Source organism: Vibrio glycogenivorans (assembly GCF_051660965.1).
Classification (GTDB): Bacteria; Pseudomonadota; Gammaproteobacteria; order Enterobacterales; family Vibrionaceae; genus Vibrio.
Window position 1 is genome coordinate 57,672 of record NZ_JBPVIS010000012.1, and the last position, 57,671, is coordinate 115,342.

The window sequence follows — 57,671 nt, forward strand, 5'->3', positions numbered from 1 at the left end:
TACTCTGCCACTTCACCATTGATCTCACTAGCGGCGGTAATGACCGCAGATTTACCTACGCGACCGACTCCGCTCACCACACCAGATTGATCAACCTTAACCACACTCTCATCGCTACTTGACCACACCACGCTGTCATCAGCATTGACTGGCTTGGTCGCCAAACCTAGCTGCATCTCAGCGCCATAACGAAGGTCATCACTGATTGAGACAATCGACAGTGCTTTGGGATCAGGTTTGTTGGTATCGACATACTGATTGACGGGACGGTTGGCAAACTCCATCGTCTCGCCGTTACGCCAAGTAACCTTGATAGACTCAACCTCTTTTGCGTCTGCCAAGCCAAAATGAACAATACTTAGCGTGCTTTGTGAGAAGACCTCACCCGCCGAGCCCACGCGCTTGTGCCACACGTTATCTGCAGTCTTCAGCTCAACCTTAGCGGCAATCGGGTCGATATTATCGCGCGGTGAATAACCGACGCGCACTGTGGTGTAATTACCAAGGCCTGGGGTTTGGTTACTGTAGAGATACCACTGGCCATGCTCAGCGCCGCTCAGGATGTCCACTTGACCACTGTTATCGAAATCAAACGCTTGACCCATGTCACCGAAGCCAGGACCGCCAACATCGTTGGCACCATGCATCGTCACAGCCTCAAAGCGACCTTTATTGTTGAGCAGCATCATGTCTGACACGCGGTGGTTAAGGCTACCCCAGCGATAGATCAGCAGATCTTGTTGACCATTGTTGTTAAAGTCACCAGTGGTCACACCCTGAGACGCGCCGCCTTTAGGCAGGTTCCACTCTTGCGTAACATCAACAAACTTATCGCCATCATTACGCACCAAGAAGTCTTGGTAGTTGCGGTTTATCGGGTCAAAATCGATGTCGTAAGAGGTCACGCCATTGAGTTTAAAGCGGTAAGAGAAAAAGCGTGCCCCGGTTCTAACCAGCGCTGCACGCCATTGGCCATTACCCAGATAACCAAAGTATGCGCCATCTTCACTGATGTCTTCTGGCCAACCAAGAGCCGCCTCTGGGGATAATTCAAGCTCCTCTTTAGAGGCAAGTACAGTCGTATTTTTGTCCTTACCTAGGAAGATTGGGTAATCTTCACCAACAAACGGCCAGCGACCAAGGAAGTAGTAGTTATCAAGTTTCACATTGCCTGGGGCGCTAAACGTCCACTCCTCACTACCCGGTGCAGGTCTTGCCGCGATTGAGAACTGCTGAAGCTCTGGGTCAAAATCCACCAGCGGTGCGATACCGTAGTTGGTACCACGGGCAAAATACAGATCGCGGCGACCATTATTGTTGATATCCACATCAACCACAGCGGTGATGTTGGTCGCTTCCCTCAACTCTTGCGGGAACTGGTCAGTGATCTCGGTAAACGAGAAGTCTTCATTACCCAACCAAACCGAAAGATTGTGGTGCAGATCAAAGAAGATCAAATCATCAATACCATCGTTATTGAGATCCGTGACAAGCGCACGCGAAGAGACGACAGACTGAATACCCTCAACGTCCATCATCTCAAACTTGCCATCACCCAAGTTTTTGTAAAAATGATGCTGAGGAGTTTCCCCGTACAGACCACGCTCGTTGATCAACACCAAATCCAACAATCCATTGTTGTTGATATCCATCCACTTAGAGCCACGACCTCGCGCCCCACGCTGGATACCTACATCGCCCGTATACATCACCAGCTTGCCATCTTTGTTACGATAGAAGTTCGCTCGCGAAGGATTGCGGCCGTTACCGCCACCCTGGGCTAGCAACAGGTCCATGCTACCGGTATTGTTGTAGTCACCAAACGACGTGCCATGCAGGTCATGCATAAACCATCTTGCGAGGTTTTTTTCGTGCTTGGTTACCGTACCGTCACCGTTGTTCCAGTACAATTTGCTCGACTCATCGTTGTGGTTATTGACCGTAAAGTCGTAAAAGCCGTTGTTGTTAATATCTGCAACCGACGGACCACCATATTTGAGCGAGTTAACTTTATCGATACCCGCTTGCACAGAGATATCTTTGTACTGCGGGATCACAACACTATCGACCTCTTCGACGGTGATCTTGTTGATTGTCACGTCAGACGACAGTGCTTTGACCCGGAACTTAACGTCACCCATCTGATCAAATCGCACCAGCGCCTGCAGGGTTTGTTGACCCTTGTTCGGTACATCCAAACTATCAATGATCAACTCGTCATTGGCAAAAATACTCAGTGTTGCGTACTCACCACCGTTATCAACATCAATACTGAGTCGCTTGGTCTGCTCACCAGCTAACACTTGGCTAAACTCGACGGGTTGATCGCGAGTCACTAATAAATCTTTTACCAGTAAGTCACCTGCTAACGCCGATGTTGATAGCAAGGTCGCAGAGCACACTAATGGGATAAGAAAACCCTTAGGCCGATACTTATACATAGAAACCTCTAATCGTCATAATATTGTCCGTAACTTTCATAACTTCACATTAATTTGTATAAATTTTTTCTATCACTCGTTGTCATCTCGAGCGTTTAATTTTGTAGGAAGTAGCTGTAGGCAACGTCCTCAAATTCTTTGATATCCTCATGCCCATGCTCGGGATAGATCAGGATATTCTTATCGCTAGTCACCTGATCAAACACCGCCATCTGCGTTTTAGGTGGACAAACATCATCTTGCATCGTCACTGCACCGAGCAACGAATTGCAAAGCAGCGGCGCAAAATTTTGCACATCGATGTAATCGAGCGCTGATAACACGGTTTCGCGCGTTGTCTGAGCGGCATCATTAAATTTGAAATATTGATTGATTTCAAAATAGGGAGAGTTAGTTAAATGCATGTCGATAACAGAGGCAAAGTCTGCCAAAAAAGGGTGAACCGATACGGTTTTGCTGATTTTTTGCGACAGCACCGCCGCCACGATCGATAGCGCACCACCTTGAGAGGTGCCGTAGGTGTACATTCGGCTCGGGTCAATCGTTGGCATGTTTGAAACCAGCGACACCAGTTGATAACAATCTTGGTAAACTCGCTTAAAATGCAGGTTCTGTGCACCCTGTTCAATCCCTCGCATGAGTTGACCGAAATTGTCCCGAGCCAGCCGTTCTTCTCCCATCATAGACCGCCCTTGCTGACCGCGAACATCCATAGCAAAAACACTAAAGCCTGCCGAGGCCCATCTCATCAACTGGCTCCACGATGGCGATGCCTCTCCATAGCCATGAAACACAAATATCACCGGACACGGCGAAGACTCACTTTCCCAACTCTGAACGTATTTAGCGTATATTTGACCACCATTCACACCACTGAAGCGAAGTTCACGACATTTGTGTACTGGGTGATTAAAGCTTGCCTCAGAGATCTGATAGTCCGATCGCAGCGCGTCGACCTCAGCTTTAGCGGCTTGCCAAAACTGGGAAAAATCCATCTCTTGTCGATGGTTACCCATGTGGCAATGGATGTGAGTTATTGGCTGTTTGGTCATGTTCATCGTCTCCCCCCTGCCAACAAATTACTCGGTTAAGGGGCAAATGTATTGTCACTGACGTGCAAGGAGTTGACTCTAATTGACGTTTGAAGGGGATTGTGACCGCAATCACGGACAGATTTTATGTGGAATGGGATAACAAACGCTCTCAAATAACTACGTCTCAAATAACAACGTCTCAAATAACAACGATTGCCCAATGGAAGCCAAAAGCGAAATTCACTTTGATCAAGAGCGCCATCTGAATAAACTGCGCTACTCAAGCCGCCTGTTTGACAATCCCTATCATTTTCATGATTCCGTAGAGATTGCGTATATTATCCAAGGTAGCGGTACATTAATCTCAGGTAAGGAAGTGTTTCATTATCAACCCAACGATCTGATTTTTATCTCGTCTAAACTGCCCCACCGCTTTATCACTGATAATCAATCAAGCTGGGCGACCTCCCTGCTGGTTCAGTTTTCACCAGATCTCTTTAGTGAGGCATTGTTATCACTGGATGCGTTTAAATCACTTAATAAGCTGTTAAACAACCAGTGGTGTACCTTCATTAAATCCACTCAAGATAAAGAGTTGCTGCAGCACATGGAGACACTCATTGAGACAGAGTCGAGTGAGGTGATGTCGAGCCTGATAGCCGTTCTCGAGTATATAGCCAAGGATTTAGACTCCTACTCGACTCAAGAAGATGGCCAATATACTTTTGAAGTCAGTCGGGTAGATCCGGTGCTCACCTGGCTAAGATCCAATTACCGTCAAGAGATCACCACCACGCAGCTCGCAAAAATTGTCAGCATGGATACATCATCGTTTTGCCGCCAGTTTAAATCCGCGACTGGGATGACAGTACGTGAATACACCAATCAGTTGCGTATTACCGACGCGTACTCCCAACTTATTAGCACCAACCGCTCGATAAGCGATATTGCCTTTGACGTTGGTTACGCCTCATCGCCAGTGTTTTGCCGGAATTTTAGAAAAGTATTTGGTGTGTCAGCCACGACGGTGCGCCAATGCTATTTATAGTATTGCTTGGGCTTGCTATTGCATTATGACCAAATGTTAATTACAGGGGTGACCAAAATCTTGAGTAATGGGCTCGAGATTTACGATGTAATCCATCCCAAGTCTTCCGGGGATAATGCAAGCTTGAAGCTGTGTGTTCACGGGGTAATCATAGTATTTTCTTCGCACTTGGGCGGTTGAAGCCCCATTCGAAATCACCAGCAAATCTGCATTATTTTTACGTGGGATCACCTTGATAACCTGAACCTGACTCACGTAGGCACTCGCGGTATCACCCATTTTGTTGAACTTTGATGGAAAATAGACACATGCCCAGATCAAAATTAAGAACACCGCTGCTCTGAGAAAATTATTTTTGTCATAAGGTTGGGATGAGTACGGGCGAAAAGCATTGTGTGTTGAGCGACGATTTTTCAAGTGTCTAGCTAGGGATAATAACCCATAGAGAAAAATGAAAAACACACCAAAAATTGACACATATTCTTCATTAAACACACCATGGTTGATAGCATCACTAATAAGGAACGGCAAAAAAGGTAACACTAAACAACCTATGATCTCTCTTAGTTTGAGATTGAAACTATAAATAAGATCACTTAATTTCCTATTACCTCGATAACCTCTATCAACACTAGAACTACCCCATCGTTTAAACATCACAACTACCAAACAACACCTATATGTCCAAGTAACGGACATACTAAACCATTATTTATACATCCACCATAAAGATAAAACAGTAGTTTAAAAAACAGACAGAACGTTTTTTTCTCGTCAACACCATGGACTCAACAGAGCTAATCGTCTCTGCATCCCTGACTTCTGCGCAAAATCAGTATCGTGACTAACCAAACACCTTTAGCTAACCGAGAGAACTTAACGCAAGTTTGACCGCATAGAAATCCACCCTATCAATTGAAGCAACCTACTAGCTTAGGCAAGGCTGTAATTAAGTATGAATAGAGGCTGTGTTTAAGGTGTGCTCGCATAGTAGCAATAACTCTATCGCACTATAGGGGAAGTGAGAAAATGGTGCCCAAGCCAACCTAGGCTGCTCGGGCACTCTTTATCAAAATTAATCAACCCATATATCTGTTGAAGCAAATTTCGTCTTCAGGAACTCCCCATGGGCTCGGAGCGCATTGACATCGTCAGTCAACAACTCGCCAAGGATCTCTTCCAGTGCCTTGTCGAGAATGACCAACTGTTCAACTAGCTCATCTCGTGAGGTTTTTCCACTTTGTAGCGTATGAAAACGTGCATAAGCGGGAGGCAGTCGCAAGTAACTCGATAACATATCGGGCAAATACGTGGTAATGACCTGTTTGACCGTATGGACATCATGATTAAAGACGGCCATGCGTTCCATTAAGGGCAATATCTGATCCACCTTATTGCGGATGTTTTCCAGTGGTTGCTTCACTTGATCTGAAAGACGCTCTTTCGCATTATCCAGCAGCCTGTTGAGTTGCATAGATAATTCATCTGCATCCATCTGATGACTGAGTTCAACCTTTAGTGCTTTGTTTTCGGGTGTGAGCAATACGCCCACACCATAGCTACCCACTACAATAAACAACCACCAGTTAGCGATGAGGCCAACAAAAAAAGCAAGCAGTGCCAGTAACCCCAAACAGCAGCCCACTAAGTGGGGCGTGCTGTAGAGATAGAGCATCAACTTTTGCTGCTTTGAACGAGGCATTATTGATAGCCCCGAATTTGCTTCATCACATAGGTTAACGAGTGCTTACGGGCATCAAAATTTCGCCCACCGGTGATCTCTGACACCCGGGTCATTTCACGCTCGTTCGACTCGCCAAACAGGATTGGGAAGGTACGTACATTCGCGAGATCTTGTTCCTGCTGTGCATACCAATCTTGGAAATGCCGGAGCGTACGGCCATGATTGTTGTCGCCATCAGTCATCAGTACGATTGAGAACATACGATCTGAATCCTCTTTGGCTTTCATCTCAGCGATTTCGTAAGCTTTGATCAACGCATCATAAATCGCGGTTCCACGATTTGCATTCAAACCATTGACGTAGTCTTTAATTTCTTGCAATGACTCGTCGCCCTCGACCTCAAAGAACGCCGGAGCCATCACACGATCATTAAATGGGATCATTATGACATGTTCGCGATGACGGAATTGAGTGAACTGACCACTGACACTGGTATCATTGCCCGATAGGCTTAGCAGTGCAGAGCGAAGTTGATCCATGCGTCCATCCCAGTTCATTGACCCGCTCAAATCTAGAACAAAAATAGACGTATTCGGCTTTTTGTGTTCGTTGAGGTAGCTAAACAACAGCTCATTTACGGTGTCAATGTCTGCAGGAAAAGGCAGCTCCATTAAATAGCGCTGTGAGAAGCTGCTGTTCAGCTTCACAGCTGGTACAACCGGTCTACGGAATGTCTCATCCATAAGCCACTGCTGTGTCTCTTCCGACTTTAGGTAGTCGACAAGTAAATCAAAGGCATCACGCTTTTGTTCATTGATCAGCAACAGTGGGTAATCTGCGGTCACCACACCGTCAGTCGGATAGACGGGAATCAGCTTTTCCTCTAGCTCATTAGATTGGTTCATCGAAAGGATCACACTCTCGTAGTTGAACAAACCAGCCAGAGTATCTTGGTCGCGAACATACGCCTCAGCCAACCAACCAGAGCTGCCAGATACCAGCGCCTGACCACTGAAAAATGCCTCGAGTTTTTCAGTATCTAATGACTCGACGGTAATCACATCACTAGAGTTTGAGAACGCCGCCTGCACGCCAAGCACTGCGGAAAAACCAGAGTTGGATGCGGTAGGATCGGTCATTCCATAATTGAACTCACCACTGCGGGTCTTTTCGGCAATATCCGCCCAAGTAACAGGCTTACTGTCCCAGCCCCACTGTTTCGCTAAGCTCTCTTTAACAGCCGGTATCACCGGTGACAAGCCAATACGCTCTGAAGCCTGAATCACTTTGTCATTGCCTTGCAGCAAGCTTAAGTATTTCGCGTGCGAGAACCAAGCAAGATCGTAGTCCTCACCGCTAACCAGAGCTTCTGCACCGTCAAGCGTACCTATGTACTTGAACTCAATCGAGATCCCGGTTTTATTGCGAATGTCACCTAATTTGGGCTCTAAATCCGCAAGCTCAGAACCCGCGAGTATGGTGATGGTTTGTTGAACACGCGGCGCTTCACTATTACAGCCATTGATAAGCAATAGGCAGCTCAACGATACTAGCGCCAAGCCAATTTTCTTAAACATTGTTGATTCCTTAAATATTCAGCGCTGGTGCAACGGAGTTTGGATTACTAGACTCTGATGCCACCTGAGCCAAGAATGGTTTGGACTTTTCTAGTCCCTCAGTCAGCACATTGACACTTTCTTTCATATTGTTCAGCGCTTCGGCCTTATAGGTAGAGATATCTTCAAACGTCGCATAGATATCGCTAAATGCGCTTTGAAGCTTATCAAGATCAATGGTTGTGCTGCTCGCCTGCTGATGAATTTCAGATGCCTGCTGGCGTAACATGCTTGCGGTTCCTGCCACTAAGTCACCCGTCGTCTTGTTGAGCGCGTTAATCTGATCCAACACCAGTTTCTGATTACTCAGGGCTTGGGCAACAATCACCGCTGTGCGCAGAGCGCTGACTGTGGTCGAGGTTGCGCGGTCAACACCTTTGATTAGCTCGAGATTGTTTTTGCGCACCAGATCAAGGGCAAGATAGCCTTGAACGGTGGTCGCCATTTGAGTGAGAAGATCTTGAACCTTCTGGCGGACATAAAACAAAACCTCATCACGCACAACGCGGGCTTTTTCTGGATCTTGGCTTTCAAGCGCCGCTACTTGGCTCTCTAGCTGCTTGTCCAGCTCTTTACCCATGTAGATGTAGCCTTCAATTTTACCCATCAGTGCCCACAACTCGGCCTTTTCGATCTCAATCGCGCTATTGTCTTTGCGCAGTTCATCTTGTCCGTTAAGCAAGCCTTCGATAATGGCATTGATATGCGCCTGCGAAGACTGATACTTACGAAAATACGCTTTAAGATGATTACCGTAAGGGATCAAGCCGAGTAGTTTTCTCGGCGACAACAAGCTTGCCCCCTGTTTGCTTGGGTCAAGATCCTCAATGGTGTCTCGCAAATCGATGAGCTTTAATCCCACCGGTGATGTATCACCCAAATTACTGGTTGCGGCAGCAGGACGCGCCAAGAAGCGATTCGACATGCCCGCCGCCTGCCTAATCTCCTGATTGCCCATAGCATGAACGGCATCTACCTGGCTTTTAAAGTCCTGGTCCATAATCGACTTTTCGACGATAGTCTTGGTCACCAAACTGGCCTTCACTAACAGGTTTTCTTTTTGATCATCTGTTAGCGGAACCATTCCCGCTGCTTTTTCTTTCTCAACCACTGGCACGGCTGCCGGTGGTGTCAGGGTAATTTCGGCCATAGCCATTTCCTTACAACTTTTTAGTCAATCTATTTTTTTAGTGGGTGGGAGTACCGACAACTGAGTCGATCATATATTCCAGCAATTCAAATGTCGGTGGCTCGATAACATTGAACAGCTGCGATGGAATAGTGACGTCATTTTCAGCGATGAACTCGCGGAATAAAGCGACATTTTGCGGACGCATACCATAACGCACCGCCATACGTTGAATATCCTCATCATCAACCAACGCTTGCCCTAAGCGCTCTCCCTCTGGCGACAGGGGTAAAAATACATGGCGTGAGAAAATGGTCGGCTCTGGGTATAGCAGTACCATGTCGTCGGTCAACGCTGAGTTTGGCTTAACCATCTCCTCGATAAACTGAGATTCATACATCATCAACATAGAAACCGCCCCAGGTCCCATATTGAGATAAGATTGAAACGGAATCGCGGATGATTGCTCGGTAAAACCTTGTCGCGCAAATAACGCCTTTAACTCATCTAATTGCTTATCTGCCTGCCCACGGTTCTGCACAACTTGACTGTCGTTTAGAATATAACTGGCCAAAGAAAGATACATTGCCGCACTGTTTGAGCGACTGACATCCGTGGTAGTAACCAAAATTGACTTATTGACCGGGAATGCCTCGCTGTCCTCAAGTTCATTCCATCGAGTACGCGATATAATGAGCTCAAATAGCTTATTCATATCCAGCGCATAGTAGCCTGCTGGCTTTTTCTCAACGATCCCATTATTAATAAGAACTTCCGCAATAGGCTCCCAACTTGCAATCACCATTGGACTGTGAAACGCATTAATTGCATTTCTGATATTGTGCTCTTCTCTTATTTTTTGAGCGGCTGGCGACCCAGCGGGAAACGCAAAGTCGTAATTGGCTAAATCATAATTCGCAATCTCACGCGAGCCTGCACTCTCTACACGTGCACTAACCTGCTGTTTAGCCAACAAATCAGTAGTCTCTTCATCGCGGAAAAAGGGCAGTTTTTCTGAACCAGAAACACCCCTAACCTCAACTGTATTTCGCTTAGCAGATTGCTCATCAGCCGACATATATATGGCTGCACCCACACCAATAACCAACAACGCTGTTGTTATTTTGGCAGCAATTTTCATTAGGTATTCCTTTTACTTGCAAGTATTAATAACTATCGATATTTCTTAAAACAAGACGACGTAAACCTCCTGTTGATTAACCAGACCAGAAAGAAGTTAGATTAAATATTTATGACAGATTTTTTACGATAGCTAATAATTAACTTAACTCTTAGCTACCTAATCGTTCGCATCGCTGTACTATCAAAGCAAAGTACTGAACCTCGGACGTGTAATTTGATAAGGTAAATTACAATCATGGAGGGTAACGACATAACACATCAAAATAATGGTTAATTTTTGTCCGAGCAATTAGCTCACCCTATTGGAGTTATTGAGCTGTTAAATTTAAAGAGGAAAGGATGGGAATTTAGATGTAAAGTTAACCACTAGAAGGAAAAGTTAAGTCAAATCTAAGGAATAATTTCATTCAAAGCTTGGTAAAAATGATAGGTATAAAAAAGTTAGTAGCATTTATAACTCCTAGCTTAGTTAGATTACTTATCTTGCATGCATGATGCATCAACTACGAAACCGTGTTCACGCAAACTAGATATCACTGTTTATAAAGACACCCATATTTACGCTAAAGAACAATACCGTCCTATCGAATCAACAACGGTACGGGATACTGAATAGAAAAAGAGTCAAATATCAGACCAAAGCTATCATTAGAAGCATATTTCTGGTTATTGGGCAGTATTGTGCAAAAAGCTCGTCACCACTGCACTCATCAGCGGAAAGTCGAGCTTGATAAATGGACAGCTAAGCCGCTTTAAAGCATCGCCTGGCAACTCTAACGCCTTGCATCCGCTGCAAGCCGTGATGTCGCTGATATTGACGCAGAGACTTTTCACCGCCGATAGGTCCGGTGAACTCTTTTTCAAGCGAAATAATCAGAGATCCCCACACCGCTTCATCAATTCCTAATCTAGACAGAATCGGTGGCTGGAACTCAGCTATTGCCCCAGGTTTGTCTTCGCGTATAGCGCGACCACTGAAATCCACCAGTGACAGGTAATCTTCAAGCCGGAACGGCAGTCCTTCAGGCATATCCTGTCTAGGGTCACCGACAAAGGGGAATAAGGCTTCTGGTTGGCGCGGGTTGCAGCCGTCAGAGTCCTGAAGCGTATCCACCCTCGCCTTGATGCTGGTATATTCTGACTCTTCAGGGGTTCGCGCTATCTGGGCACGGACCGGGTTTAAATCGACATAGGCCATACAGGCCACTAAAGCGGCTTCGTCAAGCAGCGCTTGTGATTTAAAACGCCCTTCCCAAAATCGACCAGTGCACCCCTCTTCTCTGTTCGCTTGACGGGCTATGGTCTCATTGAGACTACGCATAAACCAGCTGATGTCATACAGACGCTGACGATAAACCTCAACAATATCCATAACCGCTTTCAATGACGCATCATCAAGCTGCTCCCCACTAAGATAGCGAGTGGTGAGCAATGTTCCTTTGTGCAATTGATGCCAGCGCTCCAAGACCTCATTCGCACTCCAGCCCAGAGCCGTTACCTGATTAACATGCAGCACCACGTGAGTATGATTACTCATCACCGCATACGAACAAACATCAATCGCGAACACACGCGCCAACTTAAGCAGACGCGCTTCAACCCAACCCCGCCGATGTTCATAACTCTTGCCGGTAATCTCATCAACGCCACATAAGTAGGCTCTGCGCACACAGCGCGAAACACAGTGATAGTAGGCCGTATCATCCAGACTAACTTGTTCAGAGCGAGCTTTGGGCATCGTGATTCTCCTAAGGCTTGAGCACTACTTCAGTGTAGGATAGGGTCGATAACTTCACCAGTATTATGGGTGTCATGATATATTCAATATATCACAGACAAGTGCTGTGTATCCACATTGAGGTTTGAACGGGTGCTCTATGAGAGTGTAATTTGGCGCTGCACCCCTGACTCCTGGGCAAAATCAGCATCATGACTGACCAAAATAAAGCCACCACGGTAGTTGGCGAGCGCCTGTGCCAGCATCTGTTTCGACGTCAAATCAAGATGGTTATCGGGCTCATCGAGCAATAGCAATGGCTGACTGGGTTGGTGGCTAACTATCAGCATCGAAAGCTTCATCTTCTCACCGCCACTCAGAACGCTTCCGGGGCGAAAGACGCTGTCTCGGCGAAAACCAATCCCAGCTAACAGCGTTCGTGCATCTGACTCGTTCATTCCCTCACAGTAATGCATCAGGTTGTCGAGCATCGACAGCTCTGAGCGGATCAGCGCAAAGTGTTGGTCGAGGTAGTATAACGGTGTATTGACTTGTAACTCGCCACTTTGCAGTGAAAACTGACCTAATAGGGTTTTAAGCAGTGTAGATTTACCGCATCCATTACGGCCTTCTAAATGCACTTTATCCAGAGCATTAACCTGCATTGTAATGGGCTGAGATTGACCAAATAGCAATCTAACTTGTCGCATAAAAATCGCTTTTCTCGCTCGCGGCTCAGCGTCTGCCAGATACAGTGTTTGGCTTTTATTCTGCTCCTTACGGAGCGTTAAGCCTTGTGACTTATCTTGCAGTTGCTCACGGCGATGCTGCTGGTTTTTATTGCGATTCGATGCGCTTGCCGTGGACTTGTTCTTCTTGCTATCAAGCAAAATTTTGGCTTGGCTGCCCTCTTTACGCAGCTTGTTTCCCTGTGCCGCTCGTTGCTGCGCTTTTTCTCGGTTGCGCTGCGCTTGCTTTTCTAGGTGTTTGCTTTGTCGCTCAACACTGGCTAATTGCCTCTCAACAGCCTGCTGCTCGGCGTGCTTTTGCTCAGCATAGGTATCGTAGTTACCACCAAAGGTTTGTAAACCCAAACTCGATAGCTCCCAAATCTCGTCCATCTCGCGCAGCAGCGCTCGATCATGACTGATGAGTAATATCGCGCCTGAGAACTGACGCATAGACGCTATCAGCCACTGCTTAGCATCGGCATCAAGGTGATTAGATGGCTCGTCGAGAATCAGCAGTGGCACTTGGCTGTCAAATAACCGCCACAGCTGCAATCGGGCTAACTGCCCACCACTCAGCTGGGCACAAGCAAAGTCAGGCTCGGGTGGCAAGCCCATTTCATCGAGTTGCCGAGCGAGTTGATTGGCTAGGTCCCACTGCTCACCCACTATCTCGAACCAATGCTCCGAGCAGTCTCCCGATTCAATCTTATTGATCGCGGCCAGCACGTGGTCTAGTCCTAAGTATTGAGCAATAGATTCCGTGCCCGACAACAACTCAGAGCGCTGCTGGCGATAGACGGCAAATGCGAGTGGCTGAGTAACGGAGCCGCCGGAGGGCTCTCGCTCACCACAGAGTATCGATGCTAGCACTGATTTACCGACACCATTGCGTCCAACGAGCCCTACTCGTTGCCGGTTCATAACGCACGATAGCGGCCCAAATAGCCTCTCGCCGTTGTCAAATTGATGATAAATATTGTAAGCCTGTAAAAATGGCATACTTTGCCTCCTGCGTGACAGGGACAATAACCGCAGCTTGATATAAATAGAGATTAAATCAGTGCAATGACTCGTTAGCAATTCGCTGATAAAGATGAGTTTCCACTTAAAGAAACCACTCAACGCGAGTATTGTGCATGCAAAGAAGTATCGGTAAGTGAGCTACGCCTACTAACCCTGTAAATCCAAAAAATAGAATGCGAATGGATGACAGGTTTAGTGATTCATATCGGCGTAATCTCCTCAAGAAGTGATGCGCAAATGCTAGGCGATTTAATCAACAACCGTCAAGATCTTTTGCTTTCTTTGATTCAAAAGTGATATCCACATTGACCAAATCGCGATTACCGAAGTGCAGCAACTACCATAAACCTCTTGTTTACTAGTTCATTATCACCTGCATGTAAATCAATGACCTATATGCCATTTGCTAAACAAACACGAGTTTGACATGCAAATAAGGTTATTGTAACTTCATTGCCTAGACGGATTGTTAGTAACCACAAGGAGGCCATAATGATATTCACTGTAAAATGGAATTTTCGCATTTTTGCCTCAGCGGATAGGATCCGCCGCTCAGCGTAATATACAGAAATAGCTCTCTTAGCTCTTTCACGCTTGACGGTACTTGTAACTAACGTATCCGTGTCCTTATTGGCCGCGGAAAATTGCGGCTAGTACTGAGAGCAAGTCACCGAAAACACTCTCCGTAATGCTAGCCTCCATTTTTACATGGAGACGTACACTCGTGTGTATGTTACTTAGCAAATGAATTCTCTGTCTCTTTCAAAACAGGTTTTGAGCATAGCCATTCCTGTATCCTTAAAAATATTTCTCGATATGGCCATGGTGCTGATCGACCTATTTATGATTGGCCAGCTTGGCGCCGCCGAGCTCACTGCCGTGGGCATGGGTCTGGTTTTACTCTCAGGTTCAATTGGGGTACTCGATAACCTCTTTGCGACCGGGGGTGGCATACTCGTTGCCCGCTTTATTGGCGCAAGCAATCCGCAAAACGCCACCAATGTCCTTGGGGCAATGTTTGTTATTGCGCTGCCGCTATCAATTCTTAGCGCGTTAGCAGTTCCGTTTGTAGCAGACTTGTATTTACTGCTACAAACAACGCCACAAGTAGCGGAGCTCGGTGGTTTGTATTTTGGCACCTTGCTCGCAGGCTCACTGTTTGTTTATCTCGACGTTCTGCTGTTTACGTATTTTGTCTCGATTGGTAACAGCAAGCTGCCGATGAAAATCAAGATCATCAGTTTAGGTTTGAATATCATTTTCAATTACGTGTTTATCTTTGGTCACTTTGGCGCACCAGCGCTCGGTGTGCAAGGGGCTGCGCTGGGAACTATTATCGCGACAGTATTTAGTGTGGGTTTGTATCTCGTTGTCATTCAATGTACTAGTGCCTATTCGATGCAGATTGAATGTGCGCTGAAATATGTCAAAGACATCCTCAAGCTTGGCATTCCCTCAATGATCGAAAACCTGACCTTTCAATTAAGTTGGCTGCTGGTCATATCACTGATCAACCATTATGCTGCCTCGGTTGCAGCGGGTTTTCAGATTGGTTATCGCGTTGAGAGTATTGCCTTTCTGCCAGGGCTTGGGACGGCTGCGGCAGCGACTACGCTGGTCAGTCGATTTATCGGTGCCAATCAACCTGACAAGGTCGATAAGGTTGTTCGGGTGACCGCCAGAGTGACTTGCGTCTTTATGGGTGTTATCGGCTTACTTATGGCCCTCGCTCCCGAATCATTTGCGCGGCTATTTGCCAATCAACCGGACGTCATCAATGACGCCGCACTCTATATCCGCATCATTGGTTTAGCTCAAATCCCACTGGGTCTGCAGTTTGTTTATACCGCAGCGCTAAGAGGACTTGGCGACATATCAAAAACCGCGCTGATCAAGATCGTGCTTCTATGGTTCAATATTGTCCTGCCTAGTTGGGTAGTCGTTCAATTGGGGTTAGACGTTGTTTGGCTATTTAGTGTAATTGCACTGGCAAATATCGTGGATGCGGGTGTGTTTATGGCTCGATTTAGATACTTGCGCTCTACTAATATGATTACACAGACCTAAATCCCGTTCTAAAAACACCGGGTAGCCTGTCTTCGTTCACAGGTTACCCGTTAAAGGGACACTTATTAGCTTAAGTACTGGCGAGCGAGCTCTGGAATTTTCGCTAGCAGATGGGCTATCACTGGGTTGGTCTCATGCTCAAAGCTATAAAACAACACAATACTGCTCGAGAACGCCTGCAGTAACTCTTGAGTGGGAAGCTGTCGCAATTGGCCTTGCGCAACATAGCCCTCGGCGTCTTCCACATTCAGTAGCCCCCAGCCACCCTGCTCGAGTAACTTGACCATCAAGTCAACATTACTCACGACCTGGATTTGACCAGACACCTCAAACACTTTAAGGACGCTTTGGGGCGTATTTTCAATCAGCCACTGAGGTTCACTCACCAACTGGGAAAGGCTGACGGCTTGGTGCTCAAACAACCTGCTGCTCGGGTGCGCATATCCAGCATATTGCGATGCGCCAAGGTTGGTCACCCCGACTTTCGCTGGTGCCGTCGTCCCTCCTCCGAGCAATGAGAGCATCAATTGGGCTTGCCCTTTTTCTAACGCGGTAAAGCTCTCATCGCGATTACGATGCAGCCAATGAACCTGTAGCCATGGCGCTTTCTCCTTAATACAGGCGTTCACAGCTTGCAATAATGAGTGTGGGATCAGCGTATCGTAATGGATGGTCAGCTCGGTTAATTGCGCATTGCAGGCTGACCAGGCCACCTGTTCAAAATCATCCACTTGCTTACTAATATTTCGTGCTCTTGGATAGAGGTAACGACCCAGCTCAGTGGCAACGGCTTTTTTCCCGCGAATTTCAAACAAAGGCAAACCAATCGTATCCTCAATCGTCAGCACCCGCTCACGCACTGTGGTTCGGTCTTTGTTTAGGCTGCGCGCCGCCGCGCTATAACTCTGATGCTCGTAAACGGCGCGAAAACAGTTAATTTGTTCGAGAGTGATCACTTGTTTTACCTCAATGAACGTAAAGCACCAACATAATGCCTGTGTTTGTTGGCCTGTAGTTTACGTATAGTAATCAGTAAATTCAACGTGCAACAAAAAAGAGAAAACAATGAAAAAAACTCTGATTGCAGGCTTGGTAGCACTGGGTCTGACCTCTGGCGTATCAGCAACGGTTATGGATACCGTACCGGCGGCACCTGAAAAACAAGCCACATTGATGAACTGGGGTGCGCAACCCTTTAACCACTGGACCTTCCGTAACGTAGGTATTCAGCCTAATGTAATGGTGCCGCGCGGTGGCGACATCGTTAAGATCCCTGAAGCAATTAACTCAGATATTGCCAATATTCGTTTTGAATATGAGGGTGAGGAAATTACCCTGCGTCAGGCGATGATCAACGACCACACCGATGGCTTTGTCGTCGTGCACAAGGGCGAGATTATCTACGAAGAGTACTTCAATGAATTTACTGAGCGCGACCACCACCTTTGGGCATCTTCAACAAAATCCTTAACCGGCCAGTTGATGGGCCTATTGGTTGAGCAGGGCAAAGTCGACGTTGATGCAAAAGTTGAGAGCTACATCCCTGAGCTAAAGGGCAAGCACTTTGGTCAGCGCACGGTGCGTGAAGTGCTCAATATGGTTACAGCACTGGATTACTCCGAAGACTATGAAAACATGGTCCCAGGCGCAATGGTCACTGAGTACTTTAGTCGCGTTGGATTTGCCCCTGCAATCCAGTACTACGGCATTGATCCTACCAAGGATGACACCCCTCGTGGCCTACTTGAGTTCGCCCCGATGTTCACCCAAAACCCAGATTTGGAGCCAGGCTACAAATTCGAGTACCACTCTCCTAACGTCGACGTGATTGGTTGGATCATTAGCCGCGTTTCAGGACAACCGCTGCAAACCTTTATTGCTGACAACGTATGGAACAAACTCGGCGTTGAGCATGATGCCTTCTACTGGACCGATCCGTCATTTAACCCAATTGCCACTGGCGGTTTCAACACTACGCTGCGTGACTTTGCTCGTGTGGGTATGGCGATAGCCAACGACGGTAAATACAACGGTGAGCAAGTGTTTGCTAAAGATTGGGTCAAGGATACGTTTGCACTTACCGATGAAGAACGCCTACATACTGAGCGCAGCATTTACAAAGTGGAAGGCGCTGCAGCTTACGACCCACAACTAGAAGGCTATAAGAACTACATGTGGGTTCACGACAGTGAGAAAGGCATTGGTACCTTCCGCGGCGTGTTTGGTCAGGTGATGTACATCAACCAAGAGCAGGATTTGGTGATTGCTAGCTTCTCTTCCGCCGCCTCAGCATCCAATGCTAGACGCACTGAGAACAAGGTTCGCATGATCTCTCACGATGCGGTTGCCGAGCATCTGAAGTAATATCTGCGAAAAATATGTCTTTATGAGCCAGATGAATGACTTATAAGCTCGTCTGGCTCATTGCCCTCACCTTTAACTGTTAAATGTAAATTATTTGTTACAGCGTAAAGTGTACAGAATTTACACCTGATAATTGTCGCCATTCATGTCTAGACATAGGCTTGAGGTAAACAAACCTATCTCGGTGGCGACATGACTCACTATGTATCCAAGCCTGTTGATCAGCACGGCAATCTTGATTGGAGCACTGAAGAAGACCAAATCTGGCAGGATTTAGTCTCTCGGCAACTACCTTTAGTCAAGCAGAGTGCGTGTAAAGAGTACATTCGAGGATTGAAGTTACTTAACCTACCAGGCGACCGAGCCCCGCAACTCACTGAGATAAACCATGTATTGCTCAACGAGACCGGCTGGCAGGTCGAAGCAGTTCCAGCGCTGATCGACTTTGATCGCTTCTTTGCCCTCCTGGCGCAGCGCAAATTCCCCGTTGCCACTTTTCTTCGCTCACGAGCTGAGTTCGATTATGTGCAAGAGCCCGACTTCTTCCACGAGATCTTTGGCCACTGCGCCATGCTCACCAACCCAGAGTTTGCCGAATTTACCCATACCTACGGCCAGCTTGGCCATCACGCCGACTCAAAACAGCGCAGTTACCTGGCTCGCTTGTACTGGTTTACCGTTGAGTTTGGCCTCGTTGAGCAACATGGGCAGCTCAAGATCTATGGTGGCGGCATTTTATCCTCCCCGGGTGAGACGCGCTACGCACTAGAAGATCACCGGCCAGCGCGTCAGGCATTCGAGCTCAATACTGTGCTGCGAACTCCTTATCGAATCGACATTATGCAGCCAACCTATTTTGTATTAAAAGAGATTCAGCAGCTCTATGCCCTGAGCCCTCAGCAGCTGACTGAGCAAGTTAACCAAGCCATGAACGCTGGCTTATTAGCACCGCCTTTCTAAACTCTAATCAGTACTAATGTTACCAAGGAAGAGAAACTATGCTAAATGAACTCCGCTGTGAAGCCTGCACCAGCGAGGCGACCGCCTTAACGGCTCAAGAGCAACAAACACTGTTAAACCAAATCGATCATTGGAAGATCGTGGTAAGAGACGGTATCCCGCAACTGGAAAAGCAGTTCACTTTCAAGAGCTTCAAAGCCGCTTGGGCATTCTCTAACCTAATCGCACAATTAGCAGAAGATGAGTTTCATCATCCCGCGATCTTATTAGAGTGGGGAAAAGTCACCGTCACTTGGTGGAGCCATAAAATTAAGGGGCTGCATCGGAATGATTTTATTTGCGCGGCCAAATGCGACCAGTTACTCGAGTCACAACAGTGATGGCCTTCGGTAAATAGAGAGCCTCTGAGATTGAATTCTTAACGTCTAAATCAATGCCTCGCCAGAGGCGCTATCAGTTCTTCCCTTTGCCATTTCAAGTGATGAAGTGGCAAAGGGGAATCTAGCTCACAAGCTAAGTCAGTTTCAAACGCCGAACCACAACAGCGATTAACCTGCTGATCTTGCCTGTGTAAAATGCTATCAGCGCCAATCCTTGGCTACTATGAATTCTAAACAGCTAACCATCTCACGACTCTGCACGAGCGACTAGGTAGAAAGGCAAGGTCAGTAAACCGATTGTCAAACCATAGAATAAAGGCAAAAGAGAAACTGATAAGCCAAACGACAGAGCTGCTGCTGGGTCGTCGTATGAGGCGGATAAATTGACTATAAGGCCCATTAAAAATCCGAGCAGACCACTTAACATTGAACCCCAAAATATACCGGCAATAGAGGTGCGACGTGAGTGTCTCGATCCGACTAGCCCAGCTAAGTACGTAGGGACCAGCACGAAGTAAAGACTGATGAGATCAACATAGGCAGTCAGTCCATTTTGCGACGCAAATAGAAAGATCACAATCAAAACTGGAACAATATACAGGATTGGGAATAGTTTCTTGATCATATTCGCCCCAACGGCCAAGCATGGTTTCGCCTAGATTCGAGGACAACTTTTGTGATGAGGATGGGTACAGACATAGCAGTTTTCACATAAATTATAGTTGCCTACAATTTACCATTTTTCAAAGTTTTTATTCGTCGGAATTAGGCTTCTTTTTAACTAATTAGCTAGTTAAAATATACTTTTCCCATCCTATCCCCACTGAAATCAGGGTATGAGTTAGGCAGTGAATTATTAGCTATTCCTATAGAGACATCCATAATTATGCTACTACGTTGTTAAGGCCTCCGATAATTATTCTGCCAACAATACTAGGGGCTATGCCATAATCATGCCAATTGACACCCTTCCACACGTGATATAACCTTCGTCTGATTTTTAACCTTTTCTACGGAGGCTCTTGCAATGATTATTACTAAAAAAACTACTTCTTTAACGCGTCCTTACTGCATTTTGGGGCAATTTCTGGCCCAGTAGTATGTTGTGAGGATGGCAATTAAATCATTGTCGGAATTACAAAAATGTTTAAAAAAATTGATACTGCAACCACAAAACCTGCCGTTTGGTCTGAATATACTGCTGATGTTCTTTGGACTGATAAGCATATTGCTAGTCAAATGCTGGCTTTCCACTTGAACCCAGATTTGAGCCTTGCCTCGCGAACGGCTTCCTTCATCGAAGAATCTGTCGGATGGCTGGTTTCTGAGTTTAAGTTAGGCGAAGACTCAAAAGTCATCGATTTTGGTTGTGGTCCGGGCCTGTATACCCATCGTTTAAAACAAAATGGGGTTGGTACCGTTGTTGGTTTGGATTTCTCTGAGAACTCCTTGATGTACGCAAAAGAGCAAGCAAAGCAAGCTGGCCTTGCCGTCGAGTACAACTATGGAAACTACCTAGAGTACAGCGACCCACGTAAGTTTGATTTGATCACCTTAGTGATGTGTGACTTGTGCGCTTTGAATCCAGAACAACGTTCAAAACTGTATCGGAAATTTAAGTCTCTACTTGCTCCCAATGGCTTGATTGCACTTGATGTTTATACCACAACCAGGTTTACCAAGCAAAATGAATCTCTTAGCCTAGAGAAAAACGCTATGAATGGCTTTTGGAGTGACAAGGACTACTGGTGCATTCAGTCTTCATTCAAATACGATGATGAGAAAGTCACCCTGGATAAGTATGTGATCGCTCAAGAAGATAAAGAGTGGACTGTACTTAACTGGCTTCAACACTTCACTATAGAAGACCTAAGCCAAGAATTGGCAGCTCATGGGCTTGAGATAAAGCGAACCTTCAGTGATCTAAGAGGCACACCGCTCTCTGATGGTGATGAGATGGCATTAGTGATCGGTCACAAATAACTGGCACTAGCCTTAAGGGGCAAGCGTTCCCCTTAAGGCTCTATATGTTGTTAACTAGTTATGCCCCCTGCAACTGCACCTAGAGATCACTAAGGTATAGCTGTTTTCTATTATTTGGGCTGGTGACCCGTCTTTTTGGCCAACTCTTGCATAGCTTCGGCAAACGTCGTTGTCCCGCCCTTGGCTTTAACTTGAACCACCTTATACCCCATCCTTTCTAACGCTTGTCGCTCTGCCACAACCGCTTTGTCGTTTTGCTGACTGCCCGGTACTGGCTGATGAATATAGCATCCTTCTAGTTGACCATCTTCAACCAGTTGGTGGTGTTTGAGTGCGTTGATATCAAAATCCATGGTAAGCCTTTTTGTTCAGAATTTGTCGGTACCTATCTAGAGCCGCAAATATAGATGCTCTATCTTTTGTCGCGTCATGCAGTTTAACCACAAAATGGGTATCCAAACACAGTAATCTAACGCGGTTTCATCAAGCAAGGTTAACCTCATCGCAGCTAATTTTTGCGTGCGCGACTTTGTCAGTCCAATTTGGGACAGATCAAATCCGGCCAAAATGGTGGTTAAAACGAGAGTAAGAAGAAAACTGAGATGGGATAAAGAAAGATTCGAGTCAGCGTAGTTGTCGCTGACTCAAGTGCATCGGTTGAGAGCCAGGCTTAGTCTTTATCTTGACGAAGTGCCGATTTGCGCTTGTTGCGCTCGACTTGGTTTTTAACAAAGCCCTCAAGCTCCTTTTCTCCCCATGCTTGCGCTTCAGCCTCAGTTTCGAAACCGGTTTGTCGCTTAGAAACAGTCGTTCTGCGTGATGAAACTTGGCGAACAATCTCAGCACACCAACCATTACGCTTCTCTGTTGTTTGGACTGTAAACTTTTTACTCTCAGACATATCTCGTTCTCTAAAATCTGTGCATGGCTTGGGCTAATCAATCTCATCCCAAGGACATAACCAACTCTAGCTAAGCTGGTTGGAAAATTATAGATAGCATCTGGTAATGACACCATCAATCAAAGGGGCGCCATTAAAGCACAGAAGTCTAAGTTAGGATAATTATTTATCAACAATAACTGCACGATCAAACCTCTAAGTGCACCCAGTTGAATATCCGCCGTAAAACCAGTATCTTACTAAAAGGTTTTCTTTCGAAGGGCGATTGAATGAGCAAGTGCAACCATCAATGCAAGAATTACAACGCCGATAGCGGCACCTGTAGCCTGATCGACCGCCACACTCATATCGAGCTGGACGCCTTGATGAACTCATCACCTGAAAATCTCGCCCACTTCTTACTTCACAATGACTGTGAGGGCGACTTTGCGTCTATGTATCAAAAATCGACAACGCACACATCGGAGTATCAGAAACCCAAAGTGCCTCAATAACCCTAAACATAGACTACCGATCTTGAGTGTTAGACAACTGGCTCACCTAAGATAAACACCCAGCCTAAAAAATTTCCTAATCCCGGCAGTTTACTGATGCCTTCTAAAATGATGTGGGCGACTTAATATCACGAGATGTCGCCCTTTAGGTCCAAGTTCGTAATTACTGCCTAATCAATTCAAACTTATCTAAATTCCATTGATAAGTTTGCTCACCGGCAGATAGCATAAAATTATGTACCCCGGCAGATATGTATACGTCTTGCGAAACTACAGATTGATAATTTGACCAAGAACCCGTGTTAGGCACTACTGTTGTCATCTTATAGTCGCCATCAACAAAGAAATTCACCGTTCTATCGGAATTTGGCGTTGCCATCAAATAATTCACACGATAGTAGCCAGAAACAGGAACTTGTATATCTTTATACGATACCCAGTCCTTGCCATTCACCCAATCTATACCGATGTCCGTAGCATTAACTCCATCATAACCGCCAGCGTCTGTCCCTGTCATACTGCCTGTCTTAGAGAAGTGCTGTGCTTCTATAACAATGGAGGGATTAAATTCATCAAATGAACGCTCTAACTTACTAGTAAAAGAGAATAATTGCAAAGCGACACTACTAATGTACCCACCATCATCTGCAAATTTCACCTCTATATTATTGGAAGTACTGAGCAATTCATATGGGACCGGTATTTCAAGCAAACCAAAGAAAGAACTTTTATCGGCTTGATCACTACCTCTGTAGTTCATTGTGGTATTTAAAGTGGTCCCATTCACTTTCACCGTTGGAACTCGACTTAGATCCAGGTCACGACCAACACCTAAACGAAGAGTCGCTTCACCGTGCTGAGCTAATGAAACATGGTTAATGTTAAAAATAGAGTAAACATTTGCATTGATCTTTTGCTTGAATTTATCAGAGTAGTACTTATTCTCTTGTACGGTATTTTGCTGTGAAATCGCAGAATCAAATACATACTCGAGTATAATCGTAGATTCTGGCTTCATAACCAAGTCAGGAGCACGTGATAAGTCAACACTAATTGAATCTAGCTTAGGTAAATCATCTTCGCCTAAATACAGTGATTGACCAGAAACACTTGCTATTGTATTAAAGTCTTTACCTAAAATATTAAGGCTGACTGTTTCACTTGTTTTTTGCAAATTATTTAAAATGACAAAAACTCGATTACCACTACCATAAGCATCTGCCTGTATATTAATGTTACTCTGTTTTGTCTCGATTCGGGTTCCACTTACCTTTGACCAAAGCTCGTAGAACTTTATGTAATCAGTCCAAACCCACTCACCTGTTGGGCTATAAGGTTCGTTGGCTTGCCTCATCATTCGTGAAGTGTAAGGTATATTCTCACCAGTTCTACCCCACTCTGCTTTTATCGGACCGAAAGGAACAGCTTTTATTATTTTGTCCGGTCTTTCTAAAAATTGCATTAGCATCGAGTTAAAAGAGGCAACATTGAGCCAGTCGCGGTATGGATTATATGGTGTCCCTTTCAGGTTATGGACTTGAGCGCCATATTCAGAAATTAAGAAAGGACGCTCTTTACCCTGTGAGCGACTGTACCCCTCTATCATATCCAAGGTTGCTTCAATATTTGCCCCGGTGCGATAATGTTCTCCACCTTGAAAGGCAGGTAGGTCATAAAGGTGAAGCGAGTAGAAATCCATTTCATCACCGGTTAGATCGATAAAATATTTCCAACGTTCATCCCACTGAGAAAAGTTGTTTTTTTCTAGCTCTGGAAATGCAGTCGTAAAGCCACCTACTTTTACATCAGGAACAAATTTGCGAACTTCGTTAGCTGCAGACAAATGGTATTGGAAAATATCATCAATGGTACCGCCACCATGCATCCCTTTATCAACAAGAGGCCAAACGGGCTCATTCATCAACTCTAAATATTTGGGTACTGGCCGACCTGTGTTGCCACCCGAGCCAAAATAGTCACGTAGGAAGCGCCCCATGAATTCACCTGTAGAATGCCCAAACGGAACCATAGAGGTGAATTCCCACCCCTTATTTGTTTGTGCTGATCCCGGATAAAATGGAACATCTTGAGCCGCTGTGATCAGACCACGATCGCGCTGTTCAAATTGTCGCCAGTTTCGGTTGTCTAGGGAGTTTTTATAATTATTTTTTACCTGGGTGCCAATTGTTGTCATACCGTAAGGATGAGCATACCCGGTTCTAGCAGGGTCCTCTGCAACCTGACCAACTTGATACCTCATCGAGCCAGTCTCTCTAGCAAAATATGTATCAAGCTGATTCAAAAGATAGTCTTTTTTATCTTCTTCACCATCCCAATCAGATTCAATATTGGCTGAATGCAGGACCATAAACTTTTCACGGTCAAATTCACTAATGCCACCAACTGTATGTTTAAAGTCTAGGTTTATATCTATCTTGGTATCAGCACTCACATATTGAGGCATTAAGCTGCCAATAACCACTGCGACACTTGATGCAATTAATGAGTGCTTAAAATATTTTGGTTTCATATTATTCCCTTTAATGAGCGAACAAAAAACAACCAAAAAGATATCAACTTAATACATAATCGTCACAATGGAGAACCAAAATCGTGCCACAGATCAACCAAATATTTACATCTGCGCAACACGAATGTAAATAACAGATGGTAAAGATGTAATAATTGCATATGAGTCAATCTATTATTACCAAAGCGAATTCTGTTGGTAGAGTAGATTTTAAGATCTTAAAACTAACCATAACGCTCTTTTGGTCTCTTGTTGGAGCCGTAACGCTTCTGACAGTCAACTGCTAGCCACCCTAGTATGGCTAACTTCTCATAATACAGCCCCGTTTTATCGGCAGGGTTAGCAGGAGAGAGCACTAAGCAAATGCCTCAGCCAACACCCGACGTGCAAGCTCAACTTTGCGCGGCTCGCGCGGCAGTTTCTTGCTCACCAGCGACAATACAAACTGGTAAGAAAGCAAGCTTGGCTGAATAATCCTCATTACTCCTTGGTTAAGCTCATCCTGGATATAACTCTGCGGCATGTAGCCCAAATACTTACCAGACATGATCATGGTTTTACGCATATCAAAGTGATAAGACTTGGCGCTTAATTGGAGCTTTTTAAGCTGCTCCCGACCATCGGGCGGAAGGTCTATGCCCGGATGGATGGTCGCTACTTTGGATAAGTACTCGGCACTGATTTCGCTATCCACCAGATCAAAAAATGGGTGTTTGCGCCCACAGCACAGATAGATTGGCTCACGGGAAAGGATGGTATCCTCGAGCCCTTCAATACTCTGGGATTGAGTCAACAATCCTACGTGAACTCTATCTTTGAGCAGTTGCTGCTCAATATTCGGCAAGGTATCACCGTCAAGCACGATATGCAGGTTGGGAGATTGATCGTGGATCTGTTCAATCGCTGTCGCGAGTTTCTGCTGCTTTTTACTATCGAGTTGATCAGAGCACATGATCACCAACTCGCCGCTCAAATCCTTACTCAGCGTACCCACCAGCAGCGAGAACTCATCAAGCGATTCAAATAGGTTAATGACCGCGTGATACACCATCTGCCCCTCTTCAGTGAGAGAGAAGCCCCCTCGACCTCGGCGACAGAGCTTGAGCTGCATTCTCGACTCAAGATTGGTCATATGCACGCTAATGGTAGAGCGCGTGATCCCCAACGCATTCTCAGCCGCCGAAAAGCCGCCATGCTCGACCACGGACACAAAGATCCGCAGCAAGCGTAAGTCATACTCAGTAACGGGTTTAGGGATAATCGAGCTTCTGCGCATGAACACTCCATTGTTTTATGCACGTCAAACATTGAGTTAATAGTTTGATATTTAAACCGATTCGAATTTAGTCTTCAATAGTCATGGGTGAATAAAGAGGTGAATAAAGGACGCGTATTATGAAGGACAACCAGCAATTTACACTGAATGACAGTCAACTTATCAAGCAATTTTCCTATATCAATGGCAGTTGGCACACCAGCGAGGCTCAACTTACTGTCGTTAACCCAGCCAACGGCTCGGTGATCACCCATGTCAGCGATGCTGGTGTTGTTGAAACTGAGCTCGCGGTTAAATCCGCAAAACAAGCGCTGGCGGCCTGGAGTCAGAAAACCGCCCAGCAGCGAGCCCAGTTGCTCAAAAGATGGCATCAATTGATGCTTGAGCACCAAGACGATCTGGCCTATATCCTCACCTTAGAGCAAGGCAAGCCGCTGGCTGAGGCCAAAGGCGAGATCAACTACGGTGCTGGTTTTATTGAATGGTTTGCCGAAGAGGCCACTCGTGCCTACGGTGACACGATTCCTGCGCCAGCCAATGACAAGCGTATCTTGGTGATTAAACAGCCTGTCGGCGTTGTGGCCGCGATTACCCCATGGAATTTTCCTAACGCGATGATCACGCGCAAAGCCGCGGCAGCACTCTCCGCTGGCTGTACCTTTGTCGTGCGCCCGGCGACACAAACGCCGTTATCAGCTCTGGCAGCGGCTGAACTCGCCGAGCGTGCGGGTATCCCTGCTGGCGTGTTTAATGTCGTAGTTGGCAGTGATGCACGCGGCATGGGTAAGGTGTTGACTCAGCATCCCGATATCGCCAAGTTCACCTTTACCGGTTCAACTCAGGTGGGTAAAGCGCTGATCAGTCAATGTGCCTCAACGGTCAAGAAAGTCTCCATGGAACTAGGTGGTAATGCGCCGTTAATCGTGTTTGATGACGCCGACATAGACGCCGCCGTTCAGGGCGCACTGAGCTCGAAATACCGCAATGCTGGGCAAACCTGCATCTGTACTAATCGCATTTTTGTCCATCAATCGATACTCGAGCAGTTTAGCGACAAGTTTATCGCCGCCGTTAGCAAGCTGCAGCTTGGTGATGGCACGCAGCCTGGGACAGAAATCGGACCGATGATCAGCGCCGATGCTGTCAGTGACGTTGAAACCCTAGTCAACGAATCACTCGCTGCAGGTGCTCAGCTCGCGCTGGGCGGTGAGCGCTCACCACTGGGCAATAGCTTTTATCTGCCTACCGTACTCACTGGCGTAACCAACTCAATGCCAGTAGCACGCAACGAGATCTTTGGCCCGGTCTCGCCGATCATCGCTTTCAACGATGACGATGAGGTCATCGCCATGGCTAACGATACCGAGTATGGGCTCGCAGCTTACTTCTACAGCCGTGACATCGGGCGAATTTGGCGCACCGCTGAAGCGCTCGAGTATGGCATGGTTGGCATTAACGACACCGCCATCTCTAATGTCTCTGCCCCATTTGGTGGTGTAAAACAATCTGGCTCAGGCCGTGAGGGCTCGAAGTATGGTCTTGATGAGTATATGGAGATCAAATACTTATGCATGGGCGGCCTCACTAAATAACCCAATTACACACATCACAACATCAGTGCTAAAGGAATAGTATGAACAACTCAAAACTACAAAAGCGCAAGCAGCAAGTGTTTGCTCGCGGCCAAGGTAACGCCTATCCCGTTTATGTCGAGCGTGCTCAAAACGCCGAAATCTGGGATGTCGAAGGACAGCGCTACATCGATTTTGCCACGGGTATCGCCGTGTGTAATACCGGTCACAGTCACCCAAAGATTACCCAGGCGGTTAAAGCCCAAGTGGACAAATTCAGTCACACCTGTTTAATGGTCAATCCCTATGAGAGTGCGGTAGAGCTGGCAGAAAAGCTCACCACGATTGCCCCTGGGCCTTCGGAAAAAAAGGCGATTTTTGTCACCACTGGTGCTGAAGCGGTCGAAAACAGCGTCAAGATCGCCCGCGCCCATACGCGACGTCGCGGTGTAATTGCATTTAACGGCGGCTTCCATGGCCGAACGAATATGGCAATGGCGCTGACTGGTAAAGTGGCGCCTTACAAGCATCTATTCGGTCCCTTCCCCGGTGATATTTTCCATATCCCTTTCCCAATCGATGCCCACGGCATCTCGGTAGAGGATAGCTTGAATGCCCTAACCAATCTGTTTAAGGTCGATATTGGCCCAGAGGATGTGGCGGCGATCATTATCGAGCCCGTTCAAGGCGAAGGCGGATTCTATCCCGCGCCGACTGCTTTATTGCGTAAGTTACGTAAGCTGTGTGACCAGCACGGTATCGTGCTTATCGCTGACGAGATTCAGACCGGGTTTGCCCGTACTGGCAAGATGTTCAGTATCGAACATAGCGGCATTGAGCCTGATTTGATCACTATGGCCAAGGGCGTGGCGGGTGGTTATCCCCTCTCGGTAGTGGTCGGCAAAAGCGAAATCATGGACGCCCCCCTACCCGGTGGGCTTGGCGGCACCTACGGTGGCTCGCCCATCGCGTGTGCAGCCGCACTCGCCGTGCTTGACGTGATAGAAGATGAAAACCTGGTTGAGCGCGCTAATCAGATTGGCAGCCAGTTCAATCAAGCGCTGTCGACTCTCAAGGCAAGCTATCCCATGCATATCCTTGACGTGCGTAACCAAGGCGCGATGATCGCCATTGAGCTCGTGATTGATGGGGACAGTAAACAGCCTAATGTGGCGTTAACTCAAGCTCTGATTGCCAAGGCAGCGGAATATGGCCTGGTGCTGCTGGCCTGCGGCTTCTATGCCAATGTGATTCGATTCCTACCAGCATTAACCAGCAGCGATGAAATCGTAGAAGAGGGCTTGTCTAAGTTTTGTGAGTTGTTTGAGAGTGTCGTGACAAGTCACTAACGAAAACGGCGTTGATCACTCGATTGTGATCAACGCCATCAGTCAAACCAAAGCGGTTTTTTCTCGCCTAAATCGCTACCATCACATGCTTAGTGATCTGGTAGTCGGCAATCGCTTCTGCTGAGAGATCCTTACCAAAGCCCGATTGCTTAAACCCACCATGTGGCGTTTCTGAGCTGAGCGGCAAGTGGTCATTGACCCACACCGTACCAAACGTCAGATCACGGGTGAAGCGCATCGCGCGGCGAATATCTTGGGTGAATACCGAAGAAGCCAGGCCGTATTTCACATCATTAGCAAGCGCAATAGCCTCATCATCATCGCTAAACGTTTGAATGGTCATGACCGGGCCAAACACCTCTTCTTGGACAATCTCAGAGTCTTGCTCAACATCAATCAGTAGTGTCGGCGCATAGAAATGACCCGGCCCTTTCGGTACATAACCACCAGCGATCGCGGTTGCACCAGCCTTTTTCGCTCGTTCAACAAAGGCCGCGACAGACTCTTGGTGGACCTTGGACACCATTGAGCCCATCATAGTCTCAGCATTAAGTGGATCACCCACGACAAATTCCTTGGTTGCCTTAATCAAGGCCGACACCGCTTGATCATAGATGGATTGATGCACCAAAATCCGCGTTGCCGCGGTGCAGTCCTGTCCGGAGTTAAAGAACCCGCCAATAGCCGCTTTTTCTGCCATCATCTCAAGGTCGGCATCCTCACACACAATCAATGGCGCCTTGCCACCAAGCTCAAGGTGCACTCGCTTGAGCGTCTCGGCAGATGACTGCATGATTGCCTTACCAGTGCGACTCGAGCCCGTCAGGCTGACCATAGCGACATCAGGATGGGTGGTTAACGCCTCACCCGCGGCATTGCCGCCACTGACAATATTCAGTACCCCATCTGGCAAGCCAGCCTGCTGAGCAATCTCACCCAGCATCAAGGTGGTTCGCGGCGTACTTGGCGCAGGCTTGATCACAGACGTGCAACCCGCAGCCAAAGCTGGCGCGATTTTCCACACCGCCATCAATAGTGGGTAGTTCCAAGGCGTGATCCCCGCCGTCACTCCACACGGCTCCTTGCGCAGGATTGAGGTATAACCCTGTGCGTATTCACCGCTGGCAGAGCCGTTGATCTCTCGCGTCGCACCAGCAAAAAAGCGCAGGTTATCAATCACAAAAGGAATGTCACCACCCGCACTGACAAACTCTAGCGGCTTGCCCGTATCTTCCGATTCAATTCTGGCAAACTCGTCGCTGCGCGCCTCGATAAGATCCGCCATTTTAAGTAGCACAGCAGCGCGCTCAGCAGGCGTTTTGTTCGACCAACGCCCATCATCGAAGGCCTCTTTCGCGGCAGCAACCGCCAAGTCAGAATCCTCGGCTCCCCCGTCCGGTACGCGGTCGATAATCTCACCGGTTGCAGGGTTTTCAACATCCATGGTGGCACCACTGATGGCATCACAAGCCATCCCGTTGATCCATAATTTGTATTTCATTGTTTTGTCCTTAAAAATTCTTGATGTAGCAAAATTCAGCTCACTGAGTTTTGGGCAAAGAGGGGCAACCTCACCACAAGGGTGAGGTCTTTTTGATTAGGCGTAGATATAGCCAAGTGTCAGAAACGCAAAGACAGCAAAGATGGCGCCCATCAACGCATAAGGGAACTGGGTAAAGGCGTGTGACATCGGCGAGCACCCTGCGCCTTGGGCGGCGAGGATCGATGAATCACTGAAAAAGCATGAGTGGCTACCAAACGCAGAGGCCGAAAGCAGAGCGCCGATGACCAGCGGCATGTGCACGTCAAGGTGCAGCGCGATTGGGATAACAATCGGGATGGCAATCACGAAGACGCCCCAGCTCGATGCGGTGCCAAACACTACTAGAGAAAGCAACACAAACACAATCGCTGGGTAAGTGATCTGACTTAAGTACGGGGTTGCCGACTCAATAATATACTCGGTCATCCCAAGTTGATCGTTGATCTCCTTGAGCAAGAAGCCACCGATAACCGTTGAGAGCGGGTAAAGCATGGTGTTGAAGCCCTGAAATAAGGCATCAACTTGGTCCTCAAATGACATTAAGCCTTGCAGGGTATAGAGCAAAATTGTCGCCGTACAGGCGATGATCACGCCTTTTAATAGGTCGATATCGTAATACACGGTTGAGGCAATCAAGAGCAGGATTGGGAAGAAGAAGTTAAATAACTGCACATTCATATTTAACTTGCGCTTGGCCTTTGATTTGTTGGTCAGCTCCTCACCCTCAAAATCGAGTGGGATTGGGTGCCCCTCTTTGGCTCGTTGCTCCGCTTTTTTCATCGGGCCGATATCGCCAATGATGCCACTGCCGACCAAGAACGCGATGATCAGTGCTATCCACGCGTACATCATAAATGGGATTGCTGAGATATACAGATTCAGGCCTTGAGCAGATTCTGCCACTTGGTTGTCTTCCAAAAGACCAGAGAAGAACACCGCCCAGGTAGAAATTGGCACGATAACGCACATTGGCGCGGCGGCCGAATCGATAAGGTAAGCAATCTTCTCACGCGAGACCTGATAATAGTCGGTGAGTTTTTTCACTGAGGATGACACCGCCAAGCAGCTTAGATAGTCGTCGATAAACACCACAGCGCCAAGGACGACCGTTGCGATGGTCGACTGACGACGTGACTTAATCTTGGTTTTCAACCACTCGGTGAACCCGTCAAGACAACTGCTTATCTCCAAGATACGGATAAATCCGCCCATTAATCCACACACCAAGATGATCCACACAATGGTTTCATCCCCCATCACTGCCGACACATTATCAGCAAAAGGGGTAATGATATTATCAGGGCTGATCATGATTAATCCGGCAAGCACACCGGCAAGCATGGACTCAAAGGGTCGACGAGAGATCACCGCAATACACAGCACGGCGATGGTTGGTAAGATGGACTGCCAGCCCCACTCAGTGCCCTCAACATGGGCTTGTGATAAGGCATAGAACAGTGCGTAGATACACAGACCAATAGTCAGTGTGATAAAAAATTTGTTGCTGCGATATATGTCTTTTACTGAATCATTAACATAGACCTGTTTAATTGCTAGTTCTTTGTCAGTCATAAATACTAACTCCCTAAGATTTCGATGACTTGTCCATTTTTAAGCATCACTCTCGCATCTATTTTTATTTGCCTTGAGGCTTATAGTTCTTATAAATAACAGCTATAAAAAGAGCAACCGCCGTCGCGTTGCCCTGTATTTGTTTAGATTGATTTGATCACATCCTCGAGCTCGAAGATGAATTTGTCGATCAGGTCGTAAGACACGTTCAAGGCTGGCTCAATTCGCACCACCTGAGAGTTGTTCAAAGTACCAGCAATCAGGATGCCACGCTTAAACAGGCCAGACACTACTTTAAAGCCGATATCATCGTCACTAAACACCATGCCAAGCAGCAGGCCGCGCCCTGTCACATCCGTTAGCACGCCTGGGTAGTTAAGCTGGATCTCAGCCAGTTTTCGCTTGATGTACTCGCCCTTCTCTGCCGCTTGTCCGGCGAGATCTTCTTCAAGTAAGACCGAAATTTGTGCCAGCGCCGCAGCACAAGCAATTGGGTTACCACCCGTGGTAGTTGTGTGCATAAATGGGTTGGGTTCTAGCACTTTCCACAGCTTGGCACTGGCGAAGAAACCCGACATGGCAATCACGCCGCCACCGAGTGCTTTACCAAAACACATGATGTCAGGGGTGACATCCCAGTGGTCAACACCAAACAGCTTACCCGTGCGGCCAAAGCCGGTTTGTACCTCATCGGCAATCAGCAACACGCCATATTTATCACAGATCTGACGCAGACGTGGCCAGTAATCGTCCGGCGGTACAATCGCGCCCGCTTCGCCTTGAATCGGCTCAGCAATCACGGCCGCAATCCCCTCACCGACTTCTTGCGCTGCTTGCAGCTGCGCCTCAACCGCATCCGCATCACCGTAAGGGACATGACGCACACCATCGAGCAGTTGCCCAACCGGCTCGCGATACACCGCTTTACCTAGCAGAGACAATGCCCCAAGCGATTTACCATGGAAGGCTTTCAGCGTCGAGATAAAGCCTTTCTTACCAGTGTACATTTTGGCCAGCTTCATCGCTCCGTCGACCGCTTCCGTGCCCGAATTGGCAAAGAAACCATACTGGATATCGCCAGGGGTCAATTTGGCAATCACTTTTGCTAGGTGAGCACGCAGAGGATCGAGCATCTCTTGGCTGTATTGTGGGCTGCGCTCCAACTGCGCCTTCGCCGCGGCAACAATTTTTGGGTGGCGAATACCCGGTGAATACAAACCATAGCCACCAAGCATATCGATAAACTCACGACCGAGTACATCCTTAAGCACCGAGCCTTGACCAGACCAATCAGTAAGGGCAATCCCCTCGGTTTCTGTCACCGATTTACGGTACTCTAGGAAGCCTTTGTTAATATGATTTTCGAAGTTTTCATAGGTGCTTTCTGCAATCCATGTGCGCTCCTCTAAGCTAATATCTTGCTCATCTTTCGCGATAAGATTGACCATTTTGCTTGCCTCTAAAAAGGCATCATCAATATTTCTTTTCGAATAATCCATTTCTACCACCTACGCCAAGTTCGCAGTTATTTGTTCAGGGTCGAGTGTGGGCTGACATCAATACTCTCTTGATTGCAATAGCCATTAACCAGTTAATTTCACTGCTTCGTCACACTTTGTTCACTTTTAAGTTATCGACTTATGGATCTGTTTTGAAATGGGTTATCATCATGATTCTATGAATGGTATTCATATTGGAGGGAGCCAGTTGAATCTCGATTTAAATCAGTTACGCATACTGATCGCGCTTGATGACGAGCGCAACATCACCAAAGCGGCAGAGCGACTGTATGTCAGTCAATCGGCGGCCAGTCACAACCTGGCAAAGCTGCGTGAGCGGTTTAATGACCCGCTTTTTGTCCGCACTAGCCAAGGAATGAACCCGACGCCGTTTGCCCAGACAATGCTGCCGGTGCTGCGCCAAGGGGTGTCCAATATCGCCCGCGCGGCGGAGATGCAATCCTCGTTTAACCCACAAACCGATGCCCACACTTTTTACATCGGTGCGTGTGATTACTTTGAGTTTGTTGCGATGCCATTATTGGCTGAGGCGTTCGTTGAGCGTGCGCCGAATATTCGCCTGTCGATCGATATCAATTCTGAGCACGTGAAAATGGAGCGCGTTGAGAGTGGGCGGTTGGATTTGCATATTGGCGTTAACAATGTCTCGCACGCCTCAAAGAACTTTAATACCACGGAGTGGCTTAGCGATCGCTACGTGGGTGTGGTGGCCAAGTGGCGTGAGATCCCAGACAAACTCACCACCCTAGAGTTTGCGAATGAGAGCCAGATCCATTTGCCGATCACCGCGAATGCCTCAGATGTGATCGATAACTGGCTGCACGACCAAAAACTCTATCGCAACATCCATATGGTGACGCAGAGTTATCCGATTGGCGGAATGATCAGCGCGCGCACTGGGCTACTGTTTCCCGTTCCTCTGCGCGTCGCCAAGCTGCTCGCCACGATGATCCCACTCAAAGTGGTGGAGCTGCCCGAGGATATTCCCCCCCTGCAGCTGAGCATCATTACCCACAAGCTCTATGATCATCAGGAGTCCATTCAGTGGCTATTGCAACAAATCCATGCGCTAAAATAGCTAGGTACAGGCTTTGATCTCCTGGATCAGCCACTGAATACTGTCTTGGTTATCGTACAACTGGTGAGTGAACATGCTTAATGACAGCTGAGGGGCATCTTGGGGGAGCTCAACGATTTTGACCGGTAGCATCTGCTCCAGCTCAAGCGCCACTTTGAGTGGCACACACATTAGGTTGTTGGTTTGCGCGGTGACCATCCCCCCCACCGCGTAACTCTGCACGATCATTGAGATCTGGCGCGAATGATGGTGTTGCAGTAGCCAGCGATCAATCGGATCGGCACCTGAGTTGACCAGCGGCAGGTGAATTTGTGAGACTTGAACAAAGGTGTTTAAGTCTAATCGCCCATTGAGGGGCGAATTTGTCGCGACAATCCCCACATATGGGTCCGTCAGCCAATGATAACGATTGTAGTAGCGCGGCATGACCTGCAGCTCATCCACCCCCAAGATCAAATCAATCCGTCCCTGCTCTACCCGCTCCATCTGCATGTTTTCAGACAAGATATCAATCGCTATTCGCACGTTAGGCGCTGAGGATTCAAGCCTTTTGCCTAGCTTTGGCAGCGCATAGAACTCAAAGTAATCAATCGCACCGATATAAAAGGTCTTGGCGTCTTGCTCAGGGTTAAACGGCTTCATGCGATTGAACGCCATATCAATGGAGTTCAAGCCCTTCTCAATATCTGGCAGCAGCGCTTGTACCAGTGGCGTGGGCTCCATTCCGGTTTTGGTTTTTATAAACAATGGGTTATCAAAGCGAGCGCGCAATTTGGACAACACATGACTGGCCGCAGATTGGCTCATAAACAACTTTTTCGCCGCACGTGACAGGTTTCGCTCACGCTCTAAAACCACCAGCAAGCGCAGCTGATTGATGTCCATATCCATAGGTTATCGAAATCCTTCATATCAAAATAAAAATTATGCACTTCCATAATAACTCGGTTGTTATTAAAAATAGAATAAGATTCAGAACATAAAGGGATTATGATGAGAAAAGTCACTGTAGCAGCAACACAAATGGCGTGTACTTGGGACATCGAACAGAATATTAATCGGGCCGAGCAACTTGTGCGTGACGCTGCAACGCAAGGAGCGCAGATCATTCTGCTGCAAGAGTTATTTGAAACCCCTTACTTCTGTATCGAGATCCACGAGTCTTACCACGCACTTGCCACAACACTGGAAGAGAACGAGGCGTTTCAACGCCTATCTAAGCTGGCAAAAGAGCTTGAAGTGGTCTTGCCGTTCAGCTGGTTTGAGAAAGCCGGCAATGTTCGCTTTAACTCACTGGCGGTGATTGACGCGGATGGCTCACTGCTGGGTGTTTACCGTAAGACCCATATCCCAGATAGCGATGGCTACCTTGAGAAATACTACTTCAGCCCTGGTGATACCGGCTTTAAGGTGTGGCAGACCCGCTATGCCAAGATTGGTGTCGGCATTTGTTGGGATCAATGGTTCCCAGAAACCGCGCGCAGCATGGCGCTGCAAGGCGCTGAGCTACTGTTCTTCCCTACCGCTATTGGCAGCGAGCCAAGTCAGCCTGAGATGGACTCACAGCCTCATTGGCAGTGTGTGATGCAAGGGCATGCCGCGGCAAACCAAATCCCGGTTATCGCCTCAAACCGTATTGGCCGCGAGCAGGCGAAGTATCGTGATCTTGAGATCAACTTCTTTGGCTCTTCTTTTATCGCCGATTATACCGGTCAAATCTTGGCTAAAGCCGACCGCGACACCAGTGGTGTACTAATCCACCAGTTTGACCTCGACGAGATTGCCTTCCAGCGCAGTGCATGGGGCCTGTTCAGAGACCGTCGCCCAGAGCACTACCAACCACTGATGACACTTGATGGACAAGTGAAGGGGTAGACCATGGCGGAGAAAAAAATGGGCATCACTCCACTGGCACTGTTTAGCCTGTGTGCGGTACTGGTTGTCGACACCCTCACTGCCTCCGCCTCAATTGGGGTTAGCTCGATTGGTTGGTGGGCGTTAATTCTAGTGATCTTCGTCCTTCCTTATGGCCTGATCACCTCTGAGCTAAGCTCAGCCTATCCCGGCGAAGGCGGAATTTATGACTGGGTAAAAAAAGCCTTTGGCCCGCGCTGGGCAATTCGAACCACCTGGTTTTACTGGATCAACGTGGGTTTATGGATGCCGGCGGTCTACATTCTCTTCGCTGGAATGTTTGCCGAGTTATTTGCGCCTGAGTTGCCGCTGTTTGCTCAAGTGGCTATCTGTATTGCTCTTACCTGGGCGACTGTGTGGGTGTGTAATATCTCGACCGACGTCGGCGTGATGATCACCAATGTCTGCGCAATCTTTAAAGTCCTGATCATCTCAGTTTTAGGTATCGGCGGCTTTATTTACGCAGCCAATCATGGTGTGGCTAATCAGTTTAGCTTCCAAGCAATGCTGCCATCCCTCGATTCTGGTATCGCGTTCCTACCCGCGTTGGTGTTTAACCTGATGGGTTTTGAGCTGGTTGCGACCATGACCAGGGAGATGAAAGACGTCAAACAGATGCCTAAAGTGGTCTTCCTTGCGATTGCGATTACTGCATTCCTCTATATTGCAGGCACCGTTGGGATCCTGATGGCTCTGCCGGTGGATGAGATCGGCCTTGTGGCAGGTATTATCGACACCCTAAAAGTGCTCTTTGGTGACGGTCCATTCGGCCAGTTTATGACCTATGCTCTGGGTATCGTTACCCTAATCACCTTTATCGGTAACATGGTGAGCTGGACCATGGGCTCAAGCCGAGCAGCAGCAGAGTCAGCAAAAGAAGGCGAGCTGCCTGAGATTGTGGCTAAAACGTCGAAAAAGTTTGCGACTCCGGTTGGCGCCAACACCATCACTGGCTTGGTTTCTACTGCCGTGATCTTGGTTTATGCGGTGTTTGCCTCATCAAATGATGAACTCTTTTGGTCGATGTTTGCCTTCTCAAGCTGCATCTTCCTGCTGCCGTACCTGTTTATGTTCCCAGCTTACTTGAAGCTGCGCATCACCGATGGCGACCATCCACGACCATTTAAGGTGCCTGGGGGCTTAGTGATGCAGAAATTGATCACCACAATGTGCTTTTTGATCATCTTGCAGGCAGTAGTGCTATTTATCTTCCCAGATATCGTCTTTGCCAGCATCGATTGGCAATACTCGCTGCCGGTATTGGTGGGTGTGCTGATGACGATTGGATTGGGTGAGCTGCTGCTAAAACGCGCCGAACGTGGCAATGCCATTGTGATGAAGGAGAAAACCGCATGAGTAAGGTCTATCAAACCCTCCCGGCCAATGACGGCTTTCGTATGCCCGGTGAGCACGAGCCTCAGCAAGAGGTGTGGATGGCGTGGCCTGTGCGCACCGACAACTGGCGCTACGGGGCAAAACTCGCGCAAAAAGCCTTTGCTGAAGTAGCGACCACCATCGCACAACAGACCCCGGTGGTGATGCTGGTCAACCATGACCAGTTTGATTACGCCCGTACCCTGTTGCCTGATCATATTCGAGTGATTGAGATGTCGTACAACGACTGCTGGATGAGAGACATTGGCGCCACCTACTTAGTTGATGCTCAACAGCAACGCCGCGGCGTGAGTTGGCAGTTTAATGCCTGGGGCGGCTTGGTTGATGGTCTGTATTTTCCGTGGGATCTTGATAATGCTGTGGCGAATAAGATGCTTAACCTTACCCAAGACGGTGGCTACCAAGCATCGTTTGTACTTGAAGGCGGCTCTATCCACTGTGATGGTGAAGGGACAGTCTACACCACTGAGGAGTGCTTGCTGCATCCTAGCCGCAATCCGGATATGACCAAAGCCCAAATCGAGCAACAGCTGAGAGATTACCTAGGCGTTAAAACCGTTATCTGGCTACCTCGTGGCTTGTATAACGATGAAACCAACGGTCACGTGGATAATATAATGCATGTGGTCAAGCCCGGTGAGGTTGCCCTGACATGGTGTGAAGACCCGAGCGACCCTCAATATGAGATCAGCCGTGAGGCCTTTGATATCTTGAGCAGCCAACCGGATGCACAAGGTCGCACCATCAAGGTTCACAAGCTGCCAATGCCGGGACCACTGTTTATGAGTGAGGAAGAGGCGCAAGGCATTGATCAGAGCGAGGGCATGGAGCGCGAAGCCGGCGAGCGCCTTGCTGCTTCCTACGCCAACTTCCTGATCAGCAACCAACAGGTTATCTTTCCACTGCTGGATGCCGAGAACGATATCAAAGCGCAAGCGGTACTTGAGAACGCCTTTCCTGAGCACACGGTCGTTGGGGTCAGCGCCAGAGAAATCCTACTCGGTGGCGGCAATATCCACTGTATTACCCAGCAGGTACCGAAAGTGTAACGCTGGTAAGCAAAACCTCTAGGTTACACACAACCGCTATGAGCAAACGCCTTGCGGCGCTTGCTCATATTTTTTATGCCTCACCGCTTGAAAACACAATGTCGCACTTATTATCTGAATTCCGTTGAAAAAACGTGATTTATTGAGCAAAAAGACCTTCATTCTCATCTACTCAAATGTCATCCAATCTCTTAGGATAGAGGCCTAACTCTAAACTCAAGCTGTATTCCGTGCCGTATCAATCTGTAGTCCGACTGCTGTTCAGTCTCTTTACCCTGTTATCTGCCTCCGCGTATGCCGTCCCTTCGTATGCAAAAGTCAAACTGTCCCAGAGTGGGATCTGCCATGATCAAGACAGTCCATGGTTTGCGCGGACTAACGCAACAAAAACCTTTCCTGACCTGAGCCAGTGTATCGATGCCGGTGGACGCCTACCTAAAGGGCAAACGCTCGCGGTGACCGAGCCTGAGACTCGCCCAAAAGAGCCACAGCCATTGTCGAGCAAAGGCAACACCAATAACCCCTCTTTCAATGCCGCCAAGCGCCAAATGCGCGAGATTTTTAAAGATCATAAAGTGACCTTTTACTGCCAAGCAGACTACGACTCAGATGGGAACACCCAACTACCGGCTGGCTTTAGCACACCGGGCTATCAGCGCCGCAGTGAACGTATCGAATGGGAGCACATCGTTCCGGCAGAAAACTTCGGCCGCGCGTTTGAGGCATGGCATTTTGCTCAAGATGATCAGCGCTGCCTCAACAGCCGTGGTCGTAGATTGAGTAATCGCGATTGTGCCCTCAAGCACAGTGAGCAATTTCGTTATATGCACGCCGACCGCTGGAATCTCGTCCCGGCCATTGGCGCGGTCAACGCCTATCGCTCCAACTATCGATTTACTCAGCTGTCATCCAATATCGATAACTTCTTTGGCACCTGCCCAATGAAAATAGATGATCGAGCAGTAGAGCCCCCGGAATGGACCCGGGGCCAGATAGCGCGCACTTATCTCTATTTTGATTACGCCTATCCTGATTTCACGTTAAGCTCTGCCAAACGGCAACTATTTGATGCGTGGAACAAACAGTATCCCGTGCAAGCCGATGAGTGTGTACGTGGCGAGCGTATTTTACGCCAGCAAGGCAACCGCAACCCTTTCGTCAATGATGCTTGTAACGTCCATTAACCCTTATCTGGGTCAGCTATCAATGCTGGCCCAGTCACTCAGTGAGTTTTCCATTGCTGTAACCTATCACCCTACCCTAACTGCAATGCCGCTTTTTCAATATAGGCGACTTTGATATCTGTCGTTCAGCACATAGATTGTGCACTATCACAGACCTCAATTTGACTTTATCGTTCCAACTAACTAGACCTTATCAATATGCAACAAAACTGATAATTATTAACAGTCAGGGTAAGACTATGAGTGAACAGATTTTTTTTTACGAGCCAGATGAGCCCTATGGTTTTCTTTCTAATTTTTGTTCTGCCCCGATTAAAGTATCGTCAATATCTTGGCCGACCAGTGAACACTATTATCAAGCGCAAAAGTTCACTGACCCTAGCGTGCAGCAACAAATTCTTGAAGCCAAAACGCCTTGTGAGGCATTTGCGTTGAGTCGTCAGTATCAACATTTGGTTCGTGAAGACTGGGATCAACAAAAACTCTCAGTGATGAGCTATATCGTGCGCGAGAAGTTCCTACAAAATGTCGAGCTTGCGCAAAGGCTGATCAATACCGCTAATGCTCATTTAACCGAGCATTCTCACAAGGATGCCTTCTGGGGAGATGGTGGGGATGGTAGTGGTGAAAACCACTTAGGTGAAATCTTAATGAACGTCCGCGCAGAGCTCAAACACGTCACACCAAGCACGTTGGTACAGTTTATTTCGAAATCAAAACAACCGATTGATTAAGTGCCATAATAATCACTCCACAGACAAAACCTTGAGACCACCCTCAATGGATTCTAAGACTCTAAATACAAGGGCAGACACGCTGACTCATTTCCTCGTGCCTGCCCTACATTTCAAAGGTATGTCTAATAAGACACTACTTTAGTAGTTTAAATCGACGAACCATACACAATACTAAGAACAACAATGCAGCCATTGAACCACTGCTACCACTGCTAGAAGAGCTATCTGAGTCACCTGGGTTATCCGGCTCATCCGGGTTACCTGGTTCATCAGGGTTACCCGGCTCATCCGGATCACTGTCGACGTCGCGGTTAGAGCGATGGATATTATCGATATAGAACGTGCCTCCCTCTGGCGCAGAAATATACATCATAGATACATTGTCATTGACTGCATCAAATGAGACGCCAGCGTACGAACTATCCTTTAGGTCGATCTGAACACGCTGAATTTTCTTATCGTCAGCTACAAGCTTTGTATCTTTCGAGTAGGTATGAGCGAGGTCATATTTGTTATTCGAGATAAAACGTACTCTAAACGGTATTTCTTCCCCAGAATCATTAATCACATCCATTTCAACGGTCGTGTGAGATGACCAGTTGGAGTAGACCTGAAACGGAATGTACTCATTGGCAACACCGTCGAAATCAACTTTTAATGAAATGCCATCATCATCGATTTGGTGGTCAGTAGAGAACATGTTTTCTGGTGCGATTCCATTGGCGTCTCCCTCAATCGAACCCGGTGTAATAAAGTATGCTCCTGCCGTTTCACCAGCGAAGTTATTGAACATGACGTGGTCATAATCAATGACATTATCGCCACCATTACCATTATCACCACCGTTGCCATTATCAGTATCGTCTGCATCGGCAATTTCAATACCATTGACATAAATGTTCACATCAGCCCATGAAATAAACTGAACCTCAGAGATTGCGGTAGGCTCAAAATTGGCGCCTATGGTAGCGTTTGGATCATCGAAATCAAAGCTAAATGATTGGATCTGGTCATGAGCGGCTAGATTGAATTTACCGTTATATTGATAAGTAGCATCCCCTTCTTTGCCTTGCATTAGTAGACGTACTAGCATTTCATTTGACGCAATACCAGACTCATTGTAGATATTGAACTTAATTCGCGCGCGATTCGACCAATCTTCAACACCATTTAATTTTAGCTCCGCTCTACGCGTCGCAGCACCGGTATAATCGATATTCCAGGTCAGATTGTCATCGGCAAGCTTATACTGCTCTGTCACCTTGTTCTGTGGTGCATCACCGCGTGAGTCAACAACGTTACCTACACCAAAGCGTGTGAAGGACTCAACCAAATAAGAGGGTTCTTCACCGTTGTCGCCGCCGTTATCGCCGCTGTTATCGCCGCCGTTATCATCGCTTCTGGTGCCAGCAATTTCAAACTCATTGAGATGCACAGTCACAGGATTCCATGAGATAAATTGAACGCTTTTGATTGCTGTAGGATGTGTAGCCTCACTGCCCTTGATGTCATTAAAATCGAAAACGAATTCCTGTGGATCGCTATGCGCCAGTAAATTGAACTTACCGTTATATTGGTAGTCCGCGTTGTTTGTATTCTCGGCCGGCATGAGTCGAACTATCATCTCATCCGATCGAACACCTGAGGTATTACGCATAGTAAATCGCACCTGGCCGCGGTGTGACCAATTTTCTACCGCTTCCAAATTTAGTTGTGCCGCGAACGCTTTACCCGCCACATAATCGATCTTCCACGTTAGATTATCATCATTAGGATCCTCTTTAATCACTTCATTCGGCGTTGCATTGCCACGTGTGTCGACTGAGTTACCCTCACCAAAGCGCGTGAAATCCTCAACCAATTCAGAGGGTGGTAGAGGAGTATCATCGACACGGATATTATCCACATAGATGGTTGTTCCATCATCGACGTTGCCACCGCCGCCCAACATAAATTGATAGTTTTCGATGTTCTCCGGGTCATAGTTTGCGCCCGCAGCGATAGCAAGATTTATCTCATAGGTTTGGAACCCTTGGGCTTTAGGGAGGATTGAAAATTCTTGCTCTAACGCTTTTTTATCTGTGCCTTGAGAAACAACTCGCATGGTGACTGGTAGTTTTTTGGTTGTCCCGTTCAAGATATCAACTTTAAGCGAGGTTTTATCAGACCAATCGGTTACTTCCCCCACCCCACCTTCAATCACTTCATATCGCGTGTTGAAGGTAATCGCCATTGATTGTCCAGCAACAGTATATTCTTCGTTTGTAACTCCGCTGTCTTGAACATCGCTCGCCACGCCATATTGATTTAGGAGTGGAGCATTGAGGTCATAGGTCGAAAAGTCCTGAATGACCGTTTCATCTGCCATAGCATAGGTGCACGCCCCAAGGAGCGATGCAATCACAATTATATTGCGTTTTCTCATCTTACTTTTCCTTAACAGTAAATGAAGAATACACGGTGGCAACAGCACAATACCACTAGATTTATTCAAATATTTTTAATTGATAATAAAGCCCAACTACACTTAATATTGGAAAGTGACTATGGTTCCATTGCAACTTTATTAGTAGACAATCTATTTAATGCTAAATAGACAAGCAGGCTTTACACCAAAGAAATAAATAAGCCTGCATAAAAAACTGATAAAAAAGCCAGTAATTTACATTAGGTAATAACCATAACTTAATATGGCTTATTAACGAATTCGTACATTATCAAAAATAAGTGTTTGCTTATTTTTTGCTTGATCGGGTGCAAAGATTTGGATCAGGCCAATCTGATCAGTTTTCAGCTCTTGGCCACCCCAATGGCCTTCACCACCATCAAAGTACATCTCTAGCTCTTTCGTTGCCCCGGCTGGCACGATAGATTGGAAGTTTATCTGGTGCGTATCACCGCCCATTAGGCCCTGTTTGTCTACCGCTTTCATTGTAATCGTGGCATCGACGTCAGTTGGGTTGGTCACATCGACCACAAAGCTCTCTTTATCCGACCAATCCCAATATTTACCGCCCTTAGAATAGAATCGTACCCCTGGTCTTGGGTATTGGCCCGGCGCTTTGTAGTCAAAGTCAACTTGCAATGCTTGCTCGCCTACTGTAACGCCTTCCCCCGTCACCATTTTGGCCTTAGCTTGCTGCTTGTCTACCGTCGCAAATGCTTTAAGCAGAACTGCATCAGCTGGATGGCCGGCTTCTACGACAGGATCTGACGCGCTCACACTAGAAGTTGTTGATTGACACCCTAAACTCACCGCCAACACAATGGATAGCGCTAAAGCGACACTTGTCTTTTGCATAATTCCTTCCTGTAATTAATTAAAACATCAATGTTTGATAGAAAAATGAATTAAATACTTTTCTCTCTGGTACTTTTGACCTAACTAATAGGCACATCGATACTACGCCGGCGCCATTAAAGCCAGACTGAATATATTACCGACGTAGTATTAAATTATTTATTATCGTTGCTGATCACCATCGTTTTACAAGCAACCGTTTGTCCCGGCGAATACAGGCAAGCACCAATAGTATTAATGGGGCTAGTGAACCACTACCACCAGATTTACTTGACCCTTCATCACCGATATCACCGTCACCGTCACCGTCACCAGGATTACCATCACCACCATTGTCAGTGTCATCCTCTTCATCTTCTGGCGCTGGGGCTTGAGGGCCACGGTGTAGTTCACCGACATTATTACCCGTGTATAAATCCGTCGAGCTGGACCTTGCAACACCAGCGACTAACTCGCTTTCGCATCGCTCCTTGAGTGACACGTCATAGACATAACAGTTGAATCGGCGAGCTGCATCGACCATTTCCGGATAAGGCGTATCGGTGGCATTAACAAAACCAACGTTATAAGTTGCCCCATCCCATGCTCGGCCAGGTAATGGTTGGTCAATATATTGGAACCAATGGGCACCAACAAATTGTGGATTGGTGTTGACGGATTCAAGGTAGGTGACCAATTTTTCCGCACGCTCTACTTGGTTGGATGCACTAATTAATCCACTGGCCATGCTGCCACTGTCGAGCGCTCCAAAGTGAAACTCACCAATAATTGCTGGTATATTGAGCCCTTTGATTTGCTCTAAGACTTCTGCATCCCAATCTTTTGCGGCGATGGACTCCTCGTAGACATTAAAACTCATCACATCGACATGCTCACCCGCAACAGAGATCACCTGAGGTGTACGACCAAAGTCGGCGAATCGAACGCCTAAATACAGATGGTTAGGAAGCTCAGCCTTAAGCGCATCATTAATCGTCTTAAAGTACTGCAGCGCAATGTAATACTGAAGCTTGTCTAAATCGGCGGTGATTTGTACATTGGTGCCGTTATAGCCAGTCTTATTAACGAAATCAAATGGAGCCTTCATTTCATCAAATGAGTTGAAGTTAGTCCCCCACGCTGCGTTCAAGGCGTTGATATCGGAGTAGCCAAGGCCCCAATCACTTGGGATAATCTCGTTAATAAAGACATTTTTTGCCGGAGCTGCTCCCTGTTGGGTTGCATCTGCCGCAAACACGGCCATGGTTTGCACATGGTAGTTCATGTTCTTATGTGAATATGGGCCATTTTTTGTGCCCCAACTGAGCTCATTGTCCACATAGATCCCAAGTACCATCTTTTCGTTGCCACTGATCTGACTCTTGGTCTCGGTCGCCATGAGTTCTACATTGGTTTTAAACTGCGGATCCCAAGGGTCCGGCAACCCACTCCAATATCCACTACCTATTCTGTTATAGGTGCCACAGCCTTTTGCGCCGCTGCAATTGTCCGTTCTTGCCGCAACCGCAAATGGCATGCTCGCCTCAGGGTAGAAGGCAGGGTCTGTCCAGTTACCGAGCGTATTAAAGCCCCAGTCTTTAAAACGACGTTGAGTAATATCTCGCCAATTAGGCTCGCTGCCATGTCGCGCTACGATATTATTGCCATAAAAGCTGACCGCCTGACCTTGTTTGACAGCACCCGCGTGCACAGGTCCATAGTTGTTGCGAATATACTCAGGATGCGTCGGTAATTCGGTGAACATGGCCTGGCGCAGTTGTGAGTCATTACCATCTGATGCCGTGCCGGTCATAGTGAATGTGTCTGCCATTCGAATGTTGGCAATCCCACTCGAGAAGAAAGCATAACCCTCTGGGTCAACCAGGTGCCACTTGCCACTATCATCCTGACAAGCATTAAAAAAGCCAGGGTTGTTTAAGCGACAGTTTTGGTCTGGCATCAGGCTTGGGTGACTGCCATAGCCATTTGAATTACGTGCCGCACCCGAAAGCTCGCCTAGTAGCTCGGCTTCAGCCTCGCCTAGCGACGCTAAGTCGGTACTTTTAGCCACTTTATAGTAATGAGTCACTTGATTATTCTGACCACGATGGTCAACCAAATCCACATAGGCATTGTCGTGGTTGAAATCTTTAATAATCCGCGCGTTGTCATAGATGACGCGAACACCCTCATCATGCTGAGGGGCATTCAGTCTGAATCGCAACTTATACACTTGGTCGAGCTTTAAATGCCAGTCAATCGCTGGTGTGTAGGCGTCACTCGCGACCGCTGGAAGATTAGCCATACCCAATTGGTTAAGACGCCTTTCGCGGTTGTTGTAATCTGGTAAATCATTCAGACTGATATAAACGGTCTGGGTATCGTTTGCCGGCACCGCACGGTAACGGATTTGATAACCCTCTTCCTCATATTGGTCAGTGAGCAAAAACTGAGGATGGATTGTAAAATCATTAGGGTTGGTGATATCGATTGCGAACGCGATATCCTCGCCATTTTCGCCTAAATCGCTCCAATTCCAGATCGTGCCAGAAACACCCGGCGCAAGCACCCAAGAACTCATTTTACCCGGCGGAAACACCACCTCAAGTGCTTGACTGCCAATGCTAACGCCCTGCTCAACTAAACTCACGCTGGACACATTGTTAGGGTTCAGATAACTCGGCAGCTCATTAAAGTCCTCGACTTGCAAAAGTGTTTTGACCGGAGCGCTAGAGACGCGCCCCGCAATAGGCGCAACATCAGGCGGGGTGGTTGGAGGCGTCACTTGATCGCCATTTTGCGCCACACGAATATTATCGATAAACAGATTCGCGTTACTGATTTGCGCAGCAAAAAACTGCAGTGTGTTAACTTTGGCCTTATTGTAGCTATCCCCCACTTCGCCGTTTTTGGATGAATCCAACGATATTTCATAAGTATGCGTGCCAGGTTTAGCAATTCGATAATCCAAAAGGACATCATTTGCCGCCCAGGTAAAGTTGCTCAAAACCTTGATACCAAAGTTGATATCGGCCTGGCCGGTATTGGTTACATCGAAAGCCAAGCGAGTCTTACTGCCCCAATCCCAGCCCTGACCACCATTCTCATTGTAAATATTGACAGAACCTTGCCAGCTGGTACCTAAATCAACCTGCCATGATTTATTGCCGTCAGTGGCATGTTGAGTCGTAATACTTTGTGTTGCATCACCATTTGAAGAGAGCTTATAGGCTGATTCACTATCCTCAAACGACATAACTTGTATAATCTCAGCCGTTGCAGGTGAGAGTAAAAATAACGCAGTGGTAATTGCTGTTATTGGGAAGAACTTCATCTACTATTCCTTTAGCTATAACGCAAAACTAGTTCTACGTTATTGTTTTCAAACCAAGAATTCATCCTGGATTAGCCCTATTTTCGTTATACACTCACATCCTTAACATTAGAAGAAAGCTATAACTCATAAGCCGCTTAAATAAAATTTACGTGGCTAGACGATAAGTTACAGTGATCTTGCTAACAGATAGTTGGTGTATTTCCCTCAACATTTTACCATTTCCTGTCAATTATCTACATCACTAAGACTACTAATGCTTTTATATCAGTGACATAGCAACATAATTTTTTACATCTAATCCGATTACATTTTGCCTATTTTGTGACTAAGAATAGGTTGTAAATTATTCCATACTGGTCATATAATTTATCCTTGAAATTGCATTTTTACTTGTAAATTAAACTAGCCAAAATTACTAGAACTAAAATACGCAGGCATTACGAAACATTAAAGTGAACTCACCTAGTTTCATTACACGATTATTATTTGTCAGACAACCATAAAAAACGGCATTCACCCAGTAGAACACTAACTACTGGGATGAATGCCCAACGAGGTTTACGTGAAACCAATATGTAGGAAAGAAAATAATCATACAATGCCATCAAGATTACAAATCTAGATCACAATGATAATGCGCACGATATAGTATCGACAGCAAGATAGCAGCAGAAATATTACCCCATAAACCCAAGAGACCAAAGATTGTCATATTTTGAGTCTATACATTGACTTAACTTTCACAAAGTCAATTGGGAGGAGAGTTAAATCACAAGCTTATAATTTAACTCTAAATTATTGATAAAGAAACTATCGTCAAAGCTGATTTGACTTTGGCTATTTTTCAATTGATTGATGTAGTTAGCTTTTATGTTATCTATATACCGCCAGACCGCCTGGTTCGCTCCGCTAGAGTCTCGATGTTGCAGAGAGTAAAGTATTTTACGATGATCCTCTAGCCACGTTTGATGCATTGACGTGTTACCGAGGCACTTTTCATTTATCTCTCCCCAAATACGATGATTCACGTCCATGCAGCGCCACATTTCTGCAGATAGGCCAATGATAGCTCGATTTTGTGTTGACTCGGCGATCAATGAATGAAACTTATACTCTAACTCTTCCAACATCTTCACGTCACAAGATTTTGTCCCTTCCATTTTGGTAAAGACAGCCTTAACTCTTCTGAGTTCGTTGATGTTGATAACACTTGCTGCAAGACCGGCTACGGTACTGTCTATGACCTGTCTCGCCTGGAGTAGTTCAAATAAACCGATATCACCTGCAAAGACTTTAGCCATAGTGTGGCCTTGGTTAATCGACTCTGAGTAATAAATCCCTGACCCTTTTCTAACTTCAATAACACCTTTTAGCTCAAGCATGATCAAAGCTTCTCGAATCGCACTACGGCTGACGTTAAGTTTCTCACCCAACTGAGTTTCTGTTGGCAATCTTTGACCAGGGCGATAATCTCCAGACATCAGCAACTCTTCAATCTGCATTCCAATATTGAAATAGCGTCGTTTCCAGTACCCCATGCCCACTCCCTTTTTATCGATAGCCTCATACCACATCCAAGGAATCAATTTTTAGATGTTAAATATATATTATATTCACCAGGTCAGCTTACAAATACTTCAAGCACACTATATGATGTAAAAAACGAATAGAATTAAAGTTTTAAAAAGCAAATAAAAAGGGTGACTAAAAAGCCACCCTAAACTAGGAATGATAGCCTATTACCGATGATAATAGACTATGTAATTTGATTACTGTTAATCTGCAACGCGAATATTATCGATAAACAGTTCTGCATTACTTGTTTGCGCAGCGAAGAATTTCAGTGTATTCACTTTACCCTTGTTATAACCCTTACCCATCTCACCGTTTCTTGTTGAGTCTAGATTGATCTCAATCGTGTGGGTGCCAGGCTTAGCATTTCTGTAGTCAAAGAAGACATCATTTGGTTGCCAAGTGAAGTTAGTCAATACTTTAACACCAAAGTTGACATCTTTATTCGATTTATTGGTCACATCAAAAATAAGGCGGGTTTTGTTTTCCCAGTTCCAGCCTGCGCCTAGGTTTTCATTATAGATATTAGCCGAACCTTGCCAGCTCTGACCTAGGTTGACTTGCCACGCTTTGTCACCTTTCGTAGCATTTGATGTCACAATTTTCTGAGTCGCATTGCCATCGGTTGTAAACATATAATCTTCACTATCTGCAAATGAAGAAACTTGAACAACTTCAGCACTAACAAGTGGTGCAACAAGTAGAGAAGTCACAATTGCCGTCATTGGAATTAATTTCATCTTCTGTTCCTTTAATTATTTATTCTACGTAACCTCAAGATCTTAGCTTCTAACATTCATTAAAAACCATCAATCAAGATATCAAACCAAAAATTAAAACACTTCGTTAAGCTTTATGAACATATTATATTCTTCCAACAATACTACGAATGGAACAAACACACCGTTAGATGTAAAAAACGCATGCTATACCAAAAGTGTGATTTGATTAACCAATTTTTCATACCAAATTGTGTGATATAAGCCTGATATGCATGCACAGACTGCAAGCTAAGCCAATTCCACGCAAAGTGGATAATGTGGTGATAGTGGCATTAGAGTAGGCGGTCAAGCATTGAGACATAACACGTTTTATCTGGCACTCAACATCATGTCTGCTTGGCCAATAAAAAAAGGGTAACCCGAAGAGTTACCCTATGTAATATACCTAGGCTAGAGGCACTAACTTACTTCTTATCAAGCGATTGACAAGCTCTCACCCAGCAGTTGATAGATCTCACCACCAATAAAGCGCGACTGCCCTTGGAGTTGATGCTCAATTCTGATCACCTCATTCCACTTCACCATGCGTTCACTGCGCGTAAAGGAGCCGACCTTAAGTTGGCCCGCATTGGTGGCAATGGCCAGGTGACTGATAAAGGCATCCTCTGTCTCGCCCGAGCGCGCTGAGACCACAGGCAACCAACCCGCCTCTTGGGTTAAGCGGATCGCATCGATGGTTTCTGAGACCGTACCAATCTGATTCAGTTTGATTAACACACTGTTGGCCAGCTTTTGCTCGATACCAAGTTTGATGCGTTCAATATTGGTGGTGAACAAGTCATCACCGATCACCTGCACTTTGTCACCGACCTCGGCAGTAAAGCGCTGCCACATGGCAAAATCGATATCTGCAAAGGGATCTTCAATCGATAAGATGGGGTATTTTTCACACCAGTCGAGCATTAATTGCAAGAACTCTTCTGAGCTATAACTCATCCCATCGAGTGGTAGATGGTATTTACCTTCAGAGTAGAGATCGCTCGCCGCGATATCCAGAGAGATCGAGACATCACGCCCTGGTTGATATCCTGCCTTTTCGATCGCCTCAACCACAAAATCAAAGATCTCGGCGTGGCTGTCAAACGTAGGCCAAAATCCGCCCTCATCAGCGGCGCCCGCCAGTAAACCTCGACTCTTAAGTAGATTTTCTCCGGTACGATAGATGTTGTACGTCACCTCAAGGGTCTCTTGATACGTCTTGGCCCCGTTGACAATCAACAAAAAGTCCTGAATATCGGTGCGCCATTGTGCATGGGCGCCACCGCCAACCAGTTGAATTTCGGGTAACGGTAGCAAGAAGTCCGCATTTTGCGGCGCTAGGCTTCGATACAAGGGTTGCTTGATGGCTTTAGCCTTCGCATCGGCAATCGCAAGCGATACTGCGAGAATCGCATTAGCGCCTAAGCGACTCTTATTTGCTGTACCATCAAGCTCACACATCTTATTATCCAGTATCTTTTGGCACTCGACACTCATCCCGAGCAACTCTGGTTGAATGATGTCCTTGATATTAGTAATCGCCTGATACACCGACTTGCCAAGAAAACGCGACAAATCGCCATCACGCAGCTCCAAGGCCTCAAACTGCCCGGTCGAGGCACCCGATGGCACCGTGCCCATTCCTACCTCTCCGGTATCAAGGGTCACTAACGCTTCAACGGTTGGCTGACCGCGTGAATCAAAAATCTGATAGGCATCAATTGAAACAATGTTCATGAGATTTTACTCCGTTAAGGATAGTTTCTAGATTAAATTGCTGTTTCTCAATGGCAGAGCAACACCACTCGCGAACGCTCTGTTGCTGGTATTGGCTCAGGTATTCCACCGGTGATTTACCATCGACGCGAGCGAGTGCCATTAACAGTGTCAGCTTGGCCACCCGCTTCTCATCGACCAGATCAAATTTTTCCTCGCCAAGCACATCGCGATAGGTGTTAACAAAATCGCTGGCGAGCACCAAGTAGTTTGGATCATTGAAGTGATGTGATTTGAGCAGCAAGTGATGAAGCATAAAGGCGACATCAAACGCGGGGTCGCCGTACCAGGCCACTTCACAATCCACCACCTTGATCTTCTGTCCCGCCACTAAGATATTCTTGGGACTAAAGTCACCATGGACCAAGCAATACTTGGTCTCAGCCACTTCTTTGCAGGTCTGCGCTATCAAAGGTGAGAGCGTCGGATAGCGGGCTTTTAGGCTTTCAAAATACGGCGATAGGCGCAGTTGATGAAAGTTCTCATCTGAATCGAATAAATCAATCGCTTCTCTGTCTCGCCAACTGACAAGGTGGATATCTGCCAGCGCAGTCGCAATTTGATGCGAGACTTGAGCATCAAGCTTGCGCTTCATTAAGTACTTCTTCCAATCCTTGAACTGCTCGGGAAAATACTCCATGACAAACAAACGCTCTTGCTCTAGAGCGTGAAGGATTTTTGGTACGTAGTGGGGAAAGCGCTGCCCTACGTATTTTAAGTAGCGTTGCTCGTACAGGTTACGACTGGTGCAAGCAAACCAATCTTGCTTGACGCGCAGTTTTTCAAGGGCGCGCTTGGCGACAAAGCGACGCTCACCATCTTTGATCAAATAGATCTCGCAGCTCACCCCACCAGTCAGTGGGGTGGCTGTGGCACGATCATTTGACACGATTTGGTGTTTCTTTAAGGTGTCTAAAATCATGCCTTACCTCAGCGAATAGCCGCAACAGACTGATGGCGCAGGTAACCCTCAAAGGTGGCTCTACTATTCACACCACCACCACAGCCACTTTGGTTACAGGCCCCGTAGTGCAAGCCGTACTCAAATACGTTATGCGCGTTAATCCAGCTGTTACCCGCCACCAACTCTGCAGCGATCCGTTTGGCTTTCGCTCCGTCTTGAGTCCAAACACTGTTTGCCAAGCCATAAGGGTTAAGATTGGCTCTCTCCACCACCTCGTCTTCGTCGGTAAACTTGAGCAAAAATGCCACTGGGCCGAAGATCTCATCTTGTGCCCACGGGTTATCATCACTGCCAGCGAGTAGGGTTGGCTGAATAAAATACCCACGGTTGAGATCACCCGACATCGCTCGCTGACCACCAGTGACCACCTCTGCTCCCGCTGCCTGCGCCTCAGCGATACACTCAAGCACCTTAGACATCTGTTTCTGGGTGCACATTGGCCCCATTTCCGTGCTGTCATCGAGCCCATTACCCAGTTTCAACGCCTCAAACTTAGCCTTGGCCTTGGCGACAAACTCATCGTAGACTGACTCATGCACATACCAGCGAGAGGCGGTACAACACACTTGTCCTGCGTTGAGCGTGATAGCACCCGATAGCCCTTCAACGGCCAGGTCAATATCAGCATCTTGACAGATCACTGCTGCGCCTTTACCGCCAAGCTCTAGCTTAGCGGGGACTAGGTTACGCCCGCAAACTTCACCAATTCGACGACCCACTTCCGTTGAACCAGTAAACGACATCAGTTTAACTTTAGGATGATTCATCAATGCCTCACCCACTACACCGCCGCGTCCAGGCACGATATTGACCGTCCCTGCAGGGAAGCCCGCCTCTTCGATCAACTTGGCAAAATACAGCGTTGAAAGCAGGGTTTCTGAGGCTGGCTTGATCACGACCGTATTACCTGCAGCCAGCGCCGGTGCAATACCCCAAGCACACAATGTCAGCGGGAAGTTCCACGGGAAAATAAACCCGGCCACGCCGTAAGGGCGCTTGACCGTCTGGCTGTCTGTCACTTCTAGGCCAAGCTCACGCTCATATTCGGCCTCAACAGCTACCTGAGCATAATACTCGAAACACTGAGCACAGAACGGCACATCAAAGCCTGCCGCCGCGGCAACCGGTTTACCGACATCGATACACTCTAACTCGGCTAAAATCTGGCAATCGCGCATCACCAGCTCAGCGAGTTTCAGCATCTTATCGGCGCGAAATTCGGGGGTGGTTTTCCGCCAGGTTTTGAACGCCTCGTCAGCAGCGAGCACGGCTTTATCGACATCTTCCGCATCACCAAGTGACACGGTCGCAATCGACGAGCCGGTGGCCGGGTTATGTGCGCCTATCGTATGTTTCGATTGCACCCATTCGCCATTGACTAAAAATGGCATCGGGTTGGTCTCAACAAAGGCAAGGGTTTGTGGGTGTAGGTTTTGGATTGTCATGGATAACACTCCTGTCTCAATCAGTTATTGGGTAGTTTCACTGCATTTTTCTTAAAATAATCTTTGTGTTTGTTATCTGGTGCTGCGCTCAAGCCGCGCAAAAAGAGCGCAGGCCCAGCACAAAATGGCTGAGCCTGCACAAGTCGCTACTTGGCGATGCCAAGCGGCGAGAAGATGATATAAAGCAATATCACACCCAGGCAGATCGCCACCGAGAAAGGTTTGGCGTGCTTCCAAGGTTTAAGCTCAACCGCATTGGCCTTTTTCGGCTGATGTGCCTTCGCTTGTGGGAAGAAATAGCCAATTACCATCATCAGCACTGCGACTGACACAAACAGTAAGCCGGTGAGATGAAGGAAATGGATATCGGGTTGATAGACAAAACTGGTCAATGCATAGGCAACCATAAACACCACAATACCAATATTGGCTGCCATGGCAGGTACGCGACGGGTGATCAAGCCAACTACAATCACGGTAAACATCGGCGCCATGTAAAAGCTATTAATGGTTTGAAAATACTGATAGAAACCCTCTGGCGCATAGTAGATAAACGGCGCGACAAAGATGGCAAACAGACCGATCACCGCGCCAAAACGCTTACCGACTCGAACCAAGTCGCCATCTTTCGCCTTAGGGTTAAGCAAAGGCTTGTAGACGTTTAGCGTAAATAGGGTCGAAGTACTGTGCAGAACGGAGTTAAATGAACTTAGGATGGCGCCAAACAACACCGCCGCAAAGAAGCCTACCAATGGGGTCGGTAGTACTTCACGCACTAGCATCGGATAAGCCACCTCGCCATTGGGCAAGTCAGGACCAAACATGGCAAAGGCGATGATACCCGGTATCAGCAGGAACATAGGACCGGCAAGCTTGAGCATGCCTGCCCACAGTACCCCTTTTTGTCCTTCCGCGAGATTTTGTGCGCCTAACGCACGCTGGATAATCGATTGGTTGGTGCCCCAGTAGAACAGGTTAAGGATCAGCATACCGGTGAAGAAAGTCGAAAATGGAACCGGGTCGTCTTTACCACCAATGGCATTCAGTTTCTCTGGGTGCTCGGTCATCAAGTGCTGGAAACCGGCGATAACGCTGCCATCCCCCAGCGCTGCCAGGCCAAACATAGGGATTAGGATCACGCCACCAATCAGTAGGCCAACGCCATTAAAGGTATCTGAGTAAGCAATGGCTTTTAAGCCACCGAAAACCGCGTACGCCGCACCAACCAAACCAATCGACACCACCATGACCCAGATAGCGCCCCAGTAAGAGACGCCAAAGATGCCCGAGATATCAAAGATACCACCAAGGGCCACCGAGCCGGTATATAAGATTGGAGGGAGCAGATTAAGGATATAACCGAATAAGAACAAGAAGGTACAAAAGTACATCGTACTCTTGCCAAAGCGATCCTCGATAAACTCAGGAATGGTGGTCACCCCACCACTGAGGTACTTGGGCAACAGATACAGCGCCACCACCACTAAGGTCAATGCCGCACAGACCTCCCATGCCATCGGTGTCATATTGGCGGTATAACCCTGTGCGTTCAAACCGACGAGCTGTTCCGTCGAAAGGTTGGTGAGCATCAATGATGAGGCGATCAGCACCCCGGTCAGGCCGCGACCGGCAAGAAAATAGGAGTTAGCAGACTCTTGCTTGGTCGATTTACGTCGTACCTTGTACCAAGAGCCAATGGCGACAGCGCCTGTTACGAGTGCGAAAGAGATTGGAATAATCATAACTCGTCCTCTTTTTGTGAGGTGATTGCGGTCGACTGTTGTCCAATCAACAGCGCCGCCCAGGTTATTATTGGGCAACGACTTCTCTCGCTCATCGTACTACTCGGCAACCTATATCCCTGATTCCTTTGGCTGCATTAACTCAGCGAATTAAGACGCGCATGGTAATCCAGGAAGGTAGAAGATAACCTTATCAGTTGGGGAAATATCTGATTACAGCATTAGGGCTCTTCACATTCCTAACTAAATTCATCTTATCGGGGGTAGCGCAACGATTCTGCGCAGAAATTCGCCTAAAATAGTTAAAAATTAGCATTAGATAAAAGCGTGAATTAGATCACTCGCAAATAGATTTATTTACCTAAATAATCTATCGACAGGCTGAATATGGAAGGGGCAATGTGAAACCAACGGTTGAAAACATTTCTAGAGATCATCACTCTTTTACGGCATATGAATTTGAGTCGAGTGAGTTCGAGCATCCGTATCATTTTCATCATGAGACAGAGCTGGTATTTATTACCAGAGGATTTGGTAAGGTATTGATTGGTAATACAACTTGTGACTTTCAGGCGGGTGATATTTTTTTAATTGGCTCTAACGTCCCGCACCGTTTTCAAACTGCGCACGGTGAAAAGCAACCCTTGTTTTCCTATGTATTACAGTTTACGCCGGATTGCTTTGGATCTCTCTTTACTGAAACACCAGAGCTGGATCGCATTGCCAAAATGATAAGTCACGCAAAGCATGGCATGGTCATTCGTCACGCCCCAGAATCATTATTCTCGTCAATGACGGAGCTTATTCAAGCCAAGGGCGTGAGCTCAGTAATTACTTTTTTGCGACTGTTATCGGAAGTGAACATCAATGCTCAATTGGAGTTTTTATCCACTCAGATAGAGCAAGACACTGAAATTCAGTCAACGACAAAAATTCATGCATCGATAGAATGGATTAATAGCAACTATCATCGCGAGATCAACCTGGACGATATCGCCCAACAGACCCATATGAACAAAAATGCGTTTTGTCGTGCGTTTAAAGCCCAAACTGGAACATCACCAATGAGTTATATTACTCAAGTTCGGATTGAGGCCGCCGCAAACCTGCTATTAAAGAGCGCTAAGGGGATCGCCGATATTGGTTTTTCCGTCGGCTTTCCCACCGTTTCAAGCTTTAATCGCAACTTCAAACAAATTAAAGGGGTTTCACCTAGCATGTATCGTAAGATGACCTCTAGTTTTACCAGTTAGCGTTCGATAATAACAATAGAGGTAGGCAGATTAATTTGCCAAAATGAATAATCAACTTGGTAATTCAAGGTAGTCCACTTGGATGACCAGTGCACAGCATATTAAGAA

43 protein-coding genes and 1 pseudogene (1 of these 44 only partly in view) are annotated in these 57,671 nt (G+C 46.9%); 16 read left to right on the forward strand and 28 right to left on the reverse strand.

Annotation, left to right across the window (positions count from 1 at the left end; genetic code table 11):
- Together ACSTTG_RS19520 and ACSTTG_RS19525 are read right to left on the reverse strand one after the other, a co-directional pair.
- A protein-coding gene (locus ACSTTG_RS19520) for an FG-GAP-like repeat-containing protein (protein ID WP_438475889.1) crosses the window boundary here: on the reverse strand, positions 1–2,441 show its 5' portion. The gene continues 670 nt to the left of window position 1, outside the view; the window shows 2,441 of its 3,111 coding nt (coding positions 1–2,441); the start codon lies at positions 2,439–2,441; its stop codon lies beyond the left edge, outside the window.
- Positions 2,442–2,536: 95 nt separating this feature from the next.
- Positions 2,537–3,499 carry an alpha/beta fold hydrolase gene (locus tag ACSTTG_RS19525; protein WP_438475890.1) on the reverse strand — a complete coding sequence of 321 codons (963 nt, stop codon included), beginning with the start codon at positions 3,497–3,499 and terminating at the stop codon, positions 2,537–2,539.
- A 196-nt stretch (positions 3,500–3,695) separates the two neighbouring features.
- Here ACSTTG_RS19525 and ACSTTG_RS19530 point away from each other — a divergent pair, with 196 nt between their 5' ends.
- Positions 3,696–4,523, forward strand: a complete 828-nt coding sequence (locus ACSTTG_RS19530; protein ID WP_438475891.1) for a helix-turn-helix domain-containing protein — start codon at positions 3,696–3,698, stop codon at positions 4,521–4,523.
- Between the two features lie 36 nt (positions 4,524–4,559).
- On the opposite strand, the gene ACSTTG_RS19535 is transcribed toward ACSTTG_RS19530, so the two are convergent.
- The 7 genes from ACSTTG_RS19535 to ACSTTG_RS19565 form a co-directional block, all read right to left on the reverse strand.
- Positions 4,560–5,180: a hypothetical protein gene (locus ACSTTG_RS19535; protein WP_438475892.1), complete on the reverse strand. Its 621-nt coding sequence runs from the start codon at positions 5,178–5,180 to the stop codon at positions 4,560–4,562.
- Between the two features lie 418 nt (positions 5,181–5,598).
- Positions 5,599–6,225, reverse strand: coding sequence for a hypothetical protein (locus ACSTTG_RS19540; protein ID WP_438475893.1), 627 nt, complete (start codon positions 6,223–6,225; stop codon positions 5,599–5,601).
- Positions 6,225–7,784, reverse strand: coding sequence for a vWA domain-containing protein (locus tag ACSTTG_RS19545; RefSeq protein ID WP_438475894.1), 1,560 nt, complete (start codon positions 7,782–7,784; stop codon positions 6,225–6,227). Before ACSTTG_RS19545 ends, ACSTTG_RS19540 begins: the two co-directional genes overlap by 1 nt.
- 10 nt (positions 7,785–7,794) lie before the next feature.
- Entirely contained in the window at positions 7,795–8,973 is a 1,179-nt protein-coding gene (locus ACSTTG_RS19550; protein ID WP_438475895.1) for a toxic anion resistance protein, read from the reverse strand.
- Between the two features lie 37 nt (positions 8,974–9,010).
- Positions 9,011–10,093, reverse strand: a complete 1,083-nt coding sequence (locus ACSTTG_RS19555; protein ID WP_438457226.1) for a hypothetical protein — start codon at positions 10,091–10,093, stop codon at positions 9,011–9,013.
- Between the two features lie 744 nt (positions 10,094–10,837).
- Positions 10,838–11,833 (reverse strand): transposase, encoded by a 996-nt coding sequence (locus ACSTTG_RS19560; protein ID WP_438475896.1) that lies wholly within the window; start codon positions 11,831–11,833, stop codon positions 10,838–10,840.
- Between the two features lie 137 nt (positions 11,834–11,970).
- Positions 11,971–13,542 (reverse strand): ATP-binding cassette domain-containing protein, encoded by a 1,572-nt coding sequence (locus ACSTTG_RS19565; RefSeq protein WP_438475897.1) that lies wholly within the window; start codon positions 13,540–13,542, stop codon positions 11,971–11,973.
- Positions 13,543–14,310: 768 nt separating this feature from the next.
- Here ACSTTG_RS19565 and ACSTTG_RS19570 point away from each other — a divergent pair.
- Positions 14,311–15,633 carry an MATE family efflux transporter gene (locus ACSTTG_RS19570; protein WP_438475898.1) on the forward strand — a complete coding sequence of 441 codons (1,323 nt, stop codon included), beginning with the start codon at positions 14,311–14,313 and terminating at the stop codon, positions 15,631–15,633.
- Between the two features lie 65 nt (positions 15,634–15,698).
- On the opposite strand, the gene ACSTTG_RS19575 is transcribed toward ACSTTG_RS19570, so the two are convergent.
- Complete coding sequence (locus ACSTTG_RS19575) at positions 15,699–16,589, reverse strand: LysR family transcriptional regulator (RefSeq protein WP_438475899.1); 891 nt, start codon at positions 16,587–16,589, stop codon at positions 15,699–15,701.
- A gap of 109 nt (positions 16,590–16,698) precedes the next feature.
- Between ACSTTG_RS19575 and ACSTTG_RS19580 the strand changes: the two genes are divergently transcribed.
- From ACSTTG_RS19580 to ACSTTG_RS19590, 3 genes are all read left to right on the forward strand, one after another.
- On the forward strand, positions 16,699–17,997 hold the full coding sequence (locus tag ACSTTG_RS19580; RefSeq protein WP_438475900.1) for a serine hydrolase domain-containing protein: 1,299 nt from the start codon (positions 16,699–16,701) through the stop codon (positions 17,995–17,997).
- Between the two features lie 192 nt (positions 17,998–18,189).
- The gene (gene phhA / locus ACSTTG_RS19585) at positions 18,190–18,957 is read left to right on the forward strand and encodes a phenylalanine 4-monooxygenase (protein ID WP_438475901.1); all 768 of its coding nucleotides are present in this window, start codon (positions 18,190–18,192) and stop codon (positions 18,955–18,957) included.
- 38 nt (positions 18,958–18,995) lie between these two features.
- A complete protein-coding gene (locus tag ACSTTG_RS19590; RefSeq protein WP_438475903.1) occupies positions 18,996–19,337 on the forward strand; it encodes a 4a-hydroxytetrahydrobiopterin dehydratase in 342 nt (113 codons plus the stop codon).
- A gap of 247 nt (positions 19,338–19,584) precedes the next feature.
- Here ACSTTG_RS19590 and ACSTTG_RS19595 read toward each other — a convergent pair whose 3' ends face one another.
- Positions 19,585–19,962, reverse strand: coding sequence for a MotA/TolQ/ExbB proton channel family protein (locus ACSTTG_RS19595; protein ID WP_438475904.1), 378 nt, complete (start codon positions 19,960–19,962; stop codon positions 19,585–19,587).
- 518 nt (positions 19,963–20,480) lie between these two features.
- Here ACSTTG_RS19595 and ACSTTG_RS19600 point away from each other — a divergent pair.
- Positions 20,481–21,320, forward strand: coding sequence for a class I SAM-dependent methyltransferase (locus tag ACSTTG_RS19600; protein WP_438475905.1), 840 nt, complete (start codon positions 20,481–20,483; stop codon positions 21,318–21,320).
- Between the two features lie 110 nt (positions 21,321–21,430).
- Here ACSTTG_RS19600 and ACSTTG_RS19605 read toward each other — a convergent pair whose 3' ends face one another.
- Entirely contained in the window at positions 21,431–21,673 is a 243-nt protein-coding gene (locus ACSTTG_RS19605; protein ID WP_438475906.1) for a hypothetical protein, read from the reverse strand.
- A 320-nt stretch (positions 21,674–21,993) separates the two neighbouring features.
- Positions 21,994–22,221: pseudogene (locus tag ACSTTG_RS19610) on the reverse strand (DUF3622 domain-containing protein); the annotation flags it as partial.
- 269 nt (positions 22,222–22,490) lie between these two features.
- Between ACSTTG_RS19610 and ACSTTG_RS19615 the strand changes: the two are divergent.
- Positions 22,491–22,715 carry a hypothetical protein gene (locus ACSTTG_RS19615; RefSeq protein WP_438475908.1) on the forward strand — a complete coding sequence of 75 codons (225 nt, stop codon included), beginning with the start codon at positions 22,491–22,493 and terminating at the stop codon, positions 22,713–22,715.
- Between the two features lie 163 nt (positions 22,716–22,878).
- On the opposite strand, the gene ACSTTG_RS19620 is transcribed toward ACSTTG_RS19615, so the two are convergent.
- Together ACSTTG_RS19620 and ACSTTG_RS19625 are read right to left on the reverse strand one after the other, a co-directional pair.
- Positions 22,879–25,245, reverse strand: coding sequence for a carbohydrate-binding protein (locus ACSTTG_RS19620; protein WP_438475909.1), 2,367 nt, complete (start codon positions 25,243–25,245; stop codon positions 22,879–22,881).
- Between the two features lie 355 nt (positions 25,246–25,600).
- Entirely contained in the window at positions 25,601–26,521 is a 921-nt protein-coding gene (locus ACSTTG_RS19625) for a LysR family transcriptional regulator (protein ID WP_438475910.1), read from the reverse strand.
- 119 nt (positions 26,522–26,640) lie between these two features.
- Here ACSTTG_RS19625 and ACSTTG_RS19630 point away from each other — a divergent pair, with 119 nt between their 5' ends.
- Together ACSTTG_RS19630 and gabT are read left to right on the forward strand one after the other, a co-directional pair.
- Positions 26,641–28,113: an NAD-dependent succinate-semialdehyde dehydrogenase gene (locus ACSTTG_RS19630; RefSeq protein ID WP_438475911.1), complete on the forward strand. Its 1,473-nt coding sequence runs from the start codon at positions 26,641–26,643 to the stop codon at positions 28,111–28,113.
- A 41-nt stretch (positions 28,114–28,154) separates the two neighbouring features.
- The gene (gene gabT, locus ACSTTG_RS19635) at positions 28,155–29,441 is read left to right on the forward strand and encodes a 4-aminobutyrate--2-oxoglutarate transaminase (protein WP_438475912.1); all 1,287 of its coding nucleotides are present in this window, start codon (positions 28,155–28,157) and stop codon (positions 29,439–29,441) included.
- 67 nt (positions 29,442–29,508) lie between these two features.
- Here gabT and ACSTTG_RS19640 read toward each other — a convergent pair whose 3' ends face one another.
- From ACSTTG_RS19640 to ACSTTG_RS19650, 3 genes are all read right to left on the reverse strand, one after another.
- Positions 29,509–30,942, reverse strand: coding sequence for an aminobutyraldehyde dehydrogenase (locus tag ACSTTG_RS19640; protein ID WP_438475913.1), 1,434 nt, complete (start codon positions 30,940–30,942; stop codon positions 29,509–29,511).
- A 96-nt stretch (positions 30,943–31,038) separates the two neighbouring features.
- On the reverse strand, positions 31,039–32,556 hold the full coding sequence (locus ACSTTG_RS19645) for a Na+/H+ antiporter NhaC family protein (RefSeq protein WP_438457208.1): 1,518 nt from the start codon (positions 32,554–32,556) through the stop codon (positions 31,039–31,041).
- Positions 32,557–32,699: 143 nt separating this feature from the next.
- The gene (locus ACSTTG_RS19650; protein ID WP_438457207.1) at positions 32,700–34,055 is read right to left on the reverse strand and encodes a putrescine aminotransferase; all 1,356 of its coding nucleotides are present in this window, start codon (positions 34,053–34,055) and stop codon (positions 32,700–32,702) included.
- A 208-nt stretch (positions 34,056–34,263) separates the two neighbouring features.
- Here ACSTTG_RS19650 and ACSTTG_RS19655 point away from each other — a divergent pair, with 208 nt between their 5' ends.
- Entirely contained in the window at positions 34,264–35,154 is an 891-nt protein-coding gene (locus ACSTTG_RS19655) for a LysR family transcriptional regulator (RefSeq protein ID WP_438475914.1), read from the forward strand.
- On the opposite strand, the gene ACSTTG_RS19660 is transcribed toward ACSTTG_RS19655, so the two are convergent.
- Positions 35,155–36,045, reverse strand: coding sequence for a LysR family transcriptional regulator (locus ACSTTG_RS19660; protein WP_438457205.1), 891 nt, complete (start codon positions 36,043–36,045; stop codon positions 35,155–35,157).
- A gap of 99 nt (positions 36,046–36,144) precedes the next feature.
- Here ACSTTG_RS19660 and aguB point away from each other — a divergent pair, with 99 nt between their 5' ends.
- The 5 genes from aguB (at position 36,145) to ybiA (ending at position 41,430) form a co-directional block, all read left to right on the forward strand.
- The gene (gene aguB / locus ACSTTG_RS19665) at positions 36,145–37,029 is read left to right on the forward strand and encodes an N-carbamoylputrescine amidase (protein ID WP_438475915.1); all 885 of its coding nucleotides are present in this window, start codon (positions 36,145–36,147) and stop codon (positions 37,027–37,029) included.
- A 3-nt stretch (positions 37,030–37,032) separates the two neighbouring features.
- Positions 37,033–38,424 (forward strand): APC family permease, encoded by a 1,392-nt coding sequence (locus ACSTTG_RS19670; protein ID WP_438475916.1) that lies wholly within the window; start codon positions 37,033–37,035, stop codon positions 38,422–38,424.
- The gene (gene aguA / locus ACSTTG_RS19675; protein ID WP_438475917.1) at positions 38,421–39,512 is read left to right on the forward strand and encodes an agmatine deiminase; all 1,092 of its coding nucleotides are present in this window, start codon (positions 38,421–38,423) and stop codon (positions 39,510–39,512) included. The genes ACSTTG_RS19670 and aguA overlap by 4 nt, the downstream gene beginning before the upstream one ends.
- A 230-nt stretch (positions 39,513–39,742) precedes the next feature.
- The gene (locus ACSTTG_RS19680; RefSeq protein WP_438475918.1) at positions 39,743–40,696 is read left to right on the forward strand and encodes an endonuclease; all 954 of its coding nucleotides are present in this window, start codon (positions 39,743–39,745) and stop codon (positions 40,694–40,696) included.
- Positions 40,697–40,935: 239 nt separating this feature from the next.
- Positions 40,936–41,430: a riboflavin biosynthesis intermediates N-glycosidase gene (ybiA, locus tag ACSTTG_RS19685; protein ID WP_438475919.1), complete on the forward strand. Its 495-nt coding sequence runs from the start codon at positions 40,936–40,938 to the stop codon at positions 41,428–41,430.
- 136 nt (positions 41,431–41,566) lie between these two features.
- On the opposite strand, the gene ACSTTG_RS19690 is transcribed toward ybiA, so the two are convergent.
- The 9 genes from ACSTTG_RS19690 to ACSTTG_RS19730 form a co-directional block, all read right to left on the reverse strand.
- Positions 41,567–43,858, reverse strand: coding sequence for a hypothetical protein (locus ACSTTG_RS19690; RefSeq protein ID WP_438475920.1), 2,292 nt, complete (start codon positions 43,856–43,858; stop codon positions 41,567–41,569).
- 273 nt (positions 43,859–44,131) lie between these two features.
- Positions 44,132–44,734 carry a hypothetical protein gene (locus ACSTTG_RS19695; protein ID WP_438475921.1) on the reverse strand — a complete coding sequence of 201 codons (603 nt, stop codon included), beginning with the start codon at positions 44,732–44,734 and terminating at the stop codon, positions 44,132–44,134.
- A 175-nt stretch (positions 44,735–44,909) separates the two neighbouring features.
- Complete coding sequence (locus ACSTTG_RS19700) at positions 44,910–48,047, reverse strand: beta-agarase (protein WP_438475922.1); 3,138 nt, start codon at positions 48,045–48,047, stop codon at positions 44,910–44,912.
- 767 nt (positions 48,048–48,814) lie between these two features.
- Positions 48,815–49,588 (reverse strand): GntR family transcriptional regulator, encoded by a 774-nt coding sequence (locus ACSTTG_RS19705; RefSeq protein ID WP_438475923.1) that lies wholly within the window; start codon positions 49,586–49,588, stop codon positions 48,815–48,817.
- A gap of 237 nt (positions 49,589–49,825) precedes the next feature.
- Positions 49,826–50,362, reverse strand: a complete 537-nt coding sequence (locus ACSTTG_RS19710) for a hypothetical protein (RefSeq protein ID WP_438475924.1) — start codon at positions 50,360–50,362, stop codon at positions 49,826–49,828.
- A gap of 456 nt (positions 50,363–50,818) precedes the next feature.
- On the reverse strand, positions 50,819–52,120 hold the full coding sequence (eno, locus tag ACSTTG_RS19715) for a phosphopyruvate hydratase (RefSeq protein WP_438457194.1): 1,302 nt from the start codon (positions 52,118–52,120) through the stop codon (positions 50,819–50,821).
- Entirely contained in the window at positions 52,101–53,048 is a 948-nt protein-coding gene (locus tag ACSTTG_RS19720; protein WP_438457193.1) for a phosphotransferase family protein, read from the reverse strand. Before ACSTTG_RS19720 ends, eno begins: the two co-directional genes overlap by 20 nt.
- Positions 53,049–53,089: 41 nt before the next feature.
- Positions 53,090–54,568 (reverse strand): aldehyde dehydrogenase family protein, encoded by a 1,479-nt coding sequence (locus ACSTTG_RS19725; RefSeq protein WP_438475926.1) that lies wholly within the window; start codon positions 54,566–54,568, stop codon positions 53,090–53,092.
- Positions 54,569–54,714: 146 nt separating this feature from the next.
- Positions 54,715–56,310, reverse strand: coding sequence for a solute:sodium symporter family transporter (locus tag ACSTTG_RS19730; protein ID WP_438475927.1), 1,596 nt, complete (start codon positions 56,308–56,310; stop codon positions 54,715–54,717).
- Positions 56,311–56,711: 401 nt separating this feature from the next.
- Between ACSTTG_RS19730 and ACSTTG_RS19735 the strand changes: the two genes are divergently transcribed.
- Entirely contained in the window at positions 56,712–57,563 is an 852-nt protein-coding gene (locus tag ACSTTG_RS19735; protein WP_438457190.1) for a helix-turn-helix domain-containing protein, read from the forward strand.
- Positions 57,564–57,671: the final 108 nt, after the last annotated feature.

Excerpts from the sequence above, each read along its gene's own strand:
- ACSTTG_RS19525 (WP_438475890.1), bottom strand. The coding sequence starts at position 3,499 with ATGAACATGACCAAACAGCCAATAACTCACATCCATTGCCACATGGGT.
- ACSTTG_RS19530 (WP_438475891.1), top strand. The coding sequence starts at position 3,696 with ATGGAAGCCAAAAGCGAAATTCACTTTGATCAAGAGCGCCATCTGAAT.
- ACSTTG_RS19535 (WP_438475892.1), bottom strand. The coding sequence starts at position 5,180 with ATGTTTAAACGATGGGGTAGTTCTAGTGTTGATAGAGGTTATCGAGGT.
- ACSTTG_RS19540 (WP_438475893.1), bottom strand. The coding sequence starts at position 6,225 with ATGCCTCGTTCAAAGCAGCAAAAGTTGATGCTCTATCTCTACAGCACG.
- ACSTTG_RS19545 (WP_438475894.1), bottom strand. The coding sequence starts at position 7,784 with ATGTTTAAGAAAATTGGCTTGGCGCTAGTATCGTTGAGCTGCCTATTG.
- ACSTTG_RS19550 (WP_438475895.1), bottom strand. The coding sequence starts at position 8,973 with ATGGCCGAAATTACCCTGACACCACCGGCAGCCGTGCCAGTGGTTGAG.
- ACSTTG_RS19555 (WP_438457226.1), bottom strand. The coding sequence starts at position 10,093 with ATGAAAATTGCTGCCAAAATAACAACAGCGTTGTTGGTTATTGGTGTG.
- ACSTTG_RS19560 (WP_438475896.1), bottom strand. The coding sequence starts at position 11,833 with ATGCCCAAAGCTCGCTCTGAACAAGTTAGTCTGGATGATACGGCCTAC.
- ACSTTG_RS19565 (WP_438475897.1), bottom strand. The coding sequence starts at position 13,542 with ATGCCATTTTTACAGGCTTACAATATTTATCATCAATTTGACAACGGC.
- ACSTTG_RS19570 (WP_438475898.1), top strand. The coding sequence starts at position 14,311 with ATGAATTCTCTGTCTCTTTCAAAACAGGTTTTGAGCATAGCCATTCCT.
- ACSTTG_RS19580 (WP_438475900.1), top strand. The coding sequence starts at position 16,699 with ATGAAAAAAACTCTGATTGCAGGCTTGGTAGCACTGGGTCTGACCTCT.
- phhA (WP_438475901.1), top strand. The coding sequence starts at position 18,190 with ATGACTCACTATGTATCCAAGCCTGTTGATCAGCACGGCAATCTTGAT.
- ACSTTG_RS19590 (WP_438475903.1), top strand. The coding sequence starts at position 18,996 with ATGCTAAATGAACTCCGCTGTGAAGCCTGCACCAGCGAGGCGACCGCC.
- ACSTTG_RS19595 (WP_438475904.1), bottom strand. The coding sequence starts at position 19,962 with ATGATCAAGAAACTATTCCCAATCCTGTATATTGTTCCAGTTTTGATT.
- ACSTTG_RS19600 (WP_438475905.1), top strand. The coding sequence starts at position 20,481 with ATGTTTAAAAAAATTGATACTGCAACCACAAAACCTGCCGTTTGGTCT.
- ACSTTG_RS19605 (WP_438475906.1), bottom strand. The coding sequence starts at position 21,673 with ATGGATTTTGATATCAACGCACTCAAACACCACCAACTGGTTGAAGAT.
- ACSTTG_RS19615 (WP_438475908.1), top strand. The coding sequence starts at position 22,491 with ATGAGCAAGTGCAACCATCAATGCAAGAATTACAACGCCGATAGCGGC.
- ACSTTG_RS19620 (WP_438475909.1), bottom strand. The coding sequence starts at position 25,245 with ATGAAACCAAAATATTTTAAGCACTCATTAATTGCATCAAGTGTCGCA.
- ACSTTG_RS19625 (WP_438475910.1), bottom strand. The coding sequence starts at position 26,521 with ATGCGCAGAAGCTCGATTATCCCTAAACCCGTTACTGAGTATGACTTA.
- ACSTTG_RS19630 (WP_438475911.1), top strand. The coding sequence starts at position 26,641 with ATGAAGGACAACCAGCAATTTACACTGAATGACAGTCAACTTATCAAG.
- gabT (WP_438475912.1), top strand. The coding sequence starts at position 28,155 with ATGAACAACTCAAAACTACAAAAGCGCAAGCAGCAAGTGTTTGCTCGC.
- ACSTTG_RS19640 (WP_438475913.1), bottom strand. The coding sequence starts at position 30,942 with ATGAAATACAAATTATGGATCAACGGGATGGCTTGTGATGCCATCAGT.
- ACSTTG_RS19645 (WP_438457208.1), bottom strand. The coding sequence starts at position 32,556 with ATGACTGACAAAGAACTAGCAATTAAACAGGTCTATGTTAATGATTCA.
- ACSTTG_RS19650 (WP_438457207.1), bottom strand. The coding sequence starts at position 34,055 with ATGGATTATTCGAAAAGAAATATTGATGATGCCTTTTTAGAGGCAAGC.
- ACSTTG_RS19660 (WP_438457205.1), bottom strand. The coding sequence starts at position 36,045 with ATGGATATGGACATCAATCAGCTGCGCTTGCTGGTGGTTTTAGAGCGT.
- aguB (WP_438475915.1), top strand. The coding sequence starts at position 36,145 with ATGATGAGAAAAGTCACTGTAGCAGCAACACAAATGGCGTGTACTTGG.
- ACSTTG_RS19670 (WP_438475916.1), top strand. The coding sequence starts at position 37,033 with ATGGCGGAGAAAAAAATGGGCATCACTCCACTGGCACTGTTTAGCCTG.
- aguA (WP_438475917.1), top strand. The coding sequence starts at position 38,421 with ATGAGTAAGGTCTATCAAACCCTCCCGGCCAATGACGGCTTTCGTATG.
- ybiA (WP_438475919.1), top strand. The coding sequence starts at position 40,936 with ATGAGTGAACAGATTTTTTTTTACGAGCCAGATGAGCCCTATGGTTTT.
- ACSTTG_RS19690 (WP_438475920.1), bottom strand. The coding sequence starts at position 43,858 with ATGAGAAAACGCAATATAATTGTGATTGCATCGCTCCTTGGGGCGTGC.
- ACSTTG_RS19695 (WP_438475921.1), bottom strand. The coding sequence starts at position 44,734 with ATGCAAAAGACAAGTGTCGCTTTAGCGCTATCCATTGTGTTGGCGGTG.
- ACSTTG_RS19700 (WP_438475922.1), bottom strand. The coding sequence starts at position 48,047 with ATGAAGTTCTTCCCAATAACAGCAATTACCACTGCGTTATTTTTACTC.
- ACSTTG_RS19705 (WP_438475923.1), bottom strand. The coding sequence starts at position 49,588 with ATGGGGTACTGGAAACGACGCTATTTCAATATTGGAATGCAGATTGAA.
- ACSTTG_RS19710 (WP_438475924.1), bottom strand. The coding sequence starts at position 50,362 with ATGAAATTAATTCCAATGACGGCAATTGTGACTTCTCTACTTGTTGCA.
- eno (WP_438457194.1), bottom strand. The coding sequence starts at position 52,120 with ATGAACATTGTTTCAATTGATGCCTATCAGATTTTTGATTCACGCGGT.
- ACSTTG_RS19725 (WP_438475926.1), bottom strand. The coding sequence starts at position 54,568 with ATGACAATCCAAAACCTACACCCACAAACCCTTGCCTTTGTTGAGACC.
- ACSTTG_RS19730 (WP_438475927.1), bottom strand. The coding sequence starts at position 56,310 with ATGATTATTCCAATCTCTTTCGCACTCGTAACAGGCGCTGTCGCCATT.